General features: G+C 69.6%; 61 protein-coding genes (2 of these 61 running past the window's edge). 15 read left to right on the plus strand and 46 right to left on the minus strand.

All coding sequences use genetic code 11. The features are described 5' to 3' along the window. On the plus strand, positions 1-1,968 hold the 3' portion of the coding sequence (gene glgB, locus ABC271_RS09635; protein ID WP_412924660.1) for a 1,4-alpha-glucan branching protein GlgB. The gene continues 171 nt to the left of window position 1, outside the view; the window shows 1,968 of its 2,139 coding nt (coding positions 172-2,139); its start codon lies beyond the left edge, outside the window; it ends in the stop codon at positions 1,966-1,968. Positions 1,969-2,047: 79 nt separating this feature from the next. Here glgB and ABC271_RS09640 read toward each other — a convergent pair whose 3' ends face one another. Then, positions 2,048-2,995, minus strand: a complete 948-nt coding sequence (locus ABC271_RS09640) for a tetratricopeptide repeat protein (RefSeq protein ID WP_412924661.1) — start codon at positions 2,993-2,995, stop codon at positions 2,048-2,050. Next, the gene (locus ABC271_RS09645) at positions 2,992-4,794 is read right to left on the minus strand and encodes a DUF8094 domain-containing protein (RefSeq protein ID WP_412924662.1); all 1,803 of its coding nucleotides are present in this window, start codon (positions 4,792-4,794) and stop codon (positions 2,992-2,994) included. The genes ABC271_RS09640 and ABC271_RS09645 overlap by 4 nt, the downstream gene beginning before the upstream one ends. Before the next feature lie 173 nt (positions 4,795-4,967). On the opposite strand from ABC271_RS09645, the gene ABC271_RS09650 reads away from it, so the two are divergent. Next, positions 4,968-6,044 carry an AI-2E family transporter gene (locus ABC271_RS09650; RefSeq protein ID WP_412924663.1) on the plus strand — a complete coding sequence of 359 codons (1,077 nt, stop codon included), beginning with the start codon at positions 4,968-4,970 and terminating at the stop codon, positions 6,042-6,044. 2 nt (positions 6,045-6,046) lie between these two features. Here the strand turns inward: ABC271_RS09650 and ABC271_RS09655 are convergent, their stop codons facing one another. The 9 genes from ABC271_RS09655 to rpsB all read right to left on the minus strand — a co-directional run bounded on the left by ABC271_RS09655 (position 6,047) and on the right by rpsB (position 12,787). Then, entirely contained in the window at positions 6,047-6,769 is a 723-nt protein-coding gene (locus ABC271_RS09655; RefSeq protein ID WP_412924664.1) for an alpha/beta hydrolase, read from the minus strand. Further along, positions 6,769-7,056 (minus strand): hypothetical protein, encoded by a 288-nt coding sequence (locus tag ABC271_RS09660; RefSeq protein WP_412924665.1) that lies wholly within the window; start codon positions 7,054-7,056, stop codon positions 6,769-6,771. Before ABC271_RS09660 ends, ABC271_RS09655 begins: the two co-directional genes overlap by 1 nt. Before the next feature lie 7 nt (positions 7,057-7,063). Next, positions 7,064-7,780 (minus strand): aggregation-promoting factor C-terminal-like domain-containing protein, encoded by a 717-nt coding sequence (locus ABC271_RS09665; RefSeq protein ID WP_412924666.1) that lies wholly within the window; start codon positions 7,778-7,780, stop codon positions 7,064-7,066. A gap of 47 nt (positions 7,781-7,827) precedes the next feature. After that, complete coding sequence (locus tag ABC271_RS09670) at positions 7,828-8,403, minus strand: DivIVA domain-containing protein (RefSeq protein WP_412924667.1); 576 nt, start codon at positions 8,401-8,403, stop codon at positions 7,828-7,830. After that, a complete protein-coding gene (locus ABC271_RS09675; protein ID WP_412924668.1) occupies positions 8,400-9,449 on the minus strand; it encodes a phosphatidate cytidylyltransferase in 1,050 nt (349 codons plus the stop codon). Before ABC271_RS09675 ends, ABC271_RS09670 begins: the two co-directional genes overlap by 4 nt. Positions 9,450-9,452: 3 nt before the next feature. Then, positions 9,453-10,007 carry a ribosome recycling factor gene (gene frr / locus ABC271_RS09680; protein WP_412924669.1) on the minus strand — a complete coding sequence of 185 codons (555 nt, stop codon included), beginning with the start codon at positions 10,005-10,007 and terminating at the stop codon, positions 9,453-9,455. Between the two features lie 74 nt (positions 10,008-10,081). Then, a complete protein-coding gene (gene pyrH, locus ABC271_RS09685; RefSeq protein WP_412924670.1) occupies positions 10,082-10,801 on the minus strand; it encodes a UMP kinase in 720 nt (239 codons plus the stop codon). Positions 10,802-10,917: 116 nt separating this feature from the next. Then, positions 10,918-11,745, minus strand: a complete 828-nt coding sequence (tsf, locus tag ABC271_RS09690; protein ID WP_412924671.1) for a translation elongation factor Ts — start codon at positions 11,743-11,745, stop codon at positions 10,918-10,920. A gap of 130 nt (positions 11,746-11,875) precedes the next feature. Further along, positions 11,876-12,787 carry a 30S ribosomal protein S2 gene (gene rpsB / locus ABC271_RS09695; protein ID WP_412924672.1) on the minus strand — a complete coding sequence of 304 codons (912 nt, stop codon included), beginning with the start codon at positions 12,785-12,787 and terminating at the stop codon, positions 11,876-11,878. A 315-nt stretch (positions 12,788-13,102) separates the two neighbouring features. On the opposite strand from rpsB, the gene ABC271_RS09700 reads away from it, so the two are divergent. Beyond that, the gene (locus ABC271_RS09700; RefSeq protein WP_412924673.1) at positions 13,103-13,615 is read left to right on the plus strand and encodes a murein hydrolase activator EnvC family protein; all 513 of its coding nucleotides are present in this window, start codon (positions 13,103-13,105) and stop codon (positions 13,613-13,615) included. Between the two features lie 36 nt (positions 13,616-13,651). Here ABC271_RS09700 and ABC271_RS09705 read toward each other — a convergent pair whose 3' ends face one another. From ABC271_RS09705 to ABC271_RS09750, 10 genes are all read right to left on the minus strand, one after another. Continuing rightward, positions 13,652-14,299, minus strand: coding sequence for a DUF3060 domain-containing protein (locus ABC271_RS09705; protein WP_412924674.1), 648 nt, complete (start codon positions 14,297-14,299; stop codon positions 13,652-13,654). A 79-nt stretch (positions 14,300-14,378) separates the two neighbouring features. Next, on the minus strand, positions 14,379-15,281 hold the full coding sequence (locus tag ABC271_RS09710) for a tyrosine recombinase XerC (protein WP_412924675.1): 903 nt from the start codon (positions 15,279-15,281) through the stop codon (positions 14,379-14,381). Between the two features lie 141 nt (positions 15,282-15,422). Further along, complete coding sequence (gene dprA, locus ABC271_RS09715) at positions 15,423-16,580, minus strand: DNA-processing protein DprA (protein ID WP_412924676.1); 1,158 nt, start codon at positions 16,578-16,580, stop codon at positions 15,423-15,425. Further along, positions 16,577-18,100 carry a YifB family Mg chelatase-like AAA ATPase gene (locus ABC271_RS09720; protein WP_412924677.1) on the minus strand — a complete coding sequence of 508 codons (1,524 nt, stop codon included), beginning with the start codon at positions 18,098-18,100 and terminating at the stop codon, positions 16,577-16,579. Before ABC271_RS09720 ends, dprA begins: the two co-directional genes overlap by 4 nt. Beyond that, positions 18,097-18,459: a YraN family protein gene (locus tag ABC271_RS09725; RefSeq protein WP_412924678.1), complete on the minus strand. Its 363-nt coding sequence runs from the start codon at positions 18,457-18,459 to the stop codon at positions 18,097-18,099. The genes ABC271_RS09720 and ABC271_RS09725 overlap by 4 nt, the downstream gene beginning before the upstream one ends. Positions 18,460-18,552: 93 nt before the next feature. Then, positions 18,553-18,876, minus strand: coding sequence for a DUF2469 family protein (locus ABC271_RS09730; RefSeq protein ID WP_134126534.1), 324 nt, complete (start codon positions 18,874-18,876; stop codon positions 18,553-18,555). 67 nt (positions 18,877-18,943) lie between these two features. Further along, a complete protein-coding gene (locus ABC271_RS09735) occupies positions 18,944-19,597 on the minus strand; it encodes a ribonuclease HII (RefSeq protein WP_412924679.1) in 654 nt (217 codons plus the stop codon). After that, complete coding sequence (lepB, locus tag ABC271_RS09740; protein WP_412924680.1) at positions 19,594-20,337, minus strand: signal peptidase I; 744 nt, start codon at positions 20,335-20,337, stop codon at positions 19,594-19,596. Before lepB ends, ABC271_RS09735 begins: the two co-directional genes overlap by 4 nt. A 307-nt stretch (positions 20,338-20,644) precedes the next feature. Beyond that, positions 20,645-20,992: a 50S ribosomal protein L19 gene (rplS, locus tag ABC271_RS09745; RefSeq protein WP_076491715.1), complete on the minus strand. Its 348-nt coding sequence runs from the start codon at positions 20,990-20,992 to the stop codon at positions 20,645-20,647. Positions 20,993-21,151: 159 nt separating this feature from the next. Further along, a complete protein-coding gene (locus ABC271_RS09750; protein ID WP_412924681.1) occupies positions 21,152-21,643 on the minus strand; it encodes an MFS transporter permease in 492 nt (163 codons plus the stop codon). A gap of 92 nt (positions 21,644-21,735) precedes the next feature. On the opposite strand from ABC271_RS09750, the gene map reads away from it, so the two are divergent. Beyond that, entirely contained in the window at positions 21,736-22,518 is a 783-nt protein-coding gene (map, locus tag ABC271_RS09755; protein ID WP_412924682.1) for a type I methionyl aminopeptidase, read from the plus strand. 50 nt (positions 22,519-22,568) lie between these two features. On the opposite strand, the gene trmD is transcribed toward map, so the two are convergent. Genes trmD through rpsP form a run of 4 tightly spaced genes read right to left on the minus strand, consistent with a single transcriptional unit; the run spans position 22,569 to position 24,589 of the window. Continuing rightward, positions 22,569-23,258 carry a tRNA (guanosine(37)-N1)-methyltransferase TrmD gene (trmD, locus tag ABC271_RS09760; RefSeq protein WP_412924683.1) on the minus strand — a complete coding sequence of 230 codons (690 nt, stop codon included), beginning with the start codon at positions 23,256-23,258 and terminating at the stop codon, positions 22,569-22,571. A 1-nt stretch (position 23,259) separates the two neighbouring features. Then, positions 23,260-23,934, minus strand: a complete 675-nt coding sequence (rimM, locus tag ABC271_RS09765; protein ID WP_412924684.1) for a ribosome maturation factor RimM — start codon at positions 23,932-23,934, stop codon at positions 23,260-23,262. Beyond that, positions 23,934-24,164, minus strand: a complete 231-nt coding sequence (locus ABC271_RS09770) for an RNA-binding protein (protein WP_138172408.1) — start codon at positions 24,162-24,164, stop codon at positions 23,934-23,936. Before ABC271_RS09770 ends, rimM begins: the two co-directional genes overlap by 1 nt. 5 nt (positions 24,165-24,169) lie before the next feature. Further along, positions 24,170-24,589 (minus strand): 30S ribosomal protein S16, encoded by a 420-nt coding sequence (gene rpsP / locus ABC271_RS09775; RefSeq protein WP_412924685.1) that lies wholly within the window; start codon positions 24,587-24,589, stop codon positions 24,170-24,172. Positions 24,590-24,778: 189 nt separating this feature from the next. Between rpsP and ABC271_RS09780 the strand changes: the two genes are divergently transcribed. Both ABC271_RS09780 and ABC271_RS09785 read left to right on the plus strand, forming a co-directional pair. After that, complete coding sequence (locus tag ABC271_RS09780; RefSeq protein ID WP_412924686.1) at positions 24,779-25,942, plus strand: glutamate--cysteine ligase; 1,164 nt, start codon at positions 24,779-24,781, stop codon at positions 25,940-25,942. A gap of 52 nt (positions 25,943-25,994) precedes the next feature. Then, positions 25,995-26,726, plus strand: coding sequence for an SGNH/GDSL hydrolase family protein (locus ABC271_RS09785; RefSeq protein WP_412924687.1), 732 nt, complete (start codon positions 25,995-25,997; stop codon positions 26,724-26,726). 48 nt (positions 26,727-26,774) lie between these two features. On the opposite strand, the gene ffh is transcribed toward ABC271_RS09785, so the two are convergent. Both ffh and ABC271_RS09795 read right to left on the minus strand, forming a co-directional pair. Further along, positions 26,775-28,319 carry a signal recognition particle protein gene (gene ffh / locus ABC271_RS09790; RefSeq protein ID WP_412924688.1) on the minus strand — a complete coding sequence of 515 codons (1,545 nt, stop codon included), beginning with the start codon at positions 28,317-28,319 and terminating at the stop codon, positions 26,775-26,777. A 150-nt stretch (positions 28,320-28,469) separates the two neighbouring features. Continuing rightward, the gene (locus ABC271_RS09795; protein ID WP_412924689.1) at positions 28,470-29,015 is read right to left on the minus strand and encodes a TetR/AcrR family transcriptional regulator; all 546 of its coding nucleotides are present in this window, start codon (positions 29,013-29,015) and stop codon (positions 28,470-28,472) included. A gap of 63 nt (positions 29,016-29,078) precedes the next feature. Here ABC271_RS09795 and lipB point away from each other — a divergent pair, with 63 nt between their 5' ends. The 4 genes from lipB to ABC271_RS09815 all read left to right on the plus strand — a co-directional run bounded on the left by lipB (position 29,079) and on the right by ABC271_RS09815 (position 32,375). Continuing rightward, positions 29,079-29,717, plus strand: a complete 639-nt coding sequence (gene lipB / locus ABC271_RS09800; RefSeq protein WP_412924690.1) for a lipoyl(octanoyl) transferase LipB — start codon at positions 29,079-29,081, stop codon at positions 29,715-29,717. Continuing rightward, the gene (lipA, locus tag ABC271_RS09805; RefSeq protein WP_412924691.1) at positions 29,714-30,748 is read left to right on the plus strand and encodes a lipoyl synthase; all 1,035 of its coding nucleotides are present in this window, start codon (positions 29,714-29,716) and stop codon (positions 30,746-30,748) included. Before lipB ends, lipA begins: the two co-directional genes overlap by 4 nt. Positions 30,749-30,873: 125 nt before the next feature. Then, on the plus strand, positions 30,874-32,049 hold the full coding sequence (locus ABC271_RS09810; RefSeq protein ID WP_412924692.1) for an inorganic phosphate transporter: 1,176 nt from the start codon (positions 30,874-30,876) through the stop codon (positions 32,047-32,049). Then, positions 32,046-32,375, plus strand: a complete 330-nt coding sequence (locus ABC271_RS09815) for a hypothetical protein (protein WP_412924693.1) — start codon at positions 32,046-32,048, stop codon at positions 32,373-32,375. Before ABC271_RS09810 ends, ABC271_RS09815 begins: the two co-directional genes overlap by 4 nt. 13 nt (positions 32,376-32,388) lie before the next feature. Here ABC271_RS09815 and ABC271_RS09820 read toward each other — a convergent pair whose 3' ends face one another. The 4 genes from ABC271_RS09820 to smc all read right to left on the minus strand — a co-directional run bounded on the left by ABC271_RS09820 (position 32,389) and on the right by smc (position 37,798). Next, a complete protein-coding gene (locus ABC271_RS09820) occupies positions 32,389-32,817 on the minus strand; it encodes an MSMEG_6728 family protein (RefSeq protein ID WP_412924694.1) in 429 nt (142 codons plus the stop codon). 4 nt (positions 32,818-32,821) lie between these two features. Continuing rightward, the gene (locus ABC271_RS09825) at positions 32,822-33,322 is read right to left on the minus strand and encodes a DUF2004 domain-containing protein (protein WP_412924695.1); all 501 of its coding nucleotides are present in this window, start codon (positions 33,320-33,322) and stop codon (positions 32,822-32,824) included. 71 nt (positions 33,323-33,393) lie between these two features. After that, positions 33,394-34,266, minus strand: a complete 873-nt coding sequence (gene ftsY, locus ABC271_RS09830; RefSeq protein ID WP_077051642.1) for a signal recognition particle-docking protein FtsY — start codon at positions 34,264-34,266, stop codon at positions 33,394-33,396. Between the two features lie 4 nt (positions 34,267-34,270). Then, positions 34,271-37,798, minus strand: coding sequence for a chromosome segregation protein SMC (gene smc, locus ABC271_RS09835; RefSeq protein WP_412924696.1), 3,528 nt, complete (start codon positions 37,796-37,798; stop codon positions 34,271-34,273). Positions 37,799-38,263: 465 nt separating this feature from the next. Here smc and ABC271_RS09840 point away from each other — a divergent pair, with 465 nt between their 5' ends. Then, positions 38,264-38,545: a hypothetical protein gene (locus tag ABC271_RS09840; protein WP_412924697.1), complete on the plus strand. Its 282-nt coding sequence runs from the start codon at positions 38,264-38,266 to the stop codon at positions 38,543-38,545. Between the two features lie 68 nt (positions 38,546-38,613). Next, entirely contained in the window at positions 38,614-39,696 is a 1,083-nt protein-coding gene (locus tag ABC271_RS09845) for a GNAT family N-acetyltransferase (RefSeq protein WP_412924698.1), read from the plus strand. 44 nt (positions 39,697-39,740) lie between these two features. Here ABC271_RS09845 and ABC271_RS09850 read toward each other — a convergent pair whose 3' ends face one another. The 8 genes from ABC271_RS09850 to ABC271_RS09885 all read right to left on the minus strand — a co-directional run bounded on the left by ABC271_RS09850 (position 39,741) and on the right by ABC271_RS09885 (position 46,471). Beyond that, positions 39,741-40,742, minus strand: coding sequence for an NAD-dependent epimerase/dehydratase family protein (locus ABC271_RS09850; RefSeq protein ID WP_412924699.1), 1,002 nt, complete (start codon positions 40,740-40,742; stop codon positions 39,741-39,743). Positions 40,743-40,775: 33 nt separating this feature from the next. Further along, a complete protein-coding gene (locus ABC271_RS09855; RefSeq protein WP_412924700.1) occupies positions 40,776-41,219 on the minus strand; it encodes a MerR family transcriptional regulator in 444 nt (147 codons plus the stop codon). Positions 41,220-41,397: 178 nt separating this feature from the next. After that, a complete protein-coding gene (gene mutM / locus ABC271_RS09860) occupies positions 41,398-42,288 on the minus strand; it encodes a bifunctional DNA-formamidopyrimidine glycosylase/DNA-(apurinic or apyrimidinic site) lyase (RefSeq protein ID WP_412924701.1) in 891 nt (296 codons plus the stop codon). After that, positions 42,281-42,961, minus strand: coding sequence for a ribonuclease III (gene rnc / locus ABC271_RS09865; protein WP_412924702.1), 681 nt, complete (start codon positions 42,959-42,961; stop codon positions 42,281-42,283). The genes mutM and rnc overlap by 8 nt, the downstream gene beginning before the upstream one ends. A gap of 10 nt (positions 42,962-42,971) precedes the next feature. Then, entirely contained in the window at positions 42,972-43,181 is a 210-nt protein-coding gene (gene rpmF / locus ABC271_RS09870) for a 50S ribosomal protein L32 (protein WP_013586329.1), read from the minus strand. Between the two features lie 2 nt (positions 43,182-43,183). Continuing rightward, positions 43,184-43,678, minus strand: a complete 495-nt coding sequence (locus tag ABC271_RS09875; RefSeq protein WP_412926130.1) for a YceD family protein — start codon at positions 43,676-43,678, stop codon at positions 43,184-43,186. A 119-nt stretch (positions 43,679-43,797) separates the two neighbouring features. Then, positions 43,798-44,295 carry a pantetheine-phosphate adenylyltransferase gene (gene coaD / locus ABC271_RS09880; RefSeq protein ID WP_412924703.1) on the minus strand — a complete coding sequence of 166 codons (498 nt, stop codon included), beginning with the start codon at positions 44,293-44,295 and terminating at the stop codon, positions 43,798-43,800. A gap of 16 nt (positions 44,296-44,311) precedes the next feature. After that, on the minus strand, positions 44,312-46,471 hold the full coding sequence (locus ABC271_RS09885) for an ATP-dependent DNA helicase RecG (protein ID WP_412924704.1): 2,160 nt from the start codon (positions 46,469-46,471) through the stop codon (positions 44,312-44,314). 49 nt (positions 46,472-46,520) lie between these two features. On the opposite strand from ABC271_RS09885, the gene rsmD reads away from it, so the two are divergent. Continuing rightward, the gene (rsmD, locus tag ABC271_RS09890; protein WP_412924705.1) at positions 46,521-47,084 is read left to right on the plus strand and encodes a 16S rRNA (guanine(966)-N(2))-methyltransferase RsmD; all 564 of its coding nucleotides are present in this window, start codon (positions 46,521-46,523) and stop codon (positions 47,082-47,084) included. A gap of 9 nt (positions 47,085-47,093) precedes the next feature. Here the strand turns inward: rsmD and thiL are convergent, their stop codons facing one another. Further along, a complete protein-coding gene (gene thiL / locus ABC271_RS09895) occupies positions 47,094-48,086 on the minus strand; it encodes a thiamine-phosphate kinase (protein WP_412924706.1) in 993 nt (330 codons plus the stop codon). 25 nt (positions 48,087-48,111) lie between these two features. Here thiL and ABC271_RS09900 point away from each other — a divergent pair, with 25 nt between their 5' ends. Further along, on the plus strand, positions 48,112-48,615 hold the full coding sequence (locus ABC271_RS09900) for a DUF3515 family protein (protein ID WP_412924707.1): 504 nt from the start codon (positions 48,112-48,114) through the stop codon (positions 48,613-48,615). Positions 48,616-48,639: 24 nt separating this feature from the next. Here the strand turns inward: ABC271_RS09900 and ABC271_RS09905 are convergent, their stop codons facing one another. The 6 genes from ABC271_RS09905 to leuC all read right to left on the minus strand — a co-directional run bounded on the left by ABC271_RS09905 (position 48,640) and on the right by leuC (position 55,011). Further along, complete coding sequence (locus tag ABC271_RS09905) at positions 48,640-49,725, minus strand: D-alanine--D-alanine ligase family protein (RefSeq protein ID WP_412924708.1); 1,086 nt, start codon at positions 49,723-49,725, stop codon at positions 48,640-48,642. Next, complete coding sequence (locus tag ABC271_RS09910) at positions 49,625-50,761, minus strand: NAD(P)H-dependent glycerol-3-phosphate dehydrogenase (protein ID WP_412924709.1); 1,137 nt, start codon at positions 50,759-50,761, stop codon at positions 49,625-49,627. Before ABC271_RS09910 ends, ABC271_RS09905 begins: the two co-directional genes overlap by 101 nt. After that, entirely contained in the window at positions 50,751-51,491 is a 741-nt protein-coding gene (locus tag ABC271_RS09915) for a lysophospholipid acyltransferase family protein (protein WP_412924710.1), read from the minus strand. The genes ABC271_RS09910 and ABC271_RS09915 overlap by 11 nt, the downstream gene beginning before the upstream one ends. Before the next feature lie 3 nt (positions 51,492-51,494). Beyond that, entirely contained in the window at positions 51,495-52,868 is a 1,374-nt protein-coding gene (murA, locus tag ABC271_RS09920; protein WP_412924711.1) for a UDP-N-acetylglucosamine 1-carboxyvinyltransferase, read from the minus strand. 63 nt (positions 52,869-52,931) lie between these two features. Continuing rightward, positions 52,932-53,528, minus strand: a complete 597-nt coding sequence (gene leuD / locus ABC271_RS09925; protein ID WP_412924712.1) for a 3-isopropylmalate dehydratase small subunit — start codon at positions 53,526-53,528, stop codon at positions 52,932-52,934. Position 53,529: 1 nt separating this feature from the next. Then, the gene (gene leuC / locus ABC271_RS09930; RefSeq protein WP_412924713.1) at positions 53,530-55,011 is read right to left on the minus strand and encodes a 3-isopropylmalate dehydratase large subunit; all 1,482 of its coding nucleotides are present in this window, start codon (positions 55,009-55,011) and stop codon (positions 53,530-53,532) included. Between the two features lie 233 nt (positions 55,012-55,244). Here leuC and ABC271_RS09935 point away from each other — a divergent pair, with 233 nt between their 5' ends. Next, positions 55,245-55,256 carry the 5' portion of an O-acetylhomoserine aminocarboxypropyltransferase/cysteine synthase family protein gene (locus ABC271_RS09935; protein WP_412924714.1) on the plus strand. It continues 1,332 nt past the right edge of the window, so 12 of the gene's 1,344 nt are visible here — the first part of the coding sequence; it begins with the start codon at positions 55,245-55,247; its stop codon lies beyond the right edge, outside the window.

The raw sequence follows: 55,256 nt of genomic DNA on the forward strand, positions 1-55,256 counted from the left end.
GAGCACCTGCGTGCGGGCATCTGGGAAGGCCTCCACCCTGAGGCTCCCGGCGATTACCGGGTCCGAGCGACCTACGACGGCGGCGGCGACCACCTCGCGGACGATCCGTATCGCCACGCGCCGTCGATCGGCGAGCTCGACCTGCATCTGATCTCGGAGGGACGCCACGAGGAACTGTGGCGAGTGCTCGGAGCGCACGTGCGTGATCTCGACGGCTCCCCCGGCACGGCGTTCACCGTGTGGGCGCCGGACGCTCGCGCGGTGCGCGTGATCGGCGACTTCAACGGGTGGGACGGCACGGGCAGCGCGCTGCGGTCGATGGGCGGCAGTGGCGTCTGGGAGCTGTTCCTCCCCGAGGTCGGTGTCGGAGCGCGCTACAAGTTCGAGATCCTCACGCGCGCGGGCGCGTGGATCCAGAAGGCCGACCCGATGGCGCGCCTCGCCGAGCTGCCGCCCGCCACGGCCTCGGTGGTGACGGCATCCGACTATCGCTGGGACGACGACGTCTGGATCGACGAGCGCTCGCACACCGCGCCGATCGACCGGCCGATGTCGATCTACGAACTCCACCTCGGTTCGTGGCGGCCCGGATTGTCCTACCGGGCGGCGGCCGACGAGATCATCGACTACGTCGGCGCCCAGGGCTTCACGCACGTGGAGTTCCTGCCGCTGGCCGAGCACCCGTTCGGCGGCTCGTGGGGCTATCAGGTGTCGGGCTACTACGCCCCGACGAGCAGATTCGGCGACCCCGACGATCTGCGCTACCTGATCGACCGGCTGCACCAGGCCGGCATCGGCGTGATCATGGACTGGGTTCCCGGTCACTTCCCCAAGGACGACTTCGCCCTGGCGAAGTTCGACGGCGAGGCGCTCTACGAGCACCCCGACCCCCGCCGAGGCGAGCACAAGGACTGGGGCACGCTGATCTTTGACTACGGGCGCAACGAGGTACGCAACTTCCTCGTCGCGAACGCGCTGTACTGGTTCGAGGAGTTCCACGTCGACGGTCTGCGCGTGGATGCCGTGGCATCCATGCTGTATCTCGATTACTCCCGCAACGACGGAGAGTGGGCCCCGAACCAGTTCGGCGGGCGCGAGAACCTCGAGGCGATCCGGTTCCTCCAGGAGGTCAACGCGACCGCTTACAAGCGCTACCCCGGCATCGCGATGATCGCCGAGGAGTCCACGAGCTTCCCCGGTGTCACCGCCCCCACCAGCCACGCGGGCCTCGGCTTCGGGTTCAAGTGGAACATGGGCTGGATGAACGACTCGCTGCAGTACATCGGGCGGGATCCGATGTACCGCTCGCATCACGAGGGCGAACTCTCGTTCTCGTTCGTCTACGCGTTCAGCGAGAACTTCATCCTGCCGATCAGCCACGACGAGGTCGTGCACGGGAAGGGCAGCCTCTTCGGTCGGATGCCGGGCGACCACTGGCAGAAGCTTGCGAACATGCGCGCGTTCCTCGCCTACATGTGGGGTCATCCCGGCAAGCAGCTGCTGTTCATGGGCCAGGAGTTCGGGCAGATGTCCGAGTGGTCCGAGTCGCGCGGCCTCGATTGGTGGATGCTCGATCAGCCCTCGCACGCGCAGCTGCACTCCTTCGTGGGCGAGCTGAACCGCGTGTACCGCGAGCACGCGCCGCTGTGGTCCCGCGACCACGACGGGGCCGCGTTTTCACGCCTGGGCGCACCGGCATGGAACCCGAACGTCCTGGCGTTCGCGCGCCGCGACCACCACGGCAACACGATCGCCGTCGTGTGCAACTTCTCGGGCGTGCCCCTGGGCGACTTTCCGCTCGACCTGCCCGAGGCCGGCACCTGGACCGAGGTGCTCAACAGCGACGCCGAAGCGTTCGGTGGCTCCGGGCAGGGCAACCTCGGCGCGGTGACGACCGACGGCCGCGGGAGCGCCGTGCTGACGGTTCCGCCGCTCGGCGTTCTGTGGTTGCACCACCGCGCCGGCTGAGCCGTCGAGCGCGTGAACCACGAAGGCCCCGTCGGAAGACGGGGCCTTCGTCATGCGCGGGCCGGAAGTCGCGGCGCGCTCAGAACAGAAGGGATGCCAGCCGCGAACGCGCCCGGATGACGCGAGCGTCTTCGTCCCCGATGAGGCCGAAGAGCTCCAGGAGGCGCTCGCGGACCGGGGCACGCTCATCGGTCGGCAGCGACGCGAAGAGGTCGAGTAGCCGCTCGAAGGCGTCCTCGACGTGACCGCCGGCGATGTCGAGGTCGGCCACGACGAACTGGGCGTCGACATCGGCGGGAGCCGCCGCCGCGGCGGCCCGGGCCGCCTGCAGGTCGACCCCTTGCACGCGGTCGAGCAGCCGCACCTGGCCGAGCCCGGCGCGCGCGTCGGCATCCCGGGGGTTCTCCGCGAGGGCGCGTTCGTACGCGGCGATCGCGCGCGGGTAATCACCCTCTTCGATGGCGGCGAACGCCTCGGCGTGGAGCGGTGGGAGAGGCTGCTCGGCGGGTTCCTCGGCGTCGGTGTCGGCACCGTCGACCGGAACCGTCCCGGTGACGCCGTGCTGCGCCGCGAGCTGGAGGAGCTGTCCGAAGACCTCGCGCACCTGCTGCTCAGGAACGGCACCGGTGAACAGCGGCACCGGCTGACCCGCGACGAGGGCGACGACCATCGGGATGGACTGGGCTCGGAAACCCTGCGCGAGCTGAGGGTTGGCGTCGACGTCGACCTTGGCGAGCACGACCTTGCCGGCGAGCTCGACGACGACCTTCTCGAGGATGGGGCTGAGCTGCTTGCACGGGGCGCACCACTCCGCCCACAGGTCGACGACCACGGGCACGCTGCGCGAGAGCTCGAGGACCTGGGGGAAGGACGCGTCCGTGACATCGAACACCAGCGTGGACGTCGGCGCGCCGGGGCCGGCGGGTGCCGAACCTGCGGCCGCGGCCGCCGGAGGCTGAGGCCGGTTGCGGAGCGATGACAGATCGACGGCACCGCGCAGGACGGAGCCGGGGGTGGGAGTGCTCACGGAGACACCTTCGCTTCGAGGAGGCTGGAACGGTAGCCGAGCAGCCGGATCTTGTCGTCCGACCCCTGGCTCGGCACGTAGAAGAAGATCTGGTCGGTATAGGTGGTGGTGAATCCGGTCGCCGACTGATCGACGCCGGTGAGGGCCTTCACCGCGGGATTATTGTCCAGCTTGATGACGGCATCCGGGTTGGTGGGCTTGGCGGTATCGCTCTCGTAGACGTTGACCGCGACGATCGCGCCCGTGTCGAGAGTTGCCAGAGCGATCGGCGCCGCGGGCCCGGCCGAGGCCGAGAAGGTGATCTCTGCCGTGTCCTTGCCTGTCTGGTTCAACTCGTCCGTGCGGTTCTTCTTGTTCTGGTCGATCGCGGGAAGCAGCAGATCGTTCGCCGTGTCGAAGGCCGCCCACGACGCGCTGTTCTGACCGTTGTTGATGAGATCGGCGTACGCCTCGGCCACCTGGTCGGGTGCCATCACGAGGAACGACGAGTCCGGCGGCACCTGCGTCGCACCGACATAAGGGGCGGCCAGCTCGGGCAGGTTCGTGGATGCCTCGAGGTTGCCGATGTACGACACCCGGTACTCCGACCACGGGTCGTCCTGCGTCATCATCATGATCGAGGTCGTGGGGGACGTGGCATCCGCGGTCTCGACCACCGTCATGACGGTCCGGGGCCAGGTGCCCGTCGTCTGCGGGAGGATGATCTGCACCGGCTCGGCGGGGATCGCGGGCAGGGCAGGACGATCGGGCAGAGCCGCACGCAGCGTGTAGTTGGTCTTCCGCTCGGCCAACGCGGGCCCCGTCAGCCGGGTCTCGGCGGCGGCGGCGTCGAGAGCCGCATCGGCCTGACCCACCGTCGTCGCGATCCGCGAGACGATCTTCTCGGCCTGGTTCTGGGTCACGGCGGGCGGGAACTGTCCCTCGGGGACGATGACCGTCGGCGTGGGGCTGGGGCTCTCGCTGGCGGCGAGCTGGGGCCACGCGTCCGCCGAGCACCCGGCGAAGAGTGCGGCAGCGACACCCAGGGCGGGAACGGCGATCAGCGTGCGACGACCGGGGCCGAGCGCGCCACGACTCCGGCGAGAGGTGCTGACCACCCCCTTGTCGGCGGCGGCTGCGTCGGCGTCGGCGATCGAGATCGGTTCGGTCACCGGCAGGGGCAGACCCTTACGCCGCGGTCGACGCGAGCGACGGACGTGCAGGATGCCGAGGAGGTACAGCACGATCCCCGCGAGGAGCGCGACCGCTCCCCCGGCGATCAGGGGCCCTGCCCACGGCGTCGAGTTGTCGATGGGCCAGGTGACCGAGATGTCGGACGGCGCCGGCGCGGTTCCGTCGCTGGCGACGAGGACGCTCATGTCGGCGGGGAGTTGCAGGGTCGTGCTGAGTGACCCCGTCTGCTGGTATTCGTCGAGCCAGAGGTCGGATCCCACGGGTGTGCGGGCGGCCGTCGCCTCGGACTCCGGTGCGGTCGTGGAGGCGGCGACGGATGCCGTCTGTACCGCGTCGTCCTGCCCGAGGGTCACGGCGGTGTACGGGACATCGGCGAGCCAGGCTTGCATGTCGGTCGTCCGGCCGTAGGAGACGAAGACGTCACCGTCGCCCTCGACGCGAAGCGCCTGCGCGCCGGGAAGCTTGCCGAGAACCGCGCCGTCGATCAGCGTGTACGCCGTCGAGCCGTCGGTTTGGACGGACTCGGTCGCCTCCGACGGGCCCTGGAACACGGTGCGTTGGGCGATGCCCGCACCGATCATGGCGGCGGCGATGACGAACGCCACCACGGCCCAGACGAATCTCACGCTTCACACCATCCCCACCGGCGACTCGGGCGGTCACCGAAGAATCGACGTTTCAGACTAGCCGAGGCCGGCTGAAAGTTCGCGGCGAGGCCTGGCGGACCCTGGTTCTGTTCCACGCTCAGTATTCTTTCGACACGGGCACGCTCGCCCGCCGGAGGCAGGAGTCACTGAGGATGAAGATCCACAATCCGTTCCGGGTCGCGCTGCTGGCGACCCTCGGCGTCGGGGTGGGACTCCTGGTCATCGGGAGCGTCGCGAACCTGTCCACGATCCTCCTCTACGTGGGGACGGCACTGTTCCTCTCGCTGGGGCTCGACCCCGTCGTGTCCTTCCTCGAGCGTCGAGGGCTCCCCCGATGGGCGGCGGTGCTCCTGACGATTCTCGGCGTCCTCGGCATCTTCGCCGGAATCATCCTCATGGTCGTGCCGATCATCGTGAGCCAGATCACGCAACTGGTCGGACAGATCGAGGCACTCCTGCAGCCCGGCCGATGGAACGAGATCGTCACCGGCGTGCAGCAGTGGGTCACTCAGACCTTCCCGTGGCTGCGGATCGACGAGGTCTGGGCCGGCGTGCAGCACTGGTTCTCCACCCTCGACGTCGGATCCATCTCGACAATGGTCGGCAACAGTCTGCTGACCATCGGCGGCGCTGTCGCGGCCGGAGTCGGCGGCGCCTTCATCGTCCTGATCCTGACCATCTACTTCACCGCCTCGACGCCGTCGCTGAAGTCCGCGGTCTACCAACTCGTCCCCGCCTCCAAGCGTGCACGGTTCATCGAGCTGTCCGAGAAGATCACCGATTCGGTCGGCTACTACGTCATGGGCCAGGTCAGCCTGGGCGTGATCAATGGCATCCTCAGCGCGATCTTCCTCTCGATCATCGGGGCTCCTTTCCCCGCCGTGCTCGCGGTCATCGCCTTCTTCTTCTCGCTGATCCCGCTCGTCGGCACGCTCACGGGATCGACGATCATCGTGCTGACGTGCCTCATTCCGGGCCTCGGGACCCCGACGTGGGCGATCTTCGCCGCCGCGATCTACTACCTCGTCTACATGCAGATCGAGGCGTACGTGATCTCTCCGCGCATCATGAACCGCGCGGTGTCGGTGCCCGGCTCGGTCGTGGTGATCTCGGCCTTGGCCGGCGGCGCACTCCTGAATCTCCTCGGCGCGCTCATCGCGATCCCCGTGGCGGCCAGCATCCTGATCATCTACCGCGAGGTCATCATCCCGCGGCAGAACGAGCGCTGACCTCAGCCCTCGACCGGACCAACCCACTCCGTCGGGAGCGGCAGGGCATCCGGGTTCACCGCGGCGACGATCTCGGTCAGCACGCGGCGTGTCTGGTTCTCGCCGACCCACAGGTGCTTGCCGCCCTCGACGGCGATGAGCCGGGCGTGCGGCACGGAAGCGAACCGCTCGCGTGCTTCGTCGGGGCGGAGGTAGTCGTCGAACTCCGGCACGAGGACGACCATGCGCCGAGGATCATCGCCCCAGGCCGCGACGTCGCGGGCGGTCGCACGGTGCAGGGGCGGCGACAGGAGGATGACGCCCTCGATGTCATGATCCCGGCCGTACTTCAGTGCCAGCTCGGTCCCGAACGACCAGCCCACGAGCCACGGACGGGGCAGCCCGCGCTCGCGGACGAAATCGACCGCGGCAGCGACATCGAAGATCTCGGCCGCTCCCCCGTCGAACGCACCCTCGCTCGTCCCGCGCGGCGAGGTCGTGCCGCGGGTGTTGAACCTCAGCACCGCGACATCCGCCAGAGCGGGGAGGCGCCCGGCAGCCTTCCGCAGAATGTGCGAGTCCATGAACCCGCCCGCGGTGGGGAGCGGATGCAACGTCACGAGCGTGGCGACCGGCTCTCGGTCTTCCGGCACGGCCAGTTCTCCGACGAGCGTCAGGCCATCGACGGTCGACAACTCGATCTCTTCGCGTCGAGCCGGCAGCAGGACGGGTCCGCGTATCTCCATCAGGCGATCCTCCAACAGTGGGTGTGCCAGTGGCGCCGGGCGGCGAGATCGGCGGAGTCGCCCAACACGCCGTCGCTACGCCACACGACGACGTGCGCGACGCCCGCCTCGACCGCGCGGCCGCACCCCGGGCAGACATAGGACTTCTGGGCTTGCGCCGCTGACAGCGGCTGGACGGTCCATTCCACGCCGCGCTTGACCTCGGTGCGCTTCCAGCCGGCGATCAGACGGTCGAGGGAGGCGTCGGACCGGTCGTGCGACGGCCGACGCTTGCGAGAACGGGGCATCCCCGCGTCACCACCAGTGGTTGCTGGTCCAAAACGCGTATGCGCCAGCCCAGCTGCCGTACCGACCCGTGGCGTACCCGGTCGCCCATCGGAGGTTGTCGACGGGGTCGTAACCGTTACCCGGGACCTTGCCGCACGGAAGGGCCTGGACGAGTCCGCACGCCCCCGACGACCGGTTGGTGGCGTTGGGGTTCCACCCGCTCTCACGGCTGACGATGTAATCCACGTACCCCATGTCGGCCTCGGAGATCCCCGCCGCCGCCATCCATTCGCTCGGCGCGCCCCCACCGGAGTAGAACAACGGACCGACGCTTCCGCCCGTCGAGGCGTTGGACCCGGACGACGATGAGGTCGTCTTGGGCGTCGGAGTCGGAGTGGGCTTCGGCTTGACGTAGACGTTGTAGCTCGACCGATCCAGCGAGGGGGCCTGCTTCTCGCCACCGGTCGAGACCTGCTGCGCGTCGTCCAGCCCCTCGGCATAAAGCGTCACGGTCTTGGGCTCGTCGGCCTGAGCGCGCAGGATGGCGCCGCCCATCGGACCCACGTAGGCGCCGGTGAAGGCGAGGGCTGCACAGGCCGCGAAGACCGTGACGACGCCCCGCCGGCGCGACCACCGCTGCGCGGAACGCGTGGACGGAGCCGGGTGCACCACATCGACCACGACGTGGCCACGACGGGCTGCACGCCGAGACGTCGGGCGCTGGAGGTCGGTTCCGGAAGTCACAGTGGGCACGAGTCTACCGATGCGTCCGCGGGGCTGTCACTCGAGCGTCAACCCACCGCGAGCATGACCTCGACGACGGCGTCGAGCACCGCATCGACCTGGACCTCGCGATAACCGTTGCGCTGCGGGCGGAACGCCACGGAGCGCACCTGCTCGGCCGTGACCGGATCACCGGCCGCGAGGTACCGCGCGATGCGATCGGCGACGATGTCGACCTCCTCGATGCGGTATCCGTAGTGTGCGAGGCCGACGCGGTCGAATCTCGAGCCCCGCGGACGCGACAGGCGATCCAGGACCACCTGCGCGGTGTCACGCGTTTCCGCCACCCAGGCGCGAGCACCCAGGCGAGAGAGGGCGTACTCCCGCTCCCGGGCCGCGAACGCGTCCTCCACGCGCCCGAGCGCGGCATCCACCGGACCGATGGCGTAGCCGCCCCGAACGAGGGGGAAGGATGCCGAGCGAACCTCCGTCGACCGGAGGGCGCCGGGCTCGTTCGCCTCGAAGGCGTCACGAGCCTTCTCGAGGAAGGTGTCGACGGCGCGCTTCTCATAACCCTTCCTCCGCCCGGGGGCGTCGGGGAACGGCGTCGAGCGGGTCGACCGCGGGGCCTCGGTCTCGGTCATGACACTCCCAGGGGCGAGAGGAGGTAGTACAGCGCCAACGCTGCCGTGGCGGACGGAAGGATCGAGTCCAGGCGATCGAGGACGCCGCCGTGGCCGGGGAGCCACGAACTCATGTCCTTGATCCCCAGATCGCGCTTGAGCATCGACTCGCCGAGGTCGCCGATGGTGGCCGTGAGGAGGACGACGGCGCCGAAGATGAGACCCGTCCACCAGGGCACCTGCAGCATGAAGACGGCGAGAAGCGCTCCCGCCGCAAGAGCGGCGACGCAGGCTCCCGCGAAACCCTCCCAGGTCTTCTTGGGGCTGATGCGCGGGGCCATGGGGTGTCGGCCGCCGCGGCCGAACGTCAGGCCCGACACGTAGGCGCCCGTGTCGGCGACGACCGCGAGCACGAGGAAGGCGAGCACCCACCACTCACCGCCGTCCTCGGCCAGGAGGATGAGCGCCATGCTCGTGAGGAACGGAACGTACAACTGCACGAAGGCGGCGACGAGCACATCGGCCAGAACCTCGTTGTGGGGGCGGCCATCGTTCGCGAAGAGCTGTGCCACGAGACGCCAGACGATCACCAGGGCGATGGCGACGAGCGTGGCCACCCAGTGCATCCAGAGCCCGGCGAGGAATCCGCTTGCCAGAAGCAGAGTTCCCGCCCCGAGCTGTGGGATGACATCGACCCGCCGGCCCGACACCTGCAGGGCGCGGGAGAACTCGAAGACCGCGAGCACCATCGCGCCGAGCGCGAAGAAGGCGAACAGCCACTTGACGAAGATCAGGGATGCCACCACGACGACGCCGATCGCGACGCCGATGAGGATCGCGACGATCAGATCTCTTCCGGTGCGCTGACGGATGCGCTCTTTGGCTTGATCGAATTCCGCGCGGGCGTGCGCGATGTGGTGCTCGGCATCCGTGCGCATCGCGCGCAACTGGGACTCGATCGCGGTCACCGTCTCGCCGGTGGCCGGCGCACGCCGGACCGAATCACCCTTCCGTCGGGAGGGCGGAACGGCCGACGCGTTCTCGTCGGCATCGGGGGCCTCGGGCATGGATCAGACCTCGAGCAGCTCGGCCTCTTTGCGCTTGAGCGCCTCGTCGATGGCGTCGACGTGTGAGCGCGTGACACCGTCGAGCTCCTTCTCGGCGCGCACGAGCTCGTCTTCGCCGACATCGCTCTTGAGCGCGTCCAGGTCGTCCTTCGCCTTGCGGCGGAGATTACGCACCTGGACCTTGGCGTCCTCGCCCTTGCCGCGGACGAGCTTGACGTACTCCTTGCGACGGTCCTCGGTCAGCTCCGGCATCGTGACGCGGACGATGGTGCCGTCGTTCGTCGGGTTCACACCCAGGTTGGGCATGTCGCGGATCGCCTGCTCGATGGCCTTGAGCGCCGACTTGTCATAGGGGTTGATCACGAGCGTGCGAGCCTCGGGGTTGTTCAACGAGGCGAGCTGCGCCAGCGGCGTCGGCGAGCCGTAGTAATCGACCAGGACCTTCTGGAACATCTGGGGGTTGGCGCGCCCGGTGCGGACGGTGGCGAAGTCTTCCTTCGCGGCCTCGACGGCGCGGTCCATGCGGGCTCCGGCATCGGCCAGGACATCGGCGATCACGGTGACTCCATTCGTTGGGGCTGACGACTCAGTCTAATCGCGCGGGGGCCCGGCACCCGGGCCCGCGCCGCGCGTCACGAAGTGACGAGAGTGCCGATTGGCTCACCCAGCAGGGCCCGGGTGACGTTGCCCGCGGGCTCCATGCCGAACACTCGCATGTCCATACCGTTGTCCATGCAGAGGCTGAACGCGGTCGAGTCCACGACCTTGAGGCCCTTCTGCAGGGCGTCACCGTACGTGAGGTGGTCGAGCTTGGTGGCACTGGCATCCACCCGGGGGTCGGCGGTGTAGACGCCGTCGACGCCGTTCTTGGCGACGAGCACCTCCGACGCACCGATTTCGAGCGCGCGCTGTGCGGCCACGGTGTCGGTGGAGAAGTACGGAAGGCCGGCGCCGGCGCCGAAGATGACGACGCGGCCCTTCTCCATGTGCCGCTGCGCGCGGCGGGGGATGTAGGGCTCGGCGACCTGGGTCATCGAGATGGCGGACTGCACGCGCGTGGCGGCCCCCGCCTGCTCGAGGAAGTCCTGAAGGGCCAGCGAGTTCATCACGGTGCCGAGCATTCCCATGTAGTCGGCCCGTCCGCGGTCCATGCCGCGCTGGCTCAGCTCCGCACCGCGGAAGAAGTTGCCTCCGCCGACGACGATCGCGATCTCGACGCGATCCACCGCCTCGGCGATCTCGCGGGCGATCTGGCTGACGACGTCGGGGTTTACCCCGAGCTGTCCTCCGCCGAAGGCCTCACCGGACAGTTTGAGCAGAACGCGGCGGCGCCGGGTCGCTTCATCGATCACGTGTCATGTCCTCTCGTCTGGTTCAAACTATCTCCCCCGCCGACGCGACCGATACGCCACGCGCGCAGGGAAAAGGCCCGGGATGCCATGGCATCCCGGGCCCTTGTCATCGGTGCTTACGCGCCGACCTTGAAACGGGCGAAGTCGGTCAGCGTGAGACCGGCGTCGGAGGCGACCTTCGCGACGGACAGCTTGTTGTCCTTCGCGTAGTCCTGGTCGAGCAGGGCGACCTGCTTGAAGAACGCGTTCACGCGGCCCTCGACGATCTTCGGGAGAGCGGCCTCGGGCTTGCCCTCATTGCGGGAGATCTCCGTGACGATCTCGCGCTCCTTGTCGACGTCGGCCTCGGGCACGTCGTCGCGGGAGAGGAACGTGGGGTTGGCGAACGAGATGTGCTGCGCGATGCTGCGAGCCGTCTCCGCGTCGTCGCCGGTGTAGGCGAGGACGACGCCGACCTGGGGCGGGAGGTCCTTGCTGGTCTTGTGCAGGTAGACCTCGAACTTCTCGCCGCGGATGGTGCGGACGCGACGGAGCTCGACCTTCTCGCCGATGATGGCGGCCTCGTCCGAGATGAGCTGCTCGACGGTCTGGCCGTCGGCGTCAGCGGCGAGGGCGGCCTCGACCGAGTCGGCACCGGCGGCGGCAGCCGCGGCGACGACCTTGTCGGCCAGCGCGATGAAGCGGTCGTTCTTCGCGACGAAGTCGGTCTCGCAAGCGAGCTCGAGGAGCGTGACGGCCCCCTCGGTCTCACGGGCGGTGACAAGGCCCTCGCTCGTGGAGCGGTCGGCGCGCTTGGCGTTGCCCTTCGCGCCCTTGAGGCGCAGGATCTCGACGGCCTTTTCGACGTCGCCGTCGGCCTCTTCGAGCGCCTTCTTGGTGTCGACCATGCCCGTGCCGAGCTGCTCGCGCAGGGCCTTGATGTCGGCGATCGTGAAGTTTGCCATGGTGTGGCGGTCTCCTTGTCGTTGTGCGTTCTGATGTGAGCTCGGCGGGGCCGTGCGCGCCCGGGGGCGCGGTCACGACCCCGCCGGATCGTAGCCTGTGCGGGTGACGCCGCGGTGTGCGGCGGCGCGCTTACTTGCTGTCGGCGGCCTCGGCGGCGGCGACCTCGGAGGCCTCTTCGCCCGAAGCGTCGGCGACGGCCTCGTCGTGGGCCTCGGCGCCGGCGGCGTCGTCGGCCGACTCGGTCGCAGCCTCGACGGCCTCGGCACCGGTCTCGGTGGCCTCGGGGGTCTCGAGCAGCTCGCGCTCCCACTCGGCGAGCGGCTCGGCGGCCTCTTCCTCACCGGCGGGCTGGTGACGCTGGATCAGGCCCTCGGCGGCAGCGTCGGCGATGATGCGCGTGAGCAGGCTCACGGAGCGGATCGCGTCGTCGTTGCCGGGGATCGGGTACTGGAACTCGTCGGGGTCGGCGTTGGTGTCGAGGATGCCGATGACGGGGATGCCGAGCTTCTTGGCCTCGTCGATGGCGAGGTGCTCGCGCTTGGCGTCGACGACCCAGATCGCCGAGGGGGTCTTCTGCAGGTTGCGGATACCACCGAGCGACTTGTGCAGCTTGTCGAGCTCGCGCTTCTTGAGCAGGAGCTCCTTCTTGGTGAAGCCGCTCTCGGCCGGGTTCTCGTAGTCGAGCTCCTCGAGTTCCTTCATGCGGGCGAGGCGCTTCGACACCGTCTGGAAGTTGGTGAGGAGGCCACCGAGCCAGCGCTGGTTGACGTAGGGCTGGCCCACGCGGGTCGCCTGCTCGGCGAGGACTTCCTGTGCCTGCTTCTTGGTGCCGACGAAGAGGATGGTGCCGCCGTGCGCGACGGTCTCCTTGACGAACTCGTAGGCCTTGTCGATGTACGACAGCGACTGCTGGAGGTCGATGATGTGGATGCCGGAGCGCTCGGTCAGGATGAAGCGCTTGACCTTCGGGTTCCACCGGCGGGTCTGGTGTCCGAAGTGCACGCCGCTGTCGAGCAGCTGGCGGATGGTGACGACGGCCATGGTCGTACTCCTGTTCTGGGCGCTTGCGCGCCGTGGTTGCGGTTGTTCGCGCCGTTCGATCGAGCGGCGAGCCTGGTGCCCGGCGCACACCCGCCTTTCCGCCGGAGCGGAGGACCGTGGGGTGTGGATGCCGCGCGATGCGCTGATCCGGAGACCAGTGCGCTGCGCTGTGGGCACGCGGAGTCATCCCGATACACGAGATGCGATCTCCAGCATACAGGACGGCTCCTCCCCACGAGGCCCGGTTCTCGGGCCGTACACGGAACGCCGGACCTCACCCACGCGGAAGTGATCGCGCGGGGCAGCCTGGATGCCATGAGGAATCAACGGGACGAGTGGCCGTACCTGGTGGTCGCTGTTCTCGTGGCGCTTGCTGTCGTTGCGTACGGACCGCCGGCGCGCGCCGCCGAGGAGGATCCGCTCGCTCAGCGGGGCTGGGTGTGGCCGGTGGACGCCGTGCAGGTCATCCGCCCGTTCGAAGCTCCGTTGCACCGGTACGCCGCGGGTCATCGGGGCGTGGATCTCGGCGGCGTGGATCGCGTTCGCGCCCCCGCCCGCGGGACGGTGGCGTTCGCCGGGATGGTGGCGGGGCGGCCCGTCGTCACGATCGACCACGGTGACGGGCTGGTCACCACGTTCGAGCCGGTGACGACGACGCTCCGCGTGGGCGACACGGTCGCGCGAGGAGATCCGGTCGGCGCGGTGGCCGTCGGGGGTCACACCCCGGCCGGGGCGGTGCATTTCGGAGTGCGGTGGAAGGGCGACTACATCAACCCGCTGCGGTTGCTCGGCGGCGTGCCCCGCGCGGTCCTTCTGCCGTGCTGTTGAGCCGCGGGACTGGCGTCGGAGACTTTCGGCGACGACTCAGCCGACCCGGTTTCCGCGTCCCTCGACGGTGCTTTGGCCGATACCGCCGCCCGCCGTCACCGTGTTGTCCTGGCCGCGGAGCAGCAGGGACCCCAGGGCAGCTCCGACGGTCACGCTCCCCCTGTCACCGCTGAGATCGAGACGGCCGAGGGCGCCGGTGACGGTAAGCGCGGTGTCGTTGCCCTGGATGGTGGCGCTGTCGACGGCGGCACCGGTGACTCGGATCCGGTCACCGGACATCGTCAAGGCCTGGATCGATGCGGACGCGGCATCCACGGTGATGGCGGAGCCCGACACGGTGAGCTGCGCACACGTGCCCTCGACGCGCACCGAGCGCTCGGCACCCGTGATCGCCGCGGTGCCGCCGTCACCGCAGGCCATGACGGGCCCATCACCCGGGGCGGGGGCGGGCGTGCTCGCTGCCCTCGGAGTCGACGGGGGCGGGGTGACGGACGGCGTCACCGTCGCCGGGGGCAGCGTTGCCGTAGGCAGGGGGCTCGGCGTCGAGGGGGCGACGGAGGGGGCGGATGCCGCGGGAGGCAAACGCGTCACGCCGGGCTGCGGCGCGAGCCCGCACCCCGCGAGTTGGACGGCGATGACGAGCGCGCCGACCGCCGCGGCGACGAGTCGAGCACGGTGGTCCACGGTGCCACGCTACGGCCCGGCGCATCACCGGCCAAGCGCCAGGCCTGCGGAAGTCGCCCCGAGTCGGTCCGCGCTGCGGTCAGGCGCGGGGGTGGGCCAGCCGGTACGCCTCGCGGAGGCGTTCGGCCGAGACGTGCGTGTATATCTGCGTCGTTCCGAGGCTCGCGTGGCCGAGGATCTCCTGCACGGAGCGCAGGTCGGCGCCGCCGTCGAGCAGATGCGTGGCCGCCGAATGGCGGAGGGCGTGGGGACCGAGCGACTCGGCCCCGACCGCGGGCGCGACGATCCGCGAGACGAGGGCGTGCACGGCGCGGGGACCCAGGCGGCTGCCTCGCGCTCCGAGGAAGACCGCGGCCCCGGCATCCTCTCCGCGGGCCGACAGTGCCGGGCGCCCCCGTACCAGGTAAGCGTCGAGCGCGCGGGCCGCGGGGGCGCCGTAGGGGACGACGCGCTCCTTATCTCCCTTTCCGCGGAGGCGGAGGGTCCGACGCTCGTGGTCGATGTCGTCGACGTCGAGGCCGCAGATCTCGGACACGCGGGCTCCCGTGCCGTAGAGGAGCTCGAGGAGCGCGTGATCGCGCAGGGCGACGGGGTCGCCGTCCCTCGCCGCGGCCTCCGCTTCGGTCAGCAGCGCGTCCAGGGCGGGGGCCGTCGCGACCGTCGGTAGCGTCCGCCCCCGTTTCGGCGCGACGAGGCGTTGCCCCGGGTCCCCATCGGTGAGGCCCTCCTCTTGCGCCCAGGCGAAGAACCCCTTCGCCGTCGAGGTCCGGCGCGCGGCGGTCGCCTTGCTGAGCCCGGTGGTGGTGGCATCCCACTGCCACTCCCGAAGGGTTTCGACGTCGATCTCGCGGACGTCGGGATCGCCCGAGGCACGAACGAGATCCGCGAGGTCGGATCGGTAGGCGCGCACGGTCGCGGCTGACAGGCGGCGCACGCTTCCGAGGTGGGCCAGGTAGCCCTCGATCGCTTCGGAAACGCGCACGGATCAAGCATGCTCTCTCGGGCGGGAGCGCGCTCGTAGGACGCGCGCGCTCACCCGACCGTCTCTCGCCCTGCGGTGTCCGCCTTCCCCCGCGGGCTTCGAGCGCACCGATCGCGCCACCCCGGGTCTGAATCGCCCAGGTCATTCGCTCCGCCGCGCCGATCGCCACAGCCCATCCGCACCACGCGCGACGCGTCCCTCGAGCTCGGCGAGCCCCAGCAGCGCCTGGGCATCGGCGTACGCGAAGCCAGCGCGGCGTGCGACGTCCTCCGTGTCGCGCCCGACCCGCGCGGACAGCGCGTCGAGCAATCGCGTCGTGTCGTCGGTGCGTGTCCCCTCCTGCCGGCCGTGCGTCACCGCGTCACCCAGCATCTCGCGCACGTCCGCTGCGGAGGTCACGCAAACGCCGTCGAACTCCCGCAGTACCCGGTGGCTTCCCGCGGAGGCCGCGCTCGTCACCGGCCCGGGAACGGCCCCCAGAGCCCGGCCGAGCTGAGCGGCATGCGCCGCGGTGTTCAACGAGCCGCTGCGGTGTCCGGCCTCGACGATGACCACCGCGTCCGCGAGGGCAGCGATGAGCCTGTTCCGAGACAGGAAGCGCCACTTCGTCGGCGCCGCACCGCAAGGCGTTTCGCTGATCACCGCTCCCGAGGCCGCGATGCGCGAGAGAAGGGCCTCGTGCCCGCGGGGATACGCGCGATCGACCCCACCGGCGAGGAAGGCGACGGTACGACCGTCGGTCGTGAGCGCGGCCCTGTGGGCGGCACCGTCGATGCCGTACGCCGCCCCGGACACCACGATGACTCCCGAGGCCGCGAGCTCCGCTGCCAGGTCCGCGGCGACGGCCTCGCCGTACGGTGTCGCCGCTCGCGCGCCCACGATCGCCACGGTCGGCGAAGCTTCGAGCCACTCGAGGTCGCCCCGGACCCACAGGACGTGCGGTGTATGCGCACCGAGGTCGTCCAACCGGTGCGGCCACCGCGAGTCGGAAGGAATGAGGAGGGTCGCACCGGCTCGGCGGGCGGTATCAAGAGCGTGACGGATCGAGCCGGGATCCGCGCGCGGCATCCACCTCGCGCGGGCCGAGCTCCACTCGTCATCGGCATCCGACAGTGCGATGCGCAGGGCGTCCTCCGCCCCGAAGCGCGATACGAGGTCACCCGCGGCGCCGTCACCCGGTTCCGCCAGGACCGACCACCACACGCGGGCGTGGGCGTCGCGCACATCGATATCCGGCTCCCGGCCGATCCCGGCCAGCGCCGCGGCGGCGGCATCCGTCGACAGATCGGGGCTCGTCATGCCATGTTCCCCTGCCGCAGGAAGAGCGCGCGTCCCACGTCGTCGCTGCGCAGACGGTCGTGTCCTGCGATATCGGCTACGGTCCATGCGACTCGAAGCAGGCGGTCGTAGCCGCGGAGAGTGAGTGTGCCGCGCCGGAGCGCCGTGTCGAGCGGCCGGAGAACGTCGGGCTCGGGTGCGGCGTTCCCGCGCAACCACGTTCCTGGCACGTCGGCGTTGCGTCGCCACGGAGTCTCCGACCACCGCTGCGCCGCCCGCTCCCGGGCGCTCGCGACGATCGCCCGCGCCGCAGCCGTCGTCATGGTTGTGCCCGCGCTCGAACGCCGGGCGTCCGACACCCGCTGCAACCGAAGATCGAGGTCGATGCGGTCGAGGAGCGGGCCAGAGAGGCGCCGCGTGTATCGCCGAACCGCCTGCGGCGCACACTCGCAAACCCCACCGAGCACGCCGAACTGGCCGCACGGGCACGGGTTTGTCGCGACGACGAGCTGGAATCGCGCCGGGAACGTCGCGGACACACCCGACCGGTGGAGCTGGATCACACCGCTCTCCAGCGGTTGGCGCAGCGCGTCCAGAACGGATGCCGGGAACTCCCCGCCCTCGTCGAGGAACAACACGCCCTCGCTCGCGCGGGCGATCGCCCCCGGCCGCACCACGCCCGATCCGCCGCCGATCAGCGCGGCGGCACTCGCACCGTGGTGAGGGCTCTCGAACGGCGGCGTCCGGCTCAGACGGGTCACGACCTCACCCGACAGCGAACGCACCGACGCGACCGACAGTGCGGCGTCATCGTCGAGATCGGGCAGGATACCGGGCAAGCGGCGCGCCAGCATCGTCTTGCCTGCACCGGGAGGCCCGCTCATCAAGAGGTGGTGCCCGCCCGCCGCCGCGACGATGAGGGCGTCCACGGCATCCGGTTGTCCGAGGATGTCAGCCAGGTCGAGCGACTCGTCTCGCATAGGCGGCGCCTCGTCGGCGAGGACCGGGGACAGATCCGGCGCCTCGCTCACGCCACCGTGCCAGCGCACGACCTCCGCGAGACACGTCGCCGCCCTCACCTCGATGCCCTCCACCAGCGCCGCCTCCGCCGCGTTCGCCGCCGGCACGACGACTCGCGTTCGCCCGGCGTGGTGCGCTGCGAGCACCGAGGGCAGCACTCCCGGAACCGGTCGGAGACGCCCATCGAGTCCCAGCTCGCCGATGTGGACGGTGTCGGCGACGCGCGCGGCATCCATCATTCCGGTCGTCGCGAGCGCGGCGACCGCGATCGCCACATCGAAGGCAGAGCCGCGTTTCGGCAGGCTCGCGGGCGACAGGTTCACGGTGAGCCGACGCTTGGGCAATTCGAGGCCACGGTTCGTACACGCGTTGCGCACGCGCCGACCAGCCTCCCCGAGGGCTTTGTCCGGTAACCCGATGATCGCGAACTCGGGTGTCTGCGGAGACAGATCGGCTTCGACCTCGACGAGATCTCCCCGCATTCCGGTCAGGGCCACCGCCCACGTACGCGCGACGGTCACAGCGCGTCCTCGAGGTGTTCGAGTCGAGCGGTCCGCGGATCGGGACCGATCAGCGCGATCGCGTCCACGCGAAGGCTCTGGCCCCGGGCGGCATCGGGATGGGCGGCGATCCACGCCATCGCCAGCCGCCACAAGCGCGCCGCCTTGCGGCGATCGATCGCTTCGAACGGGTGCCCGAATGCTTCGCTCGTGCGCGTCTTCACCTCGACCACGACGAGCGTTCCCGCGCTCTCGGCGACGATGTCGATCTCGCCCTGCGGACACCGCCAGTTGCGGTCCAGGACGCGAAAGCCGTTCGCGGTCAGGTAGTGGGCGGCCCGTTCTTCACCGGCTCGCCCGAAGTCGTCTTTCGCTGCCATGCCCGAGAGCGTGGCATCCGTGATCGCCCTCCCGCGGGGCCTGAAGCCCTCTTCGGGGACAACCGACGAGACCCATCGGTTGGGGAGGAACCGTCAGTTGTCGAGCGAGAGCTCTTCGGGAAGCTGGAAGTCGCGGCGCGAAAGCTCTTCGACGTTGACGTCCTTGAACGTCAGCACGCGCACCGACTTCACGAACCGATCGGCGCGGTAGATGTCCCACACCCACACGTCGGTCATCGAGATCTCGAAGTAGAAGTCGTGCTCGGTGTCGCGGCGGACGACGTTGACGTCGTTGGCGAGATAGAACCGGCGTTCGGTCTCGATTACATACTGGAACTGCGAGACCACGTCACGGTACTCGCGGTACAGGGCCAGTTCGAGTTCGCGGTCGTAATCCTCGAAGACGTCGTCATCCATGGTCTCTCCATCCTAGGCGCGTGACGCCGTACCGGTGGACCCGGCCGACAGCCGCGACCTTCAGGACTCAGAACAGCGTCGGCGCGGGGGCGATCGCCCACGAGTGCCGGTGGTGCACGCTCATGCCGTGCACGCCGATCGCCTCGCGGTGGTCGAGGCTCGCGTAGCCCTTGTTTCGCGCCCACCCGTAGGCCGGCAGTTCGTCATGCAGACCGGTCATCACCGCATCACGCGCGACCTTGGCGATGACGGATGCCGCGGCCGCACTCGCGCAATCCCGATCGGCCTTGATGATCGGCTTCACGCGCAGGCCGGCTTCGCCCGCCGGGGTGATGTAGTCGTGGTTGCCGTCGAGGATCACGAGCGCCTCTTCCGGCACGACGCCGTGCGCACGGAGATCCGCGATCGCCCGCACGGCGGCGAGCCCCAGCGCGCGGATGATCCCGATCTCGTCGATCTCCGCGGAGCTCGCCCAACCCACCGCGCTGTGCTGAACGAACGCTGCGGCCCGCGCGGCGACATCGGGACGGCGCGCCTCGGGCACGAGCTTCGAATCGCGCAGCCCCGCGGGGACGCGCTTGCGCGATCGGGTCGGGTCGATGACGGCCGCTCCGACCGCCACCGGACCCGCGAGGGCCCCGCGTCCGACCTCGTCGCACGCGATGATCAGCGCGTGCTCCTTGAGCAGACGCCGCTCCAACGTGAGGGTGGGCTCGATCATGGCGCCGTCTCCGGTGACGGCACCCCCGCGAACACCTCGTGGTGGAAATCGATCGCACCGAAACGGCCGAACGGCCACGTGATGAGGAACGCGCGTCCCACGACGTTGTCGATCGGTACGAAGCCCTTGCCCGGTTGGTCCTGGTTGTAGCGCGAGTCCTTGGAGCTGTTGCGATTGTCGCCGAGCACCCACAGCGACCCCTGGGGCACGGTGATGTCGTACGGCACCGGCGCGGGCGCCGTGGCACCCGGCGCCAGCTTGACGTACGGCTCGACCAGCGGGACGCGGTTGACCTCGGTCTGACCCAGCGCGTTGCAGCACACCACGTGGTCACCCGGTGTGCCGATGACGCGCTTGATGAGGTGGTCGTCGCTGTCCGGCGCCGAGAGCCCGACGAGCGAGAGAAGCCAATCGGTTGCTTCGACGATCGGCGGACGCTGCGGACTCGGCGTCGACGGGAGCCATCCGCCGGGGTCGCGGAACACCACGACATCTCCCCGCGAGTACTCGCCGAATTTGGGTGTGAGCTCGTCGACGAGGATGCGGTCGTTCACCAGAAGCGTGTCATTCATCGACGCCGAGGGGATGTAGAACGATCGGACCACGAACGTCTTGACGAGGAACGACACCGCCAGCGCGATCACCAGGATGATCACGACGTCCCGGAGGAACGTCAGACCTCCGCGTCGCCGCCGAGTGGTCGGGGTCGAAGCCGGAGGGGATGCGGTTTCGTCGCTCATGTTGATCCTTCGCCGGGCTCACCGAACACCGGAAGACCGCGGGGACAAGCCTCGCACATTCCGCCCCGGCCACCGAACGTCTCACGGCCTCGAACGGCTATGAATGCTCGGCTCATCGGCATCCGGATGCCTGTTCATCGGCGCCGCGCTGTCTTCGCCGAGACTTCATTGCGCCGACATCCGCCGCGCAATCCGCAAGGGAGATGTCGGCGCAATGAAGTCTCGCGTTTCAGAGCCCACCGCACCGACGCGCCCCGGAAACGGAGAACGCCCCGCGACGGATCGCGGGGCGCTCGTGAAGCGGGACTCAGCGGTCGCGCTTCTCCTTGATCTTGGCCTTCTTGCCACGCAGGTTGCGCAGGTAGTAGAGCTTCGCGCGGCGCACGTCACCACGGGTGACGACCTCGATGTGGTCGATCACGGGGCTGTGCACGGGGAAGGTGCGCTCGACACCGACCTGGAAGCTGACCTTGCGGACACAGAAGGTCTCGCGCACACCGTCGCCGGAGCGGCCGATGACGACGCCCTGGAACACCTGGATACGCGAGCGGTTGCCCTCGGTGATGTTGACGTGCACCTTGACGGTGTCGCCGGGGCCGAAGACGGGAATGTCGGAGCGGAGCGAAGCCGCGTCGACGGAGTCGAGGATCTGCATGATCGTCACTTCCTGCGACCGCCACAGGTCGATCGCACGATAAGAATGGGAAAAGTGAGGCGTGCCCGAAGCCGCAGATGCGGCGGACTCCCCTGAGGCAGAGCCGGTCAGGGCACAAACGCCTATTCTGCCACGGACCGCAGCACCGACCAAACCGGCTCAGCGCGACGCGGGCTTCTCCTCGATCACGATGACCTCTCCCCCGACCTTCGGCCGCGGCTGTTCGCGCGTGGGCGGGATGAAGCCGGTGCCGTCGGCGGTGTGCAGAAGCGTGATCCCGCCGCGGGCTTCGCTCCACAGCTGTGCCAGCGACGACCACAGAAGTACGAACGCTCCGACGACGCTGAGGACGAGCAGGGGGAAGAACGTCCGCGAGTCGTACAGGCCGAGCGCCACGACGACGACCTGCCACACACCCACACCGATGACATCGCGCCACGACGCGGCACGGTCGGTGCGGACGCTCCCGCGACCTCGGACGATGAGTGCCACGAGGGTCTGCGTCACGAACACCGCCGGCGCGGCGATCAACAGCCACAGGAGCGCCCACCCGCTCCCGCCGCTGAACACGATCCATCCGACGAACAACCACAGGGGCAGCACGAAGGCGGCGGGGAAGAGCCAGCGCAGAAACAGTCGGCGAAGCACCATGGACCGATGGTAGGGGCGGCAGTTGTGCGGTCGCTTTGAACTCGCACGGCGACGATCGGCGAGAATGGAGGTTCGAGGAAAGGGAACCACCGATGATCGAACTGCGCACCCCGGCCGAGATCGACGCCATGCGCCCGGCCGGCCGATTCGTCGCGGAAGTCCTGGCGACGCTGCGCGACGAGACGAAGGTCGGCACCAACCTGCTCCACCTCGACCGCCGTGCGCACGACATGATCCGTGCCGCCGGTGCCGAGTCCTGCTACATCGACTACCACCCCTCGTTCGGTGCGAGTCCCTTCGGCAAGGTCCTGTGCACCTCGATCAACGACGCCGTGCTCCACGGTCTCCCGCACGACTACGCGCTTCGCGACGGAGACCTCGTGTCGCTCGACTTCGCGGCGTCCGTCGACGGCTGGGTCGCCGACTCGGCCGTGTCGTTCGTCGTGGGCACCCCCCGCGACGAGGACCTCGCCCTCATCGACACCACGCAGCGCGCCCTCGCCGCGGCGATCGACGCCGCGACCGTCGGCCACCGAATCGGCGACATCTCGGCCGCCATCGCCGCCGTCGCCCACGCCGAAGGGCTCAGCATCAACACCGATTTCGGCGGTCACGGTGTCGGCCGCACGATGCACGGCGACCCCCACGTCGCCAACGACGGCAAGGCCGGGCGCGGCTATCCGCTACGCGACGGCCTCGTGCTGGCGCTCGAGCCCTGGTTCCTGCAGACCACCGACGAGCTCATCACCGATCCCGACGGCTGGACGCTGCGCAGCGCCGACGGCTCGCGCGGATCGCACTCCGAGCACACCGTCGCCATCACAGCGGACGGCCCGATCGTGCTCACCGATCGCTCATTCCTCGGCGTCGACTGATCACCGGGATTGTGGCATCCCGAACCGGATGCCACAGCTCCGACACGCGCTCAGTCGGTGAGGAGGTCCGGTCGGCGTTCGCGGGTGCGCTCGAGCTGTTGCTCGCGGCGCCAGGTCGCCACCGCGCCGTGGTTGCCGCTCAGGAGCACCGGCGGAACGTCGAGGCCGCGCCACGAAGCGGGCTTGGTGAACGACGGATACTCCAGCAGGCCGTCTTCGTGGGACTCCTCCACTAGGCTCTCGGGGTTGCCCACGACACCGGGGATCAATCGGCCGATGGCCTCGACCATCGCCATCACGGCGACCTCGCCGCCGTTGAGCACGTAGTCCCCGAGGCTGAGCAGACGCACGCGACCGAGGCCCGCCGCGTAGTCGAACACGCGTTCGTCGATGCCCTCGTAGCGGCCGCACCCGAAGACGAGGTGCTCCTCGGTCGAGAGCTCGCGGGCGATCTTCTGCGTGAAGCGCTCCCCCGCGGGCGACGGGAAAACGATGACCGGGGTTGCCTCGGCATCGCGCGTCACGTCGTCGAGAGCCTCGCCCCACGGCTCGGGCTTCATGACCATCCCCGCACCACCGCCGTACGGGGTGTCGTCGACCGTGCGGTGACGGTCGTGCGTGTAGTCGCGGAGATCGTGCACGCGCACGTCGAGCAACCCGCTCTGGCGAGCCTTGCCCAGGAGAGACACCTCGAGGGCGTCGAAGATCGTCGGGAAGATCGAGACGACGTCGATGCGCACGTCAGTCCTCGCGGGAGTCGGCGGCAGCGTCACCCTCCGGTTCGCCACCGGAGGCATCGGTGTCTTCGGAGGCCGTTTCTTCGCGCGGTGTGTCGTCCTCGCCGGGCAGCTCTTCGAAGAGGCCGGCAGGGGGCGTGACGACCACGCGACCGCCGTCGATATCGACCTCGGGCACGATGGCGCTCACGAACGGAACGAGAACGTCGGCGTCCTCGCCGCGACCCGTCGGGCGCACGATCAGCAGGTCTTGCGCGGGGAAGTGATCGACCCGCACGACGCGACCGATCACCGCGCCGTCACGCACGACATCGAGGCCCACGAGCTGATGGTCGTACCAGGCGTCATCCTCCTGGGTCGGCGACTCGGTGTCCTGATCGATCCAGAGGATGGCTTTCACCAGCTCTTCCGCGACCGTGCGATCGTCCACGCCCTCGAAGAAGGCGACGGGGTGGGAGTTCATCCACCGGAACTCGCGGACCTTCAACTCGCGGCCGTGCCACGGGGAGGTCTCGGGAACCTGGAGGGTGAAGGTGTTGCCGGGGACGAAGCGTCCCTCGGGGTCATCGGTGTACAGCTCGAGCTTGAACGCGCCCTTGAGGCCGTGGGCCTTGACCAGGCGGCCCACGCGGAGCTGGGTCTTGGCGGGCTGAGCACCCGCGGCGTCGCCGTCCGACATCAGTCGTCGGCGACGTCGACGCGGACGCGCTGCCCGTCGGCGAGGGCCGTGATGAGCGTACGCAGCGCCTTGGCGGTGCGACCGCCGCGCCCGATCACGCGACCCCGATCATCGGGGTGCACGCGAACCTCCAGCACCTCGCCACGCGGCGAGGTGGAGGAACGGATGGTCACGGCGTCCGGGTGATCGACGATCCCCTTGACGACGTGTTCGAGCGCGGCGGACAGCACGGGACTTACTCTGCCGAGGTCTCGGCGGCGGAGGCTTCGGGCGCCTCGGCGGCCGGGGCCTCGTCGGCCTTCTTCTCGGCCTTGGGCTTCACGACCGACTTCTTCGAGGAGTCGGCCTCGAAGGCGGCCTTCGGCTCACGGACCTTGACGGTGGACTTCGCGTCCTTCTCGCCCTTGAACGTGCCCCAGTCGCCCGTGAGCTTGAGGATGGCACGCACCTGCTCGGTCGGCTGAGCGCCGACGCCGAGCCAGTACTGGGCGCGCTCCGAGTCGACCTCGATGAACGAGGGCTCCTCGGTCGGGTGGTACTTGCCGATCTCCTCGATCACACGACCGTCGCGCTTGGTGCGCGAGTCGGCGACAACGATGCGGTAGTAGGGCGCACGGATCTTGCCGAGACGCTTGAGTCGGATCTTGACAGCCACGATTTCTCCTGTGGTGGGAAATGAACGAACCGGTCGCCTGGAGCGTGGGGTGCACACCCGGCGGAAGCTCAAAGAGGAGGACCGGTGCTGGATAGAGGGTCGAGCACCTGGTCCGACCCTCTATTCTGCCAGATGACACGGTGGGTAGCGAACCCGACGACGCACGTGTCGTCATGTCAGACTGACCACATGACGCTGCCGTTCGCCCCGTCCGCCCGTTCCTCGGTGGGACTCGAATGGGAACTCATGCTCGCCGACCGCGAGACGGGCGACCTGGTACCGCGTGCTCCCGAGATCCTGGAGCTCGTCGAAGAGGCCACCGCACACGAGCGATTCACCGTGACCGGCGAGTTGCTCACGAACACGGTCGAGGTCACGAGCGGTGTGGGACACACCGTGGCGGAGGCGGTCGACGACATCGCGGATGCCATCGGCGCGCTGCGCGAGCAGACCGAACCCCGCGGCATCGAGTTGCTGTGCGCCGGCAGCCACCCCTTCGCGCAGTGGTACGACCAGCAGGTCACCGACAAGACGCGGTATCACACCCTCATCGAGCGCACCCAGTGGTGGGGCCGGAACATGATGATCTGGGGCATCCACGTCCACGTGGGCGTCGACGACGTCGACAAGGTGATCCCCATCGTCAATGCGCTGACGGTGTTCCTCCCGCACCTGCAGGCGCTGTCGGCATCCAGCCCGTTCTGGGCGGGCGAGCGAACCGGCTACGCCAGCAACCGCGCACTGGTGTTCCAACAGCTCCCCACCGCGGGCCTCCCCTGGCAGCTGAAGGAGTGGACGGACTTCGAGCACTATCTCGACGACATGGTCCGCACGGGCGTGATGGCGGATGCCAGCGAGGTGCGCTGGGACATCCGGCCGGCGCCCCGCTGGGGAACGATCGAGATCCGCGCGTGCGACGGCATGTCGACTCTGCCGGAGCTCGCCGCCGTGGCCGCGCTCGCGCAGACCCTCGTGGAGCGCTTCTCGCGCATCCTCGATGAGGGCGGCGAGCTCCCCGGCATCCCGCCGTGGTTCGCCCGCGAGAACAAGTGGCGGTCCGCCCGGTACGGCCTGGACGCCCGCGTGATCGTGGATCGCGACGGCACCCAGCTGCCGGTGCGCGAGCACCTGAGGACGACGATGGAGGAGCTCGCCGACATCGCCGTCGAACTGAAGTGCGCGCGTGAGTTCGCGGGCCTGGAGACGATCCTCGCCACCGGGGGAAGTTCCGCTCGCCAGATCGCCGTTGCCGAGGCGGCGGATGGTGACCTCCGCGCGGTCGTCCAGCACCTCATCCGGGAGTTCCGTGGTGGTCCGACGCTCCGCGAGCACCTCGCCGCCCTGCGAGCGTGACCCCATGACCCCTCGGCGCGGACTCATAAGTTCGCGGCCGTAGGATCGCGCCATGACCCCTCGGCGCCGTGCCTCGACGCTCCTGCTCGCGGCCGCAGCCGTGAGCGGCCTCGCCACGATGACCGCGTGTGCGCCCGAGCCTTCCGGGGAATCGCCCGACCGCGTCGCGGCAGTGACCTTTCCGTCGCCGTCCGTCACAGCCGCCGCGCCGCAGCGGTCGTCGGCACCGCTGCGGATCGTAACTCTCGGCGACTCGCTGATGGCCGGATCCGGCCTCGAGCGCGACGAGGCGTGGCCCCAACTCCTCGCTCAGCGTGATGACGTGTCCGTGACGAATCTCGCGTGCGGCGGCATGGGGTTCGTGGTCTCGGGCGAATGCGGCACGTCTTACGCCGGCTTCTCCCCCGCGATCGCGGCACTGCAACCCGAACTGATCCTCGTGCAGAGCTCGAGCAACGACTTCTGGCAGGATGCCGACGACATCCGTACCGACACAAACGACACCGTGAACCAGTTGCGCGACGCCGCTCCCGACGCGCGCATCGTCGGACTCAGCACGATCTGGAACGACGATCCGGCGGTCCCGGACGACACGGCGACGACCTCGGACGCTCTCCGGGATGCCGTCGATTCGGTCGGGGGGACGTTCATCGACATCGGCCAGCCGCTCGTCGGTCACCCCGAGTGGATGCAGGACGACGACGTCCACCCGACCGCGCGGGGCGAGAGAGCCATCGAGCAGACGGTGTTCTCCGCTCTCGAGGACGCCGGCGTCCTCTCCTGACGGCCGCTCGTCGGCGGGGCCGGAGCGACCGCTCGGCGGCCGCGGGTGTCAGCCTCGGCCGAGGAGCTTCTGCAGTTCGGCGAGGTCGGCCTCGCTCGGCGCCTTCTGCCCGCCCAGACCGAAGCCGGAGCCGGTCGCGGGAGCCGCAGCGGCGATGCCGGCGTTCTCCGCCGCCCGCTTGGCAGGGTTGCCCGAGCGCGAGCCCTTCGCCTTCTGCTGCTTCCCGCGCTTGGAGGAGGCGCCCGGCTTGCCGCCGATCGAACCCATTCCGGGGATGTTGGGCACTCCGCCGCGCGCGACGGTCTTCATCATCTTGGCGGCCTGCTCGAAACGTTGCACGAGCTGATTGACATCGGTGACGGTCATTCCGGAACCACGCGCGATGCGCAGGCGGCGCGAGCCGTTGAGGATCTTGGGATTGCGACGCTCGGCGACGGTCATGGAGCGGATGATCGCCTCGGTGCGGTCGATCTCGCGCTCGTCGAAGTCCTCGAGCTGCTGCTTCATGGACCCCATGCCCGGGAGCATCCCGAGCATCTTCTTCATGGAGCCCATCTTCTTCATCTGCTGCATCTGCTCGAGGAAGTCCTCGAGCGTGAAGGTCTCCGTCGCGAGCTTCTCGGCGACCTTCATCGCCTCGGCCTCGTCGAAAGCCTGCTGCGCCTGCTCGATCAGCGTGAGGATGTCACCGAGATCGAGGATGCGCGAGGCCATGCGGTCGGGGTGGAACGGCTCGACGTCGTCGAGACCCTCACCCGTGGACGCGAAGATGATCGGACGCCCTGTCACGGATGCGACCGAGAGCGCGGCGCCACCGCGGGCGTCACCGTCGAGCTTCGACAACACCACGCCGGTGAAGTCGACGCCGTCCTGGAAGGCCTTCGCCGTGTTCACGGCATCCTGACCGATCATCGCGTCGATGACGAACAGCACCTCGTCGGGCTGCGTCGCCGTACGGATGTCGGCCGCCTGCTTCATCAGCTCGGCGTCGACGCCGAGTCGCCCGGCGGTGTCGATGATGACGGTGTCGTACTGCTGACGCGTGGCGTACGCGACGCCATCGCGGGCGACCTTCACCGGGTCTCCGACGCCGTTGCCCGGCTCGGGGGCGTAGATAGCGGCTCCCGCGCGCTCGGCGACGACCTGGAGCTGGTTCACGGCGTTGGGGCGCTGGAGGTCACAGGCGACGAGAAGTGGCGTGTGTCCGTCCTTCTCGAGCATCTTCGCGAGCTTGCCAGCGAACGTCGTCTTACCCGACCCCTGGAGGCCCGCGAGCATGATGACCGTCGGCGGGTTCTTGGCGAACTGCAGGCGACGCTGCTGACCACCCAGGATGCCGATGAGCTCGTCGTTGACGATCTGCACGACCTGCTGCGCGGGGTTCAGGGCGCGGTTGACCTCATCACCCAGCGCGCGCTCGCGGACGGCGGCGGTGAACTCCTTGACCACCGGCAGCGCGACGTCGGCGTCGAGCAGGGCACGCCGGATCTCACGGACCGTCCCGTCGATGTCGGCGGGGGTGAGCTGCCCCTTCTTGCGCAGATTGCGGAAGGTCTCTGTGAGCCGGTCGGAGAGCGTGCCGAAAGTCGCCATGATGGAAAGAGTTTACGCGGCCGTCCCGGTTACCGCCGCCGCTGCGGCTGGGCCGTCGCGCAACCTCCGTGATTCGCCGGGGCGCAGTCCGATGAGGGCGATCGGACTGAGCGTGCGCAGATCGCGGTGGAGACGACGGATGCCACGCGCTCAGGCCGCCGCCAGGGCCTCCGACAGCGTCTCGGTCAGCGCACGACCTGCTGTGTGGTCGGCCCACGCCCAGACCGCCGCGAGCACGGCGGCCGACAGCGCCGCTCCGCGCACCTGAGCGGGAAGCGGCGCCGTACCGTCGCGCACAAGCCGCGCCGCCGTCTCGCGCTGCAGCCGGAACTGACGGATCGCACGGTCGCGATCGAGCTCGGCGGCGATGCCCATGGCATCCGCGTTCACGATGGCCAGGGCCAGGGCGTCGGGTGCGAGCCCGTCACCGATCCCCAGGAGTACGTCGTGCACCGCACCCCCGTCGCGGAGGTCGGCGACCGCCGCGTCGACGCGCTCGTCGAAGCCCGACCAGAGCACGTCGCTCTTGGCCGAGAAGTAGTTGAAGAAGCTCGATCGGCTCACGCCGGCGCGGCGCGTGATGTCCGACACCGAGGTGGCGTCGTAGCCCTTCTCCAAGAACAGTTCGCACGCGGCCTCCGACAGCACCTCGCGTGACGACGCGCGGGGGCGTCCCGTTCGCGATTCGGTGGCCATGACGACAGCCTACGGGCGTGCACATGTGTATTCTTGGACGCAATCCAACAACCGGGAGCGGTGATGCTCGAGATTCTTCGCGCGGGGCTCGGCCCCGACTACGTGCCGTATCTGGACGGCTGGGCTCTGCAGCGCGTGGTGCACGCCGACGTCGTCGCGGGGACGCGGCCCGACACGTTGCTTCTGCTCGAGCACGAACCGGTCTACACCGCGGGCAAGCGCACGGAGGCGCACGAACGCCCCACGGACGGCACCCCCGTGATCGACGTCGATCGCGGCGGCAAGATCACCTGGCACGGCCCGGGGCAGCTCGTGGGCTACCCGATCGTCCGGCTTCCCGAGCCGCTCGACGTCGTCGCTCACGTACGACGCCTCGAGGGTCTGCTCATTTCCGCCCTCGCCGCGCACGGTGTCGAGGGCTTCCGCGTCGAGGGGCGCAGCGGCGTCTGGGTGCGTCGCCCGCTCGGGGTCGACAAGGTCGCGGCGATCGGCGTGCGCGTCGAGAAAGGTGTCACCATGCACGGGTTCGCGGTCAACTGCGACAACACTCTGGCCGGATTCCGGGGCATCGTTCCCTGCGGGATCACGGATGCCGGCGTCACCACGGTCAGCGAGGTCGTCGGCGCCGAGGTCTCCCCCGCCGACATCATCGCCAGTGTGGAATCCGTCTTCCGCGCCGAGTACTCGGCGGTGGCCGCGTGAGCGCCTGCGGAACGGGCAGCGCCGGGGGCGCGGCATCCACGGCTCCGAACGGCCGCAAGCTCCTCCGCCTCGAGGTGCGCAACGCGCAGACCCCGATCGAGCGCAAGCCCGAGTGGATCAAGACGAAGGCACGCCTCGGGCCCGAATACACGGCGCTGCAGAATCTCGTGAAGACCGAGGAGCTGCACACGGTGTGCCAGGAGGCCGGGTGCCCGAACATCTTCGAGTGCTGGGAGGACCGCGAGGCGACGTTCCTCATCGGCGGCTCGCAGTGCACGCGGCGCTGCGACTTCTGCCAGATCGACACGGGCAAGCCCGCGGACTACGACACCGACGAGCCGCGCCGCGTCGCGGAGAGCGTGTCGCGGATGCAGCTGCGCTACGCCACGGTCACCGGCGTCGCCCGCGACGACCTGCCCGACGAGGGCGCCTGGCTGCACGCGGAGACGGTGCGGCGCATCCACGCGGAGAACCCGGGAACGGGTGTCGAGATCCTCGCGACCGACTTCTCCGGCAACACAGCTCTGCTCGACGAGGTCTTCTCGTCGCGGCCGGAGGTGTTCGCGCACAACGTCGAGACGGTGCCGCGCATCTTCAAGCGCATCCGCCCCGCGTTCCGGTACGAGCGGTCGCTCGGGGTGCTGACCGCGGCGCGGGACGCTGGGCTCATCACGAAGTCGAACCTCATCCTCGGCATGGGCGAGGAGCCGGAAGAGGTGGTGCAGGCGCTCCACGATCTGCACGAGGCCGGAACGGACATCATCACCATCACGCAGTACCTGCGTCCGACCCCGCGGCACCTTCCGGTGCAGCGCTGGGTCAAGCCCGCCGAATTCGTCGAGTTCAAGGAGGAGGCTGAGCGCATCGGGTTCCTCGGGGTGCTTGCCGGTCCGCTGGTGCGGTCCTCCTACCGCGCCGGACGCCTGTGGGCGCAGTCGATGGTCTCGAAGGGCCGCGAGATCCCGCCTCACCTCGCGCACCTCGCGAAGGACATCGCCGCGGCCGACGCGGGCTTCGCGCAGGCGGTGTGAACGGCGCAGAGTAGACCCGTCCACCCCCGCGAGGGAAGCTCCCTTTCCGTTCGTCTTCGAGGTCTAGCGTGACGCCCGGTCATCCGACCGCACGTGGGAAACACCTACTCGAACGGAGCCTCCCGGTGGACCTCGCCGTCCTGATTCCCGTCCTCCTCGTCGTCGCCCTTTCCTTCTTCTTCGACTTCACCAACGGCTTCCACGACACCGCCAACGCCATGGCGACGTCGGTCGCCACCGGCGCACTCAAGCCCAAGGTCGCCGTCCTCATCTCCGCCGTGCTCAACCTCGTCGGAGCGTTCCTCTCCACCGCTGTGGCCAAGACCGTGTCCGAGGGCATCCTCGCCCAGGACGATCAGGGCCTGCCGAACATCACCGTCCCGATGATCTTCGCGGGGCTCATGGGCGCGGTGCTGTGGAACCTCCTCACCTGGTGGCTCGGGCTGCCGTCCAGCTCGACGCACGCACTGTTCGGCGGGCTCATCGGTGCCGCCGTGATCGGCGCCGGATTCAGCGCGGTCGAATGGGGCGGGGTCCTCTCCAAGATCGTCCTGCCGGCGCTGCTGTCGCCGTTCATCGCCGGATCGGTCGCCCTCCTCGCCACCTACCTCGTCTACCGCGTCACGCGGATGGCCAGGGTCGCTGGTTCGACCACCGCCTTCCGGCACGGGCAGACGGTCTCCGCCTCGCTCGTTTCCCTCGCGCACGGGACGAACGACGCGCAGAAGACGATGGGCGTCATCACCCTGACGCTCATCGTCGCGGGATATCAGGAGGCAGGGACCGCGCCCCCGTTCTGGGTCATCCTCGGCGCGGGTCTCGCGATCGCGCTCGGCACCTACCTCGGCGGGTGGCGGATCATGCGGACGGTCGGCAAGCGCATCACCGATGTGAAGCCCCCTCAAGGCTTCGCGGCCGAGACGAGTGCGGCATCCACCATTCTCATCTCCTCCACTCTGGGCTTCCCGCTCTCGACCACCCAGGTGACCTCCGGTGCCGTCGTCGGCTCGGGGCTGGGCAAGCGCCTCGCCTCCGTGCACTGGAACGTCGTCGCCCGGATCGCGTTCGCGTGGATCGTGACCCTCCCCGCCGCGGCCCTGGTCGGCGGACTCGCCGCGTGGGCGGCCGGCGCCGGCACACTCGGTCTCGTCGCGGTGCTGCTCCTGGGGCTCGGCGCGTGCGCGGGGCTCTTCCTGCTGGCCCGCCGCAAGCCCGTGTCGGCCGAGAACGTCAACGATGAGTCCCTGGACGCCGACGGCCCCGGCCGCTCGGATGAGAGCAAGCAGGAGGCACGCGCATGAACGGCATCCGACACGCGGCGTCGGCGTCCGCCGGATGGCTCGGCGTCGACTGGGGTTCGATCGGGCTCGTGTTCGTCGTCGGCCTCATCGCGACCCTGGTCATCGTGGGGCTCTACACCGCGGGCATTCGCCTGCTGGCGGTGGGGGCACCCGATATCCAAGTTGTGGCCGACGGCGACCCCGAGGGAGCCGACGCGGTCGTGACCGAGCGCACCCGCCCCCGCCCGGTGGCGGCGACGATCGGCGGATTCGCGTGCTTCGCCGGCTTCGCTGCCGCGGTGCTCTACGGCATCTACCTGGTCATCCCCGCATTCCACGGGCACTGACCGCCGGCGCGGGTCAGACCGGCCAGATGTACGGCAGGTCGTCGGGGATGTCCCCGAAACGGGGCCGGTAGAACTCGGCATCCTTTCGGACGAGGTTCGACCGGTGCGCGAGGTGGAACGCTTCGTCACCGAGCCACGGCGGCAGGTCCAGGGCGTCCTGGGCCTGACCGTCGACCTCGGGCGCGAAGGCGAGGATCTTCTGCCGCACGGTGTCGGCGCGCCCCTGCGCAATCCACGCGTCGGTCATGACGAGGCCGTACGAGACGAGCGCCGGCAGGTGTCCGTCCCACATCTTCGCCGCCGGGTGGTGGCGCCAGCCGTGATCAGGGACGGTGAGCGCTCGCAGCAGTTGGAACGTCTCGACGCGCTGCTTGCCGAGACGACGCCCGTCGAGAGCTTCCGCGGAATCGATGAACGACGGGTACGGCAGGAACGTCTGCACGGGGTCAGTCGGCGCTGGTGACCGACTGCACCTGCCCGTCGGAGGCGAGGTTCACCAGGAGAACGTCGTCGGTGGAGTCGGGATCGAGCGCGTACTCGAGGACGGCGAAAGGATCGCTGCCCCCGTGCTCGTCCGCCAGGATCGTCATGCTCATCAGCTGCAACGACTTGATGACGTCGATGTGGGTGTCACCGGAGGGATCGCTCAGCAGATCGTCGAGCTCCTCGCCGAGAGTCGCCTGCTGCTGGAGGATGTACTCCGTCACCTCACTGGTGCGGTCGTCGAGTTCGTTGACCATGGCGTTGCGCGCCGCGAGGTCGATCGTCTCCAGCGACGAGATCATCGCCGCGGCGACGTCGAGCGCGTCGATCGACACGTCGTCCTGGTCGGGAGCGGTCAGGTCGACGGTGACGCTCTGATCGCCGAACTCGACGTTCTCCGACCAGAAGATCGACCCGTCGGGTCCCGACTCGAGGAGTCCGAAGAAGTCGTGCTCGATCGCCATTCCCCCATGAAACCAGCCAGACCCGCCTCGCGAAAGGCGACCCGCCAGAAGGGCGAAGTGCGGTAAGGGGGTCAGTCGACGAGCGAAGCCGCGAACACATGGGGCGTGAAGCCGGTGAGGTCGTTGATCCCCTCGCCCTGTCCGAGCAGCTTGACCGGGATGCCGGTGCGTTCCTGCACCGCCAGGACGAAACCGCCCTTGGCCGAACCGTCGAGCTTTGTCAGCACGAGACCCGTCACTCCCGCGCTGTCGAGGAAGGCTTGCGCCTGCATCAGGCCGTTCTGGCCGGTGGTGGCATCCAACACCAGGAGCACCTCGCTGATCGGTGCCTGCTTCTCGATGACGCGCTTGATCTTGCCGAGCTCGTCCATCAGGCCGCCCTTGGTGTGCAGACGCCCGGCGGTGTCGACCAAGACGATCTCGGTGCCCGTCTCCTTCGCGTGGGCGACGGTCTGGAAGGCGACGGATGCCGGATCCTGGCCCTCGTGCTGCGGGCGGACGATCGTGGCTCCCCCGCGCTCGGCCCACGTCGCGAGCTGATCGACGGCCGCGGCGCGGAAGGTGTCGGCCGCGCCGACGACGACAGTCCGGCCGTAGCGCTGGAGGAACTTGGCGAACTTGCCGATCGTCGTCGTCTTACCCACGCCGTTGACGCCGACCACGAGAACGACGGCCGGACGCTCGGTCAAGCGCAGGGTGGTGTCGAACTTCGCGAAATGCTCTTCGAGGGTCTCGCGCAGCATGCGCTGGAGGTCGCGCGGATCCGTGGTCCGATAGCGATCGACCTTCTCCCGCAGCTCGTCGATCAGCCGCTCGGTGACGTCCGGACCGAAGTCGGCGGTCAGCAGAGCGGTCTCGAGGTCGTCCCACGTGGTCTCGTCGATGGTGGGTTTGACGAACAGTCCGCGCAGCGCGCGACCGAGCGACCAGGAGTTCTCAGCCATTCCTTCAGCTTACGGGGGCCGGTTCCGCCCCCGCGCGGGCGCGATCGCCAACGCGCTGTCCGACGACGGCTGACACACCGTCCTGACGCATCGACACGCCGTACAGCGCATCGGCGATCTCCATGGTGCGCTTCTGGTGGGTGATGACGATGAGCTGGCTGCTCTCGCGCAGCTTCTCGAAGACGCCCAGCAGCCGGCCGAGGTTCGCGTCGTCGAGGGCCGCTTCGACCTCATCGAGGATGTAGAAGGGGCTTGGACGAGCCGTGAAGATCGCGGTGAGGAACGCGACCGCCGCGAGCGACCGCTCGCCGCCCGACAGCAGCGAGAGCCGTTCGATCTTCTTCCCGACCGGGCGAACGGCGACCTCGATGCCCGTGGTCAGCGGGTTGTCCGGGTCGGTGAGAGAAATACTTCCCGCGCCGCCCGGGAAGAGGATCGGGAAGATCTCGCCGAACGCCGCGCGAGTGTCCTCGAAAGCGGCCGTGAAGATCGTCTGCATGCGCTCGTCGAGCTCGGCGATGATCGTCTGCAGATCCGCGCGGGTCTGCTGCAGGTCCGCGAGCTGCTCGGTCAGGAACGCATGGCGCTGTTCGAGCGCCGCGAACTCCTCGAGCGCGAGCGGATTCACCCGCCCCAGCTGACCCAGCTTCCGCTCGGCATCCTGCAGTCGGCGTTTCTGCGCGGCGCGGTCGAACACTTCGGCTTCCACGCCCTCGGCGGCAGGGATGAGCTGATCAGGACCATATTCCGAAACGAGAATGTCTTCGTTGAGCGACAGCTCGGACTGCACGCGTTCGAGCAGGCTCGTGACGTGGAGCCGCTTCTCATGCATCTGCAGTTCGAGGACGTGGACGCTCTCGGTGAGGCGCGCGAGGCGCTCGCGAACCGCCGTCTCCTCACTGCGCGCCCGGGTCAGGTCGGCCGTCACCGCGGAGCGGGCCGATTCTGCGGAGGCAAGCTCGACGCGCGCCTGGCTGACCGACCGGTCGATCGAGTCGAGCAGCGGCGGAAGGGCTCCCGCCACCTCCGCGGCGATCTCGCGCTGTGCGCGGCGGATCACGGCGCGGCGCGCCGCGGCGTCCGCGGCGGCGCGCTCGCGTTCGCGCTGCTGCTCCAGTTGCACGATGCGGGCTTCCCCGGCCCGCACCCGTTCCCGCAGGGTCTCGATGTCGAGCCGCGCGCGCATCTCGCCCTCGCGGGCCGTCTCGAGATCGGCGAGCATCCCCTCACGGGCCGAGGCGTCGAGGAGCGGCCGAGGCACCTCGAGAGCCCGCGCGAGGGTCTCGTCGGCGACGCGCGCTTTCTCCTCCGCATCCGCGACCGCGGCCTGCGCCTGCGCGAGGCCGACCTCCACCCGCTCGCACTCCGCGACCGCCGCCTCGTGACGGACCGTGACGCGGTTGAGCTTCTCGGCGTGCGCGGCGAGGGCGGCGTCGTGGGCGCGGAGGGTCGTGAGCGCCTCCTTCGTGCGCGCGCGAGCATCGGTGAGTCTCTGCTGCGCTTCGGACAGGGCCTCCCGCAGCGAGTCGGCGATGACGGTGACCTCGGCGAGCCGATCCGTCGCGGCATCCCGCTCGGCGGCCAGTTCGAGCCGCGAGCGACCGCCCCCGGAGCCGGCACGCAGAGTCCGGGCGGTCAGGACCGCACCGTCCCGCGTGACCACGACGCTGCCCACCGGCGCCGCCTCCAGCGCCGGGCGCGCCGCCTCGGCGGCGGCGAGGTCGTCGACGATCACGACCCCCGACAGGATGCCGAGAACCCCCGCGGGAGCGGTGACGACGTCCACGGCACGCACGCCCCCGTCGACCTCGAAGCCGACGGATCCGTCGGGGGCATCGGCGACCGCGATCTCGACCACGCCGAGGTCGCCCTCGCGCGCGGCGCGGGCCGCGGCGAACGCCGCGGCACCATCGTCGACGAGCAACCCTTCCGCGAGGGAACCGAGCGCCGCGGCGATGGCCGGCTCGTACCCCGCCGTGACCTTGACGGCGTCGCCGACGAGCCCGCGGATGCCGGCGGCTCCGCTCGCGGCGAGGTCCGCGGCGGCGTTGCGGACGTCGAGGGCGCGTCCGAGCGCGGTCGTCTGGGCCGTGAGGGCGTCCCTCTCGCGCTCGGCGGCGTGCAGCCGCTCGCGAAGACCCGTCACCTCGGTCTCGGTGTCGTTGGTCTCGCGTTGTGCCCGCTCGTAGGCGGATGCATGCTCCGCGGCCGACTCCTCCGGCGTCACGTCGGGGTCGAGCGCCGAGCGAGCCTCTTCGGCCTCCGCGAGTCGTTCGCGCGCGGCATCCAGAGCGCGCTGCTGACGGTCGACGGCACCGCGCACGGCGGCCAGGCCCGACGCCGCCGCCTCCGCGGATCCGCGCAGCGCCGTGAGCTTCATGTCGTGCTCGGAGACGAGCGCGCTCTGCGCGGCGATGTCGGCGTCGAGCGCGTCGAGCTCTGCGCGCGCGCGAGTCACCGTCCGGGCCGCGTGGGCCGCGGCATCCTGAGCATCGCCGAGCCCGTCTGCGATGTCGTCGATCTCGGCGCGCACGTCGTCGATCATCGCCTGGGTGACGGTGGGAGCGGCCGCGGATGCCTCGCCGTCATCATCCGCGAGCAGCGTGAGTCGCTGACCGGCGAGGGAGTACAGCCCGCGCAGGCGCTCCTGCACCTGTTCGAGGGAGAACGTCACGCTCCGCGCGCGGTCGACAGCTTCGGAACGCTGCTCCTCCTCGAGTCGCTCGACCTTGGCACGGATGCCGTCCGCCTGGTCCTGAAGCATCAATCGTTCGGTGTGCCGCTCGCTCTCAGCCGCTGCCGCGTCAGCGAGTTCGCGTCGGAGCTGCACGAGTTCGTCGGCGAACAGGCGCGCTTTCGCGTCGCGGACGACGGCGGCGATCGTGGCCGCCTCCCGCGCGATCTCGGCCTGCTTGCCGAGCGGCTTCAACTGCCGGCGCAGCTCACCCGCGAGGTCGCTCAAGCGCGTGAGGTTGGTCTCCATCGCCTCGAGCTTGCGCACCGTCTTCTCTTTTCGGCGGCGGTGCTTGAGGATTCCGGCGGCTTCCTCGATGAAGCCGCGCCGCTCCTCGGCGGAGGCCTGCAGCACGGTGTCGAGGCGCCCCTGCCCGATGATCACGTGCATCTCCCGGCCGAGGCCGGAGTCGCTGAGAAGTTCCTGCACGTCGAGCAAACGGCAGGTCTGACCGTTGATCGCGTACTCGCTCGCCCCGTTGCGGAACAGCGTGCGACTGATCGTGACCTCGCTGTACTCGATCGGCAACGCCCCGTCGGCATTGTCGATCGTGAGTTGCACCTCCGCGCGACCGAGGGGTCCGCGCGTGGACGTGCCGGCGAAGATGACGTCCTCCATCTTGCCGCCGCGAAGAGTCTTCGCGCCCTGCTCCCCCATGACCCAGGCGAGCGCGTCCACGACGTTGGACTTGCCCGAGCCGTTCGGACCGACGATGCACGTGACCCCGGGCTCCAACGCGAACGTCGTCGACTGCGCGAAGGACTTGAATCCCTTCAGCGTGACGCTCTTGAGGTGCATGCGGATGCGCCTTCCCGACCCGGTGGACTTCCGCCTCACGCTACCCGACAGCCTGCGGAATTCCGCGGTGGCAGGCCGATGGAACCCCGGCTCGACGCGCCCGACGGTCCGTCGTTTCTGGATCTCCGCTTGACATTTGCTGAACGCCTTCGCTAGCGTCGGGGGTCGCAACCGACGTCGAAAGGAGGTCACCCCATGATTCGCAACACCACCGGCTCTCTCGCCACCGGCTTCACCGCCGCCCCCGTGCTGTCTGCACCGCTGCGCGGAGTGACCACCGCCGTCGGCATGCCTGTCCGTCAGGCGTGACGTCGCCGCGTTGAGACGTTCGATCGTCTCCGCTCCCGCCCTGGCATCCGCTCATCGGATGCCATGCGCCCGGGTCTTCTGAGACCCCTCACCGCCTCCCGTCGGCCCTCGCCGACCGTGGCCTCTCTGCTCGTTCTTCCTCATCGGAGCCTCCGCATGAACTCATCGCTCACGCGCGCGCCGCAGCACACGGTATCCGCGCTCTCGCTCCCCGTCGTCGAGACCTCGGCCCAGCGCCGTCTCGGTCCGATCGACCGACTCTCTCTCCGCCTCGGCCTCTGGTTGCTCGTGCGCGCCGCCGCGCGCGCCGATCAGGCCGTCCAGCGCGCAGCCCAAGCGGCCTCGGCAGCCGACCAGGCTCGCCGGAACGCCCATGAGCGGGCGCTCCGCGAGGCCGATTGGCAGCGCAAGGCGCTCCACCTGCGTCCGCCGCTGTGAACGGGCGGGGCCGCTCACCCCGGCCCCGCCCGCCTTCTCGCCCGACTCTCTCCCTCGAAAGATCCCTCATGACCACCCTTCCGGCCGGCCTCGAGCTGCGCCCCCTTCACATTCCGGCATCCATCGATGCCGCCGACGCCGCGGACTTCCTCGAGATGTCGCGCGTGCGGAACCTCGTGTACGCCGAGATCGCCGGCCACGACGATCGCGCGATGCCCGCCGACGAACTGCTGCCCGTCTACCGTCCGACCGCTTCTCAGATCCGCCTCGTGTGGATCGCGGTCTGGAAGGGCGAGGTCGTCGGCCGCGTCGGCCTCGATCTCCCGCAGGAGGACGGCGCCCGCACCGGCTTCTGGCTCATCGAACTTCTCCGCCGCGCGTGGGGTCGGGGCATCGGCCGCGCGGCGCACGACCTCATCGAGCGGACCGCCCGCGAGCACGGCCGGACGATCCTGCAGTCGTGGGCAGAACACCCCGCGGCCGACGGTCCCCAGCTCGACGCGCCGACGGGCTTCGGTCGCATCCCCCTCGATCGCGCCGCGCGCTTCTACCTCGCGGCCGGGTACTCCCTGGAGCAGATCGTGCGACAGAGCCAGCTCGACCTCGAGGGTGCCGAGCCACACCTCACCCGTCTGCTGGCGGATGCGGAGGCCGCGGCATCCGGCTATCGCGTCATCCAGTGGACGCTCCCCACGCCGCCCGAGTTCGTCGACGGCTTCGCCTACATGAAGTCACGCATGATCACCGACGCGCCCTCGGCGGGCCTCGATCATGACGAAGAGGTGTGGGATGCCGCCCGCGTCGCGGACTGGGAACGGGTGTACACCGACTCCGACCGCCACTTGCTCGTCACCGTCGCGCAACACGTCGACTCGGGCGAGCTGGCCGCATTCAACGAACTCGTCATCGGGAAGGACCGGACGGCGGTGACCAATCAGGAGGACACCCTCGTCGTCGCGGCCCATCGAGGGCACCGACTCGGAATGCTCGTGAAGTGCGCCGGGCTGCTCGCCTGGCGCGCGGCCGTGCCCGAGTCACCGCGCGTGATGACGTGGAATGCCGAGGAGAACCGGCCGATGCTGTCGATCAACGAGACGATCGGCTTCGTGCCGATGTCGTACGAAGGGGCGTGGCAGAAGATCCTCGACTGAGCCGGGGTGCCGGCGCGGGTCGCCGGCACCCCGGGACTTCGATCTCAGATCCCGTGGCCGAGCATTCCGCGCTCGCGCATGTCGTCGAGCGTCTCGATGATGGTGGTCTCGGCCGGACGTGGTGCGAAGCCGAGCTCCGCCTTCGCCCGCTCGTTGTGAATGACGAGAGGGGGCAGCTCGTCGCCGGGCACTTCCTCGGTCGGAGCCGCCGCGGCGAGCTCACCCAGGTGCGCGCGCAGAACGGATGCCACTCCCAGCCACGAGATCGTCGGTCCGTCGGCGAGCAGCAGGTACCGTTTGCCGGCGGCATTCGGGGTCGTCATCGCCGACAGGTGCGCCGCGGAGACGTCGCGGACGTCGGCGATGCCGAAACGCTGGCGCGGGGCGAGAGGCATTCGGCCGCCGAGCATCGCGAGGAATGCCTGCAACGATGACCGCGGGTCGGCGGTCAGCGTGGGTCCGGCGATCCAGGTCGGGTTGAGGACGACGAGCTCGAGTCCGTCCCCCTCCCGCTCGATGAACTCCCATGCGGCGCGCTCGGCGACGGCCTTCGAACGTGGGTACGCGGGGAGTTCGGGAGCCGCGGGATCCGTCCAGTCGCGCTCGTCGAACTCGCGGACGCCCTTGGCGTTCACGGGCTTGGGCGAGTAGCCGACGGCCGCGAACGACGAGGTCAGCACGACACGCTCGACGCCGGCGTCCCGTGCCGCGCGAAGGACACGCAACGCGCCGTCGCGGGCGGGAGTGACCACGAGGTCGGCGTCCTCGGTGGCGTGGGTCATCGGGGATGCGAGGTGGTAGACGCCCGCGACGCCCGAGACCGCGGCATCCCATCCGACGTCGTCGGTGAGGGAGGCGACGGTGAGGTCGAGGCCGGCGTCGTCGACCCCGGCCCGTCGTACGGCCTCGCGGAGCGCAGGTTCGGCGTCGAGGGAACGGACGGCGGCGCGAACGGTGGCGCCCTGACGGAGGAGATCGGCGACGACCCGGGTTCCGAGATAGCCGGAGGCCCCGGTGACCAGCACGGTGTGGTGAGAAGTGTTCATACCGAGAGTCGACCAGGCCTCAAGCGCATGAAGTCAAGCGCGGATGAGCGTCTCCAGCTCGGGGTAGATCTCGTGAACACGCACCTGCGCTTCGGCCTCCGCCTCGGCGTCCCCCCGATCGCGGGCGTCCCACAGCGCGGACTTGCGGCGCAGGTACTGCAGGTGCACGTTCAGCGTCGCGATCTCGAGCTCCACGCGTTCGGCGTGACGGAGAAGGATGTCGCGCTGCTGCGCGGCAGCGGCGTTGCCCCGCGCACGATTCGCCTGGTACGTGCGCATGTCCTCGATCCCTACGCCCATCGCCCGGAGACACGCGAGCACCTGCAGGTCGTCGAGGTCCTTCTCCCCATACCGGCGGTGACCGCTGCTCGGGTCGCGGGAGATGGGGCCGATGAGCCCGACTTCTTCGTAGTACCGGAGGGTGGGTTCGCTGAGCCCGGTGCGGCGAGCGGCCTGCTGGATGGTGAGCGCTGACATACCCCCAGCTGAGCACACTTCCAGCGCTTGAGGTCAAGCACCCGCGGCTTCCGAAACGCCGAGACGTCATTCCGCCGACGTCTCCCTTGCAGCGTGCGGGCGGGTTGTCGGCGGGATGCTGTCTCGCGGCCAGGTGGCGCGGCCAGGTGGCGCAGCCACGTGGCGCGACCAGGCACGGTCAGCGCAGCCGCTGACACCTCGGGCAGAAGTGGCTCGAGCGGTTCATGAACGACACTCGCACGATCGGTCGGCCGCAGCGCGGACACGGCTGACCCGTGCGGCCGTACGCGTTGAGCGAGTGCGCGAAGTACCCGGCCTGCCCGTTGACGTTGACGTACTGGGCGTCGAAGCTCGTGCCGCCCTCGGCGAGAGCCTTCTCCAGCACCGCCCGGACCTCGGCCAGCAGCCGGTTCACCGAACGGGTCGGAAGATCGGATGCCACGGTCTCGGGGTGGATGCGTGCGGCCCACAGCGACTCGTCGGCGTAGATGTTGCCGATGCCGCTCGCCACGGTCTGGTCGAGGAGCACACGCTTGATGCCCGACGACGTGCGCGCCAGCCGAGCGCGGAACCGTGCGTCGTCGAACGCCGGGTCGAGCGGATCGCGGGCGATGTGTGCGACCTGGGTCGGAACGAGCGGCAGGGACGATCCGCGGCCGCCGGCCGCGCCATCCGGTGTGACCACGAGCTCGTCGAGCGCGAGCGAGCCGAACGTGCGCTGATCGGCGAACACGACCGACAGCGGACCGTGTACCGGATGCTCGAGCTCGATGCGGATCCGCTCGTGCCGCTCCTCCGGCGCGCCGGGCACGCGCAAGAGCATCTGCCCGCTCATGCCGAGATGCGTGACGATGGCCTCGTCCGCGCCCACCGGCATCCACAGGAACTTGCCGCGCCGCACCGCCGAATCGATCCGCCGGCCGGTGAGCTCGGCCTCGAAGTGCTCCGGCGTGCCGGAATGCCGGGTGAGCGCACGCGCATCGCGCACGTCCACCGAAGCGATGAGTGCGCCGGAGACCGCGGGTTCGAGGCCCGCTCGCACGACCTCGACCTCGGGCAGCTCAGGCACGGGCGTTGAGCTCCCGCCACGCGTCGAGTGCGGCGGCCATCTCGGCCTGCTTCTTGCTCGACCCGGTGCCGTGCGTGACGACGTCGCCGACGGTGACGGTCGCGGTGAAGCGACGGTCGTGGTCGGGACCGGCGGCCTCGATCGAATACACCGGCGCCGCGAGTGAGTGGCGAGCGGCGATCTCCTGCAGGCTCGTCTTCGGATCCATCGCCGCCCCGTATCGATCGGGGTCGGTCAGCAGCGGCTCGACGAGACGCAGCACGAGGCCCGTTGCGGCATCCGGGCCGGCGGAGAGGTACGTCGCCCCGATCACGGCTTCCATGGTGTCGGCCAGGATCGAGTCCTTGTCACGACCACCGGTGAGGATCTCACCGCGGCCGAGACGCACGTGATCACCCAGTCCGATTCTCCTCGCGACCTCGGCGAGGGCCACGGTCGACACCACGCTCGCGCGGCGCTTGGCGAGACTGCCCTCGTCGAGATCCGGATGCCGGGTGTACAGGCGCACCGTGACCGCCTGGCCGAGCACCGAGTCGCCGAGGAACTCGAGCCGCTCGTTGTGCGGGATGGCGCCGTTCTCGTAGGCGAACGAGCGATGGGTCAGCGCAAGAGAAAGAAGCTCGGGGTCGATGTCGACCCCGAGCTTCTCGATGAGCGCAGCGTTACGCGTCACCGGACGTTGATCAGACGTCGGCGACCTTGCGGCCCTTGTACTCGAGGAAGAGCTCGGTGCCCTGCGAGTCGGTGACGACCTTCGCCTGGTGGGGGCGGCTGTAGACGACCTTGCCGTTCTCGATGGTCTTGACCAGCGCGGGGGCTTCGGCCTTCCACTGCGCGCGACGCGAGCGGGTGTTGGAGCGGGAGACCTTCCGCTTCGGGGGGTTACCTGCCATGGCTAGCTCTTCTCTGTCTTGGGGGCGGCGCGGAGCGCATCGCCGTCGTCTGGGGTGTACTGCTGGAGCGCGGCCCACCGGGGATCGGCGGGCGTCTGCTCCGTGTCGCCGGCGCTCTCCGTCAGCTTCTCACCCGTGACCGGGTCGAGCCCGAGGCAATCCGGCTGACACACCGGCTGGAACGGAAGCGAGAGGACGATGGCATCCCGGACCAGATTTTCAAGATCCACGTGGTCGTCTTGAACTTCGAAGTCGTTCGCTTCATCCCCAGGATACGCGAAAAGTTCCTGGAACTCGACTTCGACAGGCTCGGTGATGTCGGTGAGGCACCGTCCGCACACGCCCGTGGCGGTGGTGTCGACCGTTCCCGAGACGAGGATGCCCTCGTGAACCGACTCCAGGCGGACGTCGATCTCGAGGATCTCCGCGGCGGCGATGGACACGAGACCCTCGCCCCATTTCTCCGGGGCGGGGATGTCGAGCTCGTGCTCGCGCATCTCGCCCGGGTGGCGCTCGATGTCGCGGACGGGGAGCTGGAAGGGTCCGGGGCGGTGGGTTCTCACGGTCGTCCATGCTACCCGGGTGCCCCTGGGCAGGGGCCGTGCGGCGCGAGACGTCAGAGGCCGCGCGCGCCGGTGTCGAGGAACCGCGCGACGGGCGCGGGAACGTAGGGCGAGACGTCGCCGCCGAGAGCGGCGACCTGACGAACGAGCGAGCTCGAGACGAGCGCGTGCGACGGGTCGGGAAGCAGGAACACCGTCTCGACGTGGGCGAGGTCGCGGTTCACGATCGCCATCGGGGTCTCGTACGCGACGTCGACCTGCGACCGGATGCCTTTGACCAGCACCTGCGCGCCCACATCGGTGGCGTAGTCGACGAGAAGACCCATGCTCCACGCGGCGACGATGACGTCGCCCTCGATGCCCTCTTCCTGGATCGACTGCTCGAGCAGCGCCTGGCGCTGGGCGATCGGGAGCATCGCCTCCTTGCCCGGGTTGTGGACGACGAGCACGTGGAGCTGGTCGAACAGACCCGCCGCGCGGCGGATCACGTCGAGGTGACCCCGCGTCGGCGGGTCGAAGGAACCGGGTACGACGGCGATCCGCGGACTCATTCCGCCAGCCTACCGATCACGACTTGGCCAGGGCTGCGCGCTCCTCGACACCGACGCGTCGCTCGAGAGCGGCGGCGAGTCCGGGATGGCGCACGAGCGCGGGGTCGTCGGCGAGCACCGTCTCGGCGGCGGCGCGGGCTTCGACGATGAGATCGGCGTCCGTGACCACCCGCAGAAGACGCAGCGACGACCGCACGCCCGACTGTGCTCCCCCGAGCACGTCCCCCTCACCGCGGAGCTCGAGATCGACCTCGGCGAGCTCGAACCCGTCGAGCGTGCGAGCCACGGCCTCGACGCGAGAGCGTGACGACGTCCCCGGTGCGGCCTCGGTCACGAGCAGGCACAGGCCCGGAAGTCCGCCGCGGCCCACGCGACCGCGCAGCTGGTGGAGCTGCGAGACGCCGAACCGGTCGGCCTCGAGGATCACCATGGTCGAAGCGTTCGGGACGTCGACGCCCACCTCGATCACCGTCGTCGCCACGAGCACGTCGATGTCGCCGCGCGCGAACGCCTGCATCACGGCATCCTTCTCATCGGCGTGCATCTTGCCGTGCAGGATCTCGACGCGGATGTCGGCGAACGCCGGCAGCGTGTCGAGCAGAGCCCGCACCTGCACGACGCCCCACCGGGTGCGCGTGTCGGCTCCGTCGGCCGGTTCGTCACCGACCTCGTCGGAGGTCAGCTTCTCGGCGTCGATCGCGGCGCACACGACGAACACCTGGTGCGTCTTCGCCACCTCCTCGGCGACGCGGTCCCACACCCGCGCGAACCACCCCGGCTTCTCGGCGAGCGGCGCGACGAACGTCTGGATGCCGGCCCGCCCCGCGGGCATCGTGCGGATGGTCGAGACATCGAGGTCGCCGAACACCGTCATCGCGACGGTGCGAGGGATCGGCGTCGCGGTGAGGACCAGGGTGTGCGGCGACTCGCCCTTGGCGCGGAGCGCCTCGCGCTGGTCGACACCGAAGCGGTGCTGCTCGTCGACGACGACGAATCCGAGATCGGCGAACGTGGTGGTCGAGCTGAGCAGCGCATGCGTGCCGACGACGATCCGCGCCTGACCGGATGCCACGCGGAGCGCCGCGCGACGACGCTCGGCAGCTGGGAGCTGCCCGGTGAGCAGGGTCGGCATGAGCTCGGGCGCGAGCTGCGGGCCGAGCATCTTGGCGATCGACCGCACGTGCTGGGCGGCGAGCACCTCGGTCGGCGCGATCAGGGCGGACTGCCCGCCGGACTCGGCGACCTGGAGCATCGCGCGCAGCGCCACCAGCGTCTTCCCCGAACCCACCTCGCCCTGCACCAGACGGTTCATGGGCCAGTCGCCGACGAGATCCTCGGCGATGCGGGCACCCACGCTCTCCTGGTCGGGAGTCAGCGCGAACGGCAGGCCCGCGTCGAAACGCTCGAGGAGTCCGCCCGGGGCCGCGGGCCGCTTCGTCGCCGACAGCGCGCGAACGAACTGCCGCTGCTGCAACAGCGCCGTCTGCAGCACGAACGCCTCCTGCATGCGCAGGGTCGCCACCGCGGGAGGGATCTCGTCATCGTGGTACGGGCGGTGGATGTGCTCGAGCGCCGTCCGTGCGCTGACGAGCCCGTGACGCTCCCGGAGACTCTCGGGGAGCGGGTCGTCGATGGCACCGAGACCGTCGAGGACGAGGGCGATCGTCTTCTGCACGAGCGGGCTGGGCACGGTGCTCGTGGCCGGATAGATCGGGATGGGCCGCTTGGAGTTCACCTCGGCCTCGGCGCGGGCCTCTTCGAGATCGTCGAACAGCGAGTAGTCGGGGTGCGTCAACTGCGTCTGCCCCCGGTACTCCCCCACCTTGCCCGAGAAGATGCCGCGCCGACCCGGCGTGAGGTCTTTGAGCCGCCACGACTGGTTGAAGAACGTCAGGGACATCCGCCCGTCGCCATCGCTGATGATGACCTCGAGCAGTGATCCGCGACGGTTCTGCATCCGCCGCTCCGTCGCACTCACGACCTCGGCCACGATGGTGACCGGCTCGCCGATCGGCAGCGTCGAGATCGGGGTGAGCTCACCGCGCTTGGCATACCGGCGCGGGTAGTGCTCGAGCAACTCGCCGACGGTCTTCATGCCGAACGCGCGCTCGAAGGCGGTGGCGGTCTTCCCGCCGACGGCTCCGTCGAGTCGGGACGACAGCGTGAGACCGGGCATGCTCCGAGTCTAGGCACGGCCCCGGACACGCGGTTTGTAGGGTGAGACGGTGACACGCATCATCTCCGGCCGCGCCGGCGGCACGGTCCTCGACGTCCCCCCGAAGGGCACGCGTCCCACGAGCGACCGTGTGCGCGAATCGCTCTTCGGCGCCCTCGACTCCGCCGACCTCGTCGACGGGGCGCGCGTCCTCGACCTCTACGCAGGCTCGGGCGCGCTCGGGCTCGAGAGCCTCAGCCGCGGCGCCGTGTCCGCCGACCTCGTCGAGCTCTCCGCTCCGGCGGCGACCCTCATCCGCAAGAACGCGGAGCGGGTGCGCGCCGCCGGCGTCACGGGCACCGCCCGGGTGCACCGCGCGAACGCGGCGACGTACGTCGAGGCCTCCGTGGCCGAGTGGGACCTCGTGTTCCTCGATCCGCCCTACGACGTCTCGGATGACGAGGTCGCGCGGATCCTCGCCGGGCTCGCTCCCCGGCTCAGCCCGGATGCCACGATCATCGTCGAGCGGGCGAAGCGCTCCGCCGCGCCGGATTGGGCGGCCGCCGGGCTGGAGGCCGATCGGGACCGCACGTACGGCGACACGACGCTGTGGTGGGGCCGCCCGCTCGCCTGAGCGCCGCGGTCAGCCGCGACCCGCGTCCCAGTCCCGGTAGGGGTCCCAGCCCGTCCGTCCCGTCCACGGTCGACCATCCACCGTGATCGCGACCTCGCCGCGCTCGGCGACCGTGCCGACACGGCGACCGAGACCGACCGTCCCCCCGGGGAAGGTCACGAGAAAGCCGTGATCCTCTCCCCCGGCCAGCGTCGACACGGGGTCGTCGCCGAGAGCGTCGGAGTCGAAGGCGATCGTCACGCCGGACGCGTCGGCGAGGCGCTCGGCATCCAGGGCCAGTCCGTCCGAGACGTCCATCATCGCGGTGGCGCCCGCGTCAGCAGCGGCCAGCGCGGCGCCGATAGGGGGCCGCGGGCGCAACTGACGATCGAGGGCTTCCGCGTCCTCGCGACTCAGCGCCGCCCGTGCCTCCGGCGTCACCGGGATCGGCGCTCCCGCCGTGTCGACGAAGCGGGAGAAGAGAACGTCCAGACCGCGTGCCGCGACGCCGAGGTCGCCGATGACGTGCACCGCGTCCCCCGGCCGGGCACCCGAGCGCAGGACCGGATCGCGGCCGTCGAGGCTTCCCAGGGCCGTCACCGCGATCGTCAGCGTGTCCGAGACGGTGAGGTCGCCGCCCTCCACCGCACACCCCGGTGCCAGCTCGGCACAAGCCCGCGCGAGACCGTCGGCGAGACCGTGGACGAACGACAGCGGAGTGTCATCCGGCATCGCCAGCGCCACGAGGAGCGCGATGGGCCGGGCGCCCATGGCGGCGACATCGGAGAGGTTGACCGCGGCGGACTTGTACCCGAGATCGACCGCCGATGACCACGCGAGGCGGAAATCCGGGCCATGCACCAGCGTGTCCGTGGTGGCGACCACGCGTCCGTCGGGAACCGCGAGCACCGCCGCATCATCGCCCGGCCCTACCGGGGCGGAGGAAACGGGGAGTCGTTCCAGGATGCCGCGGAGCACCTGCCCCTCGGACAGCTCCCCCACGGTGGTCTCGGCGTCTGTCACCCTCCCACGCTATTAGCCTGGAGGGGTGCCCCGCTCCCGTCGTTCCCTCGCGCTGATCGCCGTCCTCGCTCTGCTGCCGGGTCTCGCGGCGTGCAGCACGACGGTGTCGATGGAGGCCGCCAAGGGCGCGAACGACCCCGCGTGCGCCCAGGTCGTCTCGCGCCTGCCCAAGACCATCTCGGGCCAGGAACGGCGATGGACCGACGCTCAGGCGACCGGCGCGTGGGGCGATCCGGCCGCCATCCTGCTCACCTGCGGGCTGGAAGCGCCCGGGCCCTCGACGCTCCCCTGCCGGCCGTTCGACGGCGTCGATTGGCTCGTCGACGAATCGCAGGCCGACCAGAATCGCTACACGCTGACGACGTTCGGGCGCCAGCCCGCCGTGCAGGTCTACCTCGACTACGCCGCGGCCAGCAGCGCCGACGTGGCCCAGGCCTTGGCGCCGCTGATCCGCGAGTACCTGCCCGCGACCGGTGCCGTCTGCTCGTCGCCGTCGGACGCGACCCCCGCGCCGACCCCGACGCCCTGACGACGCCCGCGCCCGCGCGACATCTCAGTCGCGCGCGAGCGCCGCGTCGAGGACGTCGCTGATCAGGTCGGGATACGACAGCCCGGAGGCGATCCAGCACGTCGGGAACATCGAGATCGGGGTGAACCCCGGCATCGTGTTCACCTCGTTCACGTAGAACTCGGTGCCCGTGTAGAAGAAGTCGACGCGCGCTAGGCCCTCGCCGCCGAGCGCCTCGAACGCCTGCGCCGCGATGCGCTGCATCTCGGCGAGCTCGCCGTCCTGCAACTCGGCGGGGCACACGAGGTCCACCCCGGGGACGTTCAGGTACTTGGCCTCGAAATCGTAGAACTCGCGACCGGTGACGACGATCTCACCGGCGACGCTCACCCGCACCGGACCGCCGTCGCGGCCGGGGAGGACGCCGCACTCCAGCTCACGTCCGACGATGGCCTGTTCGACCAGCACCAGACGATCCTCGGCGAAAGCCGTGTCGAGGGCGGCATCCAGGTCTTCCCAGCGGGAGACCTTCGTCACACCGACGCTCGATCCCGCCTCGTTGGGCTTGACGAACACGGGCAGGTCGAGGGATCGGATGCGTCGCTCCCACAGGGCTCGATCCCGCGCCAGGTCGGCGCGCGTCACGGCCACCCACGGCACGACGGGCACACCGGCCGAACGCAGCACGCGCTTCGTGACGTTCTTGTTCATACCGATCGCCGACATCAGGACGCCGCCACCGGCGTATGGGATACCCAGCAGCTCGAGGAGTCCCTGGATCGTGCCGTCCTCCCCGAACCGCCCGTGCAGGATCGGAAGCACGACATCGATGTCACCCAGAGACCGCTCACCGTCGGCATCCGTGACCGTCCACTCGCGCGAGAGGACCGAGTCGGGCAGTCGCACCCGCGTGCCGTTGTCGACCACCTCGGGCAGCGCCTCGGGACGCAGCGCGAACTTGTCGGGATCGTCCTCTTCGAGCACGAAAGCGCCGTCGCGGGTGATCCCGACCGGAATCACCCGGAACCGCTCACGGTCGATCGCCCGCAGCACCCCGCCCGCCGTGGCGGAACTGATCGAATGCTCGCTGGAGCGCCCGCCGAAGAGCACCACCACCGCCGGTTTGGTCATTCTGCGTCCTCTCGCCCTGCGGCTGGTCGTCGTCGGTCGTGAGATGGGGCGCGATGTCGCGCGGATTCATTGTGCCGTCGAGCACCATCTTCACCTGCCGCACGATCGGCATGTCGACGCCGACCTCGCGCGCCAGCTGCAGGACGGGGGCGACGGATGCCAAGCCCTCCGCGGTCTGCTGCATCTGCTTCACCACGTCCTGGTAGCTGTACCCCTGCCCGAGCAGGCGCCCCGCCGTGTTGTTGCGGCTGAGGGGCGACTGACACGTGGCGATGAGGTCGCCGAGACCGGCCAGACCCTGCAGCGTCTCGGGCTGGGCCCCCTGCGCGACGGCGAAGTCGGTCATCTCGACCAGACCGCGCGTGATGATCGACGCTTTCGTGTTCTCGCCGTAGCCGACCCCGTCGACGATGCCGATCGCCACCGCGATGAGATTCTTGAGCACGCCTCCGAACTCGGTGCCGATGACATCGGTGTTCACGAACGACCGGAAGTAGCGGTTGCGGGCGCGACGGGCGACCGCCTCGGCGGTCTCGGGGCTGAGCGAGCTGATGACGGCCGCGGTCGGTTGCTCTCGGGCGATTTCGAGAGCGAGATTGGGACCGGATGCCACGGCGATCCGCGCGGGGTCGCACGACAGCACCTGCTCGATGACCTGGCTCATGCGAAGCCCCGAGGCCTTTTCGACGCCCTTCATGAGCGACACGATCGGCGCATCGGTGTGGTCGACGAGAGGCTTGACCGCCGCGAGGTTGTCGCGCAGGGCTTGGCTCGGGATCGAGAGGTAGATCTGCTCGGCACCGTCGAGTGCCTCGGCGAGACTCGTCGTCGCGGTCATCGTGCGCGGCAGGTTGATACCCGAGAGGTACCGGCTGTTGCGCTTGGACTCGGTGATCTCGGCCGCGAGTTCGGGACGCCGAGCCCACATGACCACGGAGGCGCCGCCGTCGGCGAGGATCTTGCCGAACGTCGTGCCCCAGCTGCCGGCCCCGACGACGGCGACCTTCGGCGCGGGCGCCTCGCTCTTACGACTCAAGGCGGCCCGTCTCGTTCTGTCCGTGCTGCGACGGGTTCCAGCGCTCGGCCGGCGCGGGGAGACCCCGCAGGCCGGACAGCATCTCGGCGATCCGGGCCATGAGGGCGTCGGTCGCTCGCGTGAGAGTCGCCGGCTGGGTGGCGGTCGCGCGGTACTCGGCGACGTCCATCGCCGGGCCGAATTCCACAATCACGTGCGAGCGGCGCGGGAACCGGAGCTTGCCGTAGCGGGGAAGGATCTGCTGCACGCCCCACTGTGCCATCGGGATGAGCGGCAGATCGCCACCGAGCGCGAGACGAACCGCGCCCGACTTGCCGCGCATCGGCCACAGCTCGGGATCGCGGGTCAGCGTGCCCTCGGGGTACACGATGATGCCGCGGCCGTCGCGGGCGATGTCCTGCGCGGCCTTGATGGACTGGTTCGCGCTCGCGGACGTCCGGGGCACCGGCACCATGCCCGTCGCGCGGAGCGCCGAACCCAGCACGGGAACCTTGAACAGACTCTCCTTCGCCAGGAAGCGCGGCGCGCGGCCGCCGCGCCAGACCGCCACGGCGACGATGAGCGGGTCGAACTCGGAGTTGTGGTTGGGCGCGAGGACGTAGGCGCCCTCGTGCGGCAGGTTCTCGACTCCGCGCAGCTCGATACGGGCGAACAGCCCCACGAGGGGGACGACGACGGCGGCGAGGGGCCAGAAGGCGCTCGGTCGGCTCTTCTCCGGGGACGCCGTCACGGCTCAGCCCACGACGTCGAAGTCGGCGTCGAGAGCGGTGAGCTTCTCGAGGAACTTCTCGTATCCGCGGCGGATGATGCCGATGTTGCGCACCGTCGACTCGCCCTCGGCCGCCAGCGCGGCGATCACGTAGCTGTATCCGCCCCGGAGGTCGGGCACCTCGACGTCGGCACCGTGCAACGGCGTCGGGCCGTTGATGACGGCGGCCTGCTCGAGATCGCGGCGCGGAACGCGGCGGTCAGGGCTCGCGATGCCCTGGGGGTGCACGACGATGTCGGCGCCCATCTTGTTCAGCGCCTGGGTGAAGCCGAGGCGGTTCTCGTAGACCGTCTCGTGCACGGTCGAGGTGCCGTGGGCCTGCGTCAGCGCCACGATCAGCGGCTGCTGCCAGTCGGTCATGAAGCCGGGGTGCACGTCGGTCTCGACCATGACGGGCTTGAGGTCGCCCCCGCGGCGGAAGAGGATGCCGTCCTCGCGGACGTCAAACCAGCCGCCGGCCTTGCGGAAGACGTTGAGGAACGTCAGCATGTCCTGCTGGCGGGCGCCCTTGGCGAAGATCTCACCGTCGGTGGCGAGGGCGGCGCACGCCCACGAAGCTGCCTCGTTGCGGTCGAAGATCGCGCGGTGGTCGTACCCGACCAGGCGGTCGACGCCCTCGATGAAGATCACGCGGTTGGGCTCGTACGAGATGATCGCGCCCATCTTCTGCAGCACCGCGATGAGGTCCATGATCTCGGGCTCGATCGCGGCGTTGCGGAGTTCCGTCACGCCCTTGGCGCGGACAGCGGTCAGCAGTACCTGCTCCGTCGCGCCGACGCTGGGGTACGGCAGCGTGATGTCCGCGCCGTGCAGACCGTTCGGCGCCGTGATGCGGATGCCCTCGTAGCTCTTGTCGACCACTGCACCGAAGGCGCGCAGCGCGTCCATGTGGAAGTTGATCGGTCGATCGCCGATGCGGCATCCACCGAGGTCGGGGATGAGCGCTTCGCCGAGCAGATGCAGCAGCGGACCGCAGAACAGGATCGGGATGCGCGACGCGCCGGCGTGCGCGTCGATCTCCTCGAAGTGCGCGGCCACCGCGCCCGAGGGGTCGAGGTGGAGCGTGCCCTCCTCGTCGCCTTCGGTGACGGTCACGCCGTGCACCTCGAGGAGCGAACGCACGACCTTGACGTCGCTGATGCTCGGCACGTCGCGGAGGGTGCTCGTGGTGTCGCCGAGGAGCGCCGCCACCATCGCCTTGGTCACGAGGTTCTTGGCCCCCTTGACCTCGACCGTGCCCCGCAGGGGACGCCCCCCGCGGATGGCGAGGGTTTCGGCCTGATCCCAGCCCGGCTGCGCGGTGACGGGGTCTCCGGAGTCGGTGACGAGTGTGCTCATAGGGGGGTAGACCTCACTTCGTGGACGAGGGGCGGCGGGACGGCCCGATCGGGCCGACCGGGCTTAGCGGACCGGGAGGGTCCGCGGCCGCCATGCCTCGCGGCGCGCCTCGAACTGCGCGATCTTGTCTTCGTTGCGCAGGCTGAGCCCGATGTCGTCGAGCCCTTCGAGAAGCCGCCACCTAGTGTAATCGTCGATGTCGAACGAGACTCGGAGGTCGCCGAGTGTGGCGGTTCGCGCCTCCAGATCGACGGTCATCTCGACGCCGGGCTGCGCCTCCACGGCCCGCCAGATGCGCTCGACGTCCTCTTCGCTGATGACCCCCGTGACCAGGCCCTGATTGCCCGAGTTGCCGCGGAAGATGTCCGCGAACTTCGGGCTCAGAACCACGCGGAAGCCGTAGTCGCGCAGAGCCCAGACAGCGTGCTCGCGGCTCGAGCCGGTACCGAAATCCGGGCCCGCGACGAGGATGGATGCCGAGCGGAAGGCGTCCTGATTCAGGACGAACTCGGGGTCCTGCCGCCAGTTGGCGAACAGCGCATCTTCGAAGCCCGTCTTGGTGACGCGCTTGAGGTACACGGCGGGGATGATCTGGTCGGTGTCGACGGCCGAGCGCTTCAGCGGGGCCACCACACCGGTGTGGACCGAGAACTTCTCCATGTCAGGCCTCCGCCCCGGTCGTGACGGTCTCCGCGGGCAGCGGCTCCAGGTCGGCGGGGCTCGAGAGCGTGCCTCGAACCGCCGTCGCGGCGGCGACGAGCGGCGACACCAGGTGCGTACGGCCGCCCTTGCCCTGGCGCCCCTCGAAGTTGCGGTTCGACGTCGAGGCGCAGCGCTCGCCGGGGGCGAGCTGGTCGGGGTTCATCCCGAGGCACATCGAGCAGCCCGCGAAACGCCACTCGGCGCCGAACTCGGTGAAGACCTTGTCGAGCCCCTCGGCCTCGGCCTCCAGACGAACGCGCGCCGACCCGGGGACGACCATGACGCGCACGTTCTCGGCCTTCGAACGGCCGCGGATGACCGACGCGAAGGCACGGAGGTCTTCGATCCGGCTGTTGGTGCACGAGCCCATGAAGACGGCATCCACGGGGATGTCCTTCATCGGCGTGCCGGCCTGCAGATCCATGTACTCCAGAGCCCGCTCGGCGGCCGCGCGCTCGTTCGGGTCGCTGATCTCGGCGGGCGTCGGCACCACGTCGGAGAGCGACACGCCCTGACCGGGGTTGGTCCCCCATGTGACGAACGGCTCGAGCTCGTTCGCATCGAGGAAGACCTCGGCGTCGTAGACGGCGCCCTCGTCGCTGGGGAGCGTGCGCCAGTAGGCGACGGCGTCGTCCCAGTCCTGTCCCTGGGGAGCGTGGGGCTTGTCCTTGACGTACGCGAAGGTCGTCTCGTCGGGGGCGATCATGCCCGCGCGGGCGCCGGCCTCGATGGACATGTTGCACATCGTCATGCGCCCCTCCATCGACAGAGAGCGGATCGCGCTGCCGCGGAACTCCAGCACGTAACCCTGGCCGCCGTTCGCACCGATCTTGGCGATGATCGCGAGGATGATGTCCTTCGCCGTGACGCCCGGCTTGAGGTCGCCCTCGACGGTAATGGCCATGGTCTTGAACGGCTTGAGCGGCAGCGTCTGCGTCGCCAGCACGTGCTCGACCTCGCTCGTGCCGATCCCGAACGCCATCGCGCCGAACGCGCCGTGCGTCGAGGTGTGGCTGTCGCCGCAGACGACGGTGATGCCCGGCATGGTGAGACCCAGTTGCGGTCCCACGACGTGGACGATCCCCTGCTCCTTGTCGCCCAATGAGTGGATGCGCACGCCGAACTCCTCGGCGTTGCGGCGCAACGTTTCGATCTGGGTGCGGCTGGTGAGATCGGCGATCGGCTTGTCGATGTCGAGCGTCGGGGTGTTGTGGTCCTCCGTCGCGATCGTCAGGTCGAGGCGGCGCACCGGGCGACCCTCGGCACGCAGACCGTCGAACGCCTGGGGGCTGGTGACCTCGTGAACGAGGTGGAGGTCGATGTAGATGAGGTCGGGCTGGCCGTTCTCGCCCTTGACCACCAGATGGTCGTCCCAGACCTTCTCGGCCAGGGTGCGCGGACGATCCGGAATGTGGATGCCGTCGATCGATGTCGTGCTCATGAGACTTGCGTTTCTCCTCGAATGGGATGTGAGGCCCCGCGACGAACTCCGCGACGAGAAAGGCCTAGAACAAGGTCTCGTCGCGGCCGCTAAGGAGGAGGCCGAAGATCCGCACCTCGTCACGATACCACCGGGCAAACGCGCGCTCTCCGCGTAACACGGCGCCGCACGTTTGGGCGCGGAGCGCCTCCGCGTGCGAGCCTGTCGCCACGCCGCAGGAAGGAGAGTGCCGAATGGGCACGCAG

Origin of the sequence: Microbacterium canaveralium (assembly GCF_047238045.1) — a bacterium.
Classification (GTDB): Bacteria; Actinomycetota; Actinomycetes; order Actinomycetales; family Microbacteriaceae; genus Microbacterium.

What these genes read in the sequence shown, in the direction of transcription:
- ABC271_RS09650 (WP_412924663.1), top strand. Translation starts at nt 4,968, where the DNA reads ATGAAGATCCACAATCCGTTCCGGGTCGCGCTGCTGGCGACCCTCGGC.
- ABC271_RS09655 (WP_412924664.1), bottom strand. Translation starts at nt 6,769, where the DNA reads ATGGAGATACGCGGACCCGTCCTGCTGCCGGCTCGACGCGAAGAGATC.
- ABC271_RS09660 (WP_412924665.1), bottom strand. Translation starts at nt 7,056, where the DNA reads ATGCCCCGTTCTCGCAAGCGTCGGCCGTCGCACGACCGGTCCGACGCC.
- ABC271_RS09670 (WP_412924667.1), bottom strand. Translation starts at nt 8,403, where the DNA reads ATGACCGAGACCGAGGCCCCGCGGTCGACCCGCTCGACGCCGTTCCCC.
- ABC271_RS09675 (WP_412924668.1), bottom strand. Translation starts at nt 9,449, where the DNA reads ATGCCCGAGGCCCCCGATGCCGACGAGAACGCGTCGGCCGTTCCGCCC.
- tsf (WP_412924671.1), bottom strand. Translation starts at nt 11,745, where the DNA reads ATGGCAAACTTCACGATCGCCGACATCAAGGCCCTGCGCGAGCAGCTC.
- rpsB (WP_412924672.1), bottom strand. Translation starts at nt 12,787, where the DNA reads ATGGCCGTCGTCACCATCCGCCAGCTGCTCGACAGCGGCGTGCACTTC.
- ABC271_RS09700 (WP_412924673.1), top strand. Translation starts at nt 13,103, where the DNA reads ATGAGGAATCAACGGGACGAGTGGCCGTACCTGGTGGTCGCTGTTCTC.
- dprA (WP_412924676.1), bottom strand. Translation starts at nt 16,580, where the DNA reads ATGACGAGCCCCGATCTGTCGACGGATGCCGCCGCCGCGGCGCTGGCC.
- ABC271_RS09725 (WP_412924678.1), bottom strand. Translation starts at nt 18,459, where the DNA reads ATGGCAGCGAAAGACGACTTCGGGCGAGCCGGTGAAGAACGGGCCGCC.
- ABC271_RS09730 (WP_134126534.1), bottom strand. Translation starts at nt 18,876, where the DNA reads ATGGATGACGACGTCTTCGAGGATTACGACCGCGAACTCGAACTGGCC.
- ABC271_RS09735 (WP_412924679.1), bottom strand. Translation starts at nt 19,597, where the DNA reads ATGATCGAGCCCACCCTCACGTTGGAGCGGCGTCTGCTCAAGGAGCAC.
- lepB (WP_412924680.1), bottom strand. Translation starts at nt 20,337, where the DNA reads ATGAGCGACGAAACCGCATCCCCTCCGGCTTCGACCCCGACCACTCGG.
- rplS (WP_076491715.1), bottom strand. Translation starts at nt 20,992, where the DNA reads ATGCAGATCCTCGACTCCGTCGACGCGGCTTCGCTCCGCTCCGACATT.
- ABC271_RS09750 (WP_412924681.1), bottom strand. Translation starts at nt 21,643, where the DNA reads ATGGTGCTTCGCCGACTGTTTCTGCGCTGGCTCTTCCCCGCCGCCTTC.
- map (WP_412924682.1), top strand. Translation starts at nt 21,736, where the DNA reads ATGATCGAACTGCGCACCCCGGCCGAGATCGACGCCATGCGCCCGGCC.
- rimM (WP_412924684.1), bottom strand. Translation starts at nt 23,934, where the DNA reads ATGTCGGACGGCGACGCCGCGGGTGCTCAGCCCGCCAAGACCCAGCTC.
- ABC271_RS09780 (WP_412924686.1), top strand. Translation starts at nt 24,779, where the DNA reads ATGACGCTGCCGTTCGCCCCGTCCGCCCGTTCCTCGGTGGGACTCGAA.
- ABC271_RS09785 (WP_412924687.1), top strand. Translation starts at nt 25,995, where the DNA reads ATGACCCCTCGGCGCCGTGCCTCGACGCTCCTGCTCGCGGCCGCAGCC.
- ffh (WP_412924688.1), bottom strand. Translation starts at nt 28,319, where the DNA reads ATGGCGACTTTCGGCACGCTCTCCGACCGGCTCACAGAGACCTTCCGC.
- ABC271_RS09795 (WP_412924689.1), bottom strand. Translation starts at nt 29,015, where the DNA reads ATGGCCACCGAATCGCGAACGGGACGCCCCCGCGCGTCGTCACGCGAG.
- lipB (WP_412924690.1), top strand. Translation starts at nt 29,079, where the DNA reads ATGCTCGAGATTCTTCGCGCGGGGCTCGGCCCCGACTACGTGCCGTAT.
- ABC271_RS09815 (WP_412924693.1), top strand. Translation starts at nt 32,046, where the DNA reads ATGAACGGCATCCGACACGCGGCGTCGGCGTCCGCCGGATGGCTCGGC.
- ABC271_RS09825 (WP_412924695.1), bottom strand. Translation starts at nt 33,322, where the DNA reads ATGGCGATCGAGCACGACTTCTTCGGACTCCTCGAGTCGGGACCCGAC.
- ftsY (WP_077051642.1), bottom strand. Translation starts at nt 34,266, where the DNA reads ATGGCTGAGAACTCCTGGTCGCTCGGTCGCGCGCTGCGCGGACTGTTC.
- smc (WP_412924696.1), bottom strand. Translation starts at nt 37,798, where the DNA reads ATGCACCTCAAGAGCGTCACGCTGAAGGGATTCAAGTCCTTCGCGCAG.
- ABC271_RS09840 (WP_412924697.1), top strand. Translation starts at nt 38,264, where the DNA reads ATGAACTCATCGCTCACGCGCGCGCCGCAGCACACGGTATCCGCGCTC.
- ABC271_RS09845 (WP_412924698.1), top strand. Translation starts at nt 38,614, where the DNA reads ATGACCACCCTTCCGGCCGGCCTCGAGCTGCGCCCCCTTCACATTCCG.
- ABC271_RS09850 (WP_412924699.1), bottom strand. Translation starts at nt 40,742, where the DNA reads ATGAACACTTCTCACCACACCGTGCTGGTCACCGGGGCCTCCGGCTAT.
- ABC271_RS09855 (WP_412924700.1), bottom strand. Translation starts at nt 41,219, where the DNA reads ATGTCAGCGCTCACCATCCAGCAGGCCGCTCGCCGCACCGGGCTCAGC.
- rpmF (WP_013586329.1), bottom strand. Translation starts at nt 43,181, where the DNA reads ATGGCAGGTAACCCCCCGAAGCGGAAGGTCTCCCGCTCCAACACCCGC.
- ABC271_RS09875 (WP_412926130.1), bottom strand. Translation starts at nt 43,678, where the DNA reads ATGCGCGAGCACGAGCTCGACATCCCCGCCCCGGAGAAATGGGGCGAG.
- coaD (WP_412924703.1), bottom strand. Translation starts at nt 44,295, where the DNA reads ATGAGTCCGCGGATCGCCGTCGTACCCGGTTCCTTCGACCCGCCGACG.
- ABC271_RS09885 (WP_412924704.1), bottom strand. Translation starts at nt 46,471, where the DNA reads ATGCCCGGTCTCACGCTGTCGTCCCGACTCGACGGAGCCGTCGGCGGG.
- ABC271_RS09905 (WP_412924708.1), bottom strand. Translation starts at nt 49,725, where the DNA reads ATGACCAAACCGGCGGTGGTGGTGCTCTTCGGCGGGCGCTCCAGCGAG.
- murA (WP_412924711.1), bottom strand. Translation starts at nt 52,868, where the DNA reads ATGAGCACACTCGTCACCGACTCCGGAGACCCCGTCACCGCGCAGCCG.
- leuD (WP_412924712.1), bottom strand. Translation starts at nt 53,528, where the DNA reads ATGGAGAAGTTCTCGGTCCACACCGGTGTGGTGGCCCCGCTGAAGCGC.
- leuC (WP_412924713.1), bottom strand. Translation starts at nt 55,011, where the DNA reads ATGAGCACGACATCGATCGACGGCATCCACATTCCGGATCGTCCGCGC.